This window comes from Burkholderia sp. SRS-25, from assembly GCF_004343765.1.
In the GTDB taxonomy this organism is placed as follows: Bacteria; Pseudomonadota; Gammaproteobacteria; order Burkholderiales; family Burkholderiaceae; genus Burkholderia; species Burkholderia contaminans.
In genome coordinates, this window is sequence record NZ_PTXM01000016.1 from 112,902 (window position 1) to 169,426 (window position 56,525).

Sequence of the window (56,525 nt, forward strand, 5' to 3'; positions counted from 1 at the left end):
GAAGGGCTCTACGCGGCGATCAGCGCGCTCGTGCATCCGGGCGACGAGGTGATCTACTTCGAGCCGTCGTTCGACAGCTATGCGCCGATCGTGCGGCTGCAGGGCGCGACGCCGGTGGCGATCAAGTTGTCGCCCGAGCATTTCCGCGTGAACTGGGACGAAGTCGCCGCGGCGATCAACCCGCGCACGCGGATGATCATCGTCAACACGCCGCACAACCCGACCGCGACCGTGTTCTCGGCCGACGATCTCGAGCGGCTCGCGCAGCTCACGCGCGATACCGGCATCGTGATCCTGTCCGACGAGGTCTACGAGCATGTCGTGTTCGACGGCGCGCAGCACCAGAGCATGGCGCGCCATCGCGAGCTGGCCGAGCGCAGCGTGATCGTGTCGTCGTTCGGCAAGTCGTTCCACGTGACGGGCTGGCGGGTCGGCTATTGCCTTGCGCCGGCCGAGCTGATGGACGAGATCCGCAAGGTGCACCAGTTCATGGTGTTCGCGGCCGACACGCCGATGCAGGTCGCGTTCGCGGAGATCCTCGCGCGGCCGGACAGCTATCTCGGCCTGTCGGCGTTCTACCAGGCCAAGCGCGACCTGCTCGCGCGCGAGCTGGCCGATTCGCGTTTCGAGCTGCTGCCGAGCGAAGGCTCGTTCTTCATGCTCGCGCGCTTCCGGCACTTCTCGGACGAAAGCGACAGCGATTTCGTGCTGCGCCTGATCCGCGACGCGCGCGTCGCGACGATTCCGCTGTCGGCGTTCTATACCGACGGCACCGACGCCGGCGTGATCCGGCTCAGTTTTTCGAAGGACGACGCGACGCTGATCGAAGGCGCGCGGCGGCTGCGTTCGCTGTAAGGCCCGTACGGAAACAGGCGACGGGCTTCCGGCGACGGGATCGTCGCACCGACCAGACACAGGAGATCACGATGAAGCACACGGCCCCCTTGAAACTCGCGTTCGCACTCGCGTGCGCCATCGGCTCGGGCGCGGCGCTCGCCGACGCGCAGACACTGCGCTTCGGCCTCGAGGCGCAATACCCGCCGTTCGAATCGAAAGCGCCGAACGGCGATCTGCAGGGCTTCGACGTCGACGTCGGCAATGCCGTCTGCCAGACGGCGAAGCTGTCGTGCAAATGGGTCGAGACGTCGTTCGACGGCCTGATTCCCGCGCTGCAGGGCCGCAAGTTCGACGCAATCAACTCGGCGATGAACGCGACCGAGCAGCGGCGCCAGGCGATCGACTTCACGACGATCATCTATCGCGTGCCGACCCAGCTGATCGCACGCACCGGCAGCGGCCTGCTGCCGACGCCGGAATCGCTGAAGGGCAAGCGCGTCGGCGTGCTGCAGGCGTCGATCCAGGAAACCTTCGCGAAGGCGCACTGGGAGCCGGCCGGCGTCACGGTCGTCGCGTATCAGGACCAGAACCAGGCGTACGCGGACCTCGTGTCCGGCCGTCTCGACGCGACGCTCGTGCTCGCACCGTCTGGCCAGCGCGGCTTCCTGTCGCGTCCGGACGGCAAGGGGTTTTCGTTCGTCGGCCAGCCGGTGCGCGACGACAAGATCCTCGGCAACGGCATCGCATTCGGGCTGCGTAAAGGCGACAGCGCGCTGAAGGCGAAACTCGATGCGGCGATCGACAAGCTGAAGGCGGACGGCACGGTGAAGACGCTCGGCCTGAAGTACTTCGGCGACATCGACATCTCGGCGAAGTAAGCGGGCCGCGCGATGCAGAACCGGAACACGGCCGCCACGGGTAGCGATCAGGGCGGCGCGCCGCTGCCCGGTGACGGGCTCGAAGCCGTGCTCGTCGCCGAACTGGGCGATGCGCTCGTCACGCGATCGGCCGACATCGATCCGCGTTATTTCACCGCGTACAACGAGCCGGCCGGCGCGCGGCCGCGCGCGCTGGTGCGCCCGCGCAGCATCGACGACGTGTCGCGCACCCTTGCGCTGTGCACGCGTCTCGGCCAGCCGGTCGTGCCGCAGGGCGGCCTGACGGGGCTCGCGCGCGGCGCGGTCGCGCTGGGCGGCGAGGTGGTGCTGTCGATGGAACGCCTCGCGGGCATCGAGGCACTCGACGCGGCGGCCGGCACGATGACCGTGCGCGCCGGGACGCCGCTGCAGACGGTGCAGGAAGCCGCGGAAGCGGCGGGTTTCACGTTCGGCGTCGATCTCGGCGCGCGCGGCTCATGCCAGATCGGCGGCATGCTCGCGACCAACGCGGGCGGCACGCGGGCGATCCGCTACGGGATGATGCGCGAGCAGGTGCTCGGGCTCGAGGCGGTGCTGGCGGACGGCACGGTCGTGTCGTCGATGAACCGGATGCTGAAGAACAATGCGGGCTACGACCTCAAGCAGCTGTTCATCGGCAGCGAAGGGACGCTCGGTGTCGTCACGCGCGCGGTGCTGCGGCTGCATCCGTTGCTGGCCGCACCGGCCACGGCGCTCTGCCGCGTGCGCGACTACGACGCGGTGGTCGCGCTGTGGAACCGCGTGCGCATGTTGCCGGAGGTCGTCAGTTTCGAGGCGATGTGGCCGGCGTTCTACGACTACGTCGCGCGTCATACGCCGGGCGTTTCGGCGCCGTTCGCCGGCGACGACGGCTTCGCGGTACTGATCGAATGCGCGACGAGCGCACCGGGCGGCGACGCGCACCGGGCGCTGGAAACCGGCCTCGCGGCAGGGTTCGACGCGGGGCTCGTGGAGGATGCGGTGCTCGCGACGTCGGAGCGGCAGGCGCGCGACTTGTGGACGCTGCGCGAAGGCCTCGCGATCGACGCGCTGCCGCATCTCGTCAACTTCGACGTGAGCCTGCCGACGGGCGAGCTCGGCGCGTTCGCCGAGCGCTGCGAGGCGGCGTTGCGGGCCCGCTGGCCGGACGTCACGTGCCTGTTCTTCGGTCATGTCGGCGACGGCAACGTGCATATCGGCGTGTCGCTGGCCGGGATGACCGACGCGGACGTCGATGCACTCGATCACTGCGTGTACGCGGTGGTGCGCGATATGGGCGGGTCGGTGTCGGCCGAACACGGGATCGGCGTGCTCAAGCGCGCTTATCTCGCGTATACGCGCAGCGACGCGGAAATCGGATTGATGCGACGCCTGAAGGCCGCGCTGGATCCGCTCGACATCCTGAATCCCGGCAAGGTGCTTTGATCAGGGCGATGCACGTTGCCGGCGGGAGCCGGCCAGCGTAACGCGTCAGCCGTCCACCCAGCGCAGCGCGCCGATCTTCAGGTGTTCGACGACGCTGCGCGCCCAGTCGAGTTCGGCATTGAGCAGCACGAGCGCATGCTCGTTCTGCAGCAGGAACAGGCGCGGCACCTGGTCGGCCTGCGCGGTGGCGCGCAGCGTTTCGAGGCGCTCGCGCTCCGCGTCGAGCCGCGTGATTCGAAGCTCGAGCTGGTGGCGGGCATCTTCGGCGTCGAGCAGCGGCAGGAACGCGAGACCGGCGCCGAACGCCGGGAATTCACGCGCGGGCTCCGCGAGCAGCGCATGCAGCCACGCCTGCCCGGCCGTGTGCCCGGCCTCGGTCAGCGCATACAGCGTGCGCTCCGGAAACGCGCCGTCGCGCTCGGTGTCGTGCACGGCGATCATCCCGTCGCGCAGCAGCCGGTCGATCGTCTGGTAAAGGCTGGTGCGCTGACGCACGTTGACGACTTCGTCGTACCCGCGAGCCTTCAGTTGCTGCAGCATCCCGTATGGATGCATCGGCGTTTCGGTAAGCGTCGCGAGGACGGCCAGCGCGAGCGGGGACGGACGACTGGTAGGCATGAATAGTTATTCAATATCTAGTAAGAATATAACTATTCTCAATCAGACTATCATATTTCACAAGGGTTTCAGCCGAGGTGAGAGCGCTTCGCGGCCGGGGCGACGGTTTCCATCGTCGCGAGACCGTGCACGATGCCGCAATCCTCGACCGAATGTTCGCCGACGCACTGGCGGCGCAACTCGGTGAGCTGGTCGCGCAGATGCGTGAGTTCCGCGAGGCGCGCATCGACGTGCCCGATGTGCTCGTCGAGCAGTGAATTGATCGAATCGCAGGGGTCGGCCGGCGTGTCGGTGAGCTGCAGCAGCGCGCGGATTTCGTCGTGCGCCATGTCGAGCGCACGGCAGTTGCGGATGAAGCGGAGCCGTTCGACGTGCACGTCGGTGTAGTTGCGGTAGTTCGAGTCGGTGCGCTCCGCATCCGGCATCAGCCCCTCTTTCTCGTAGAAACGGATCGTCTCGGGTGTGCAGCGGGCCGCTTTGGCCAGTTCGCCGATCTTCATGTCTTTCTCCCGTGTAAGGGTTGACCTTGTAGTGGCTTCAGGGTGTTAACTCTACACCGTTAGCCATTGAGGAGGTTGTCATGACCGACGCCCAGCGTACCCACGACCCACGACACCGTCATGCCGGCGGCGCCGCGCCGTGCTGCGCCGACGCGCACGATACGGGTACGGCCACCGTCGCCGATGCGGCGCCGACGGCCGGCGAGCACGCGCATGGCAAGGCCGCCGCAGCGCGCGGCGCGCAGTCGCATGCCGACAGCCAAGACCACGAGCATGACCATGATCATGCGCATGCGGGTCGTGAAGAGGGGCATGCCCACGGCGCTGGTTGCAACCACGGCAGCAGCAAGGAACACGATCACGACCAGGGTCATGGCGCTGCACACGAGCATGGCGACGGGCATGTCCATGGCGCCGCCTGTGCACACGGCAGCGCCGCGCACGACCATGCCGGTCACGACCACGACCACGACCACGACCACGACCACGACCACGACCACGACCACGCGGCCGGCGATTGCTGCGCGCCTGCCGCGCTGACGCTCGCGCCGCTGCCGGTTGCGCAGGCGACCGCGTCGGGCCACGTGCGCTCCGCGTTCCGGATCATGCAGATGGACTGCCCGACCGAGGAAACGCTGATCCGCAAGAAGCTCGGCGGGATGAACGAAGTGTCGGCGCTCGAATTCAACCTGATGCAGCGGATGCTGACCGTCGAGCACGTGCCGGATGCCCAGCCCGCGATCGAAAGCGCGATCCGCTCGCTCGGGATGACGCCCGAGGCGGCAACGGCCGGCGCACCGGCCGCCCGCGCCGCCGCCGCGCCCGCGAAGCCGTGGTGGCCGCTGGCGCTGGCCGGCGTCGCTGCGATCGCGTCCGAGGGCGCGACCTGGGCGGGCCTGCCCGTGTGGCTCGCGGCGGCGCTCGCGCTCGCGGCGGTGCTCGCGTGCGGGCTCACCACGTACAAGAAGGGCTGGATCGCGATCCGCAACGGCAACCTGAACATCAACGCGCTGATGAGCATCGCGGTGACGGGCGCGATGGCGATCGGCCAGTGGCCGGAAGCAGCGATGGTGATGGTGCTGTTCACGATCGCCGAGCTGATCGAAGCGAAGTCGCTCGACCGCGCACGCAATGCGATCCAGGGCCTGATGCAGCTCGCGCCGGACACCGCGACCGTGCAGGACGCCGACGGGTCGTGGCGCACGATCGAGGCCGCACAGGTGGCGCTCAGTGCAGTCGTGCGCGTGAAGCCGGGCGAGCGGATCGGGCTGGACGGCGAAGTCGTCGCGGGCCGCTCGACGGTGAACCAGGCGCCGATCACCGGCGAGAGCCTGCCCGTCGAAAAGACGACCGGCGACGCCGTGTACGCGGGCACGATCAACGAATCGGGTTCGTTCGACTATCGCGTGACGGCCGTCGCGGCGAACTCGACGCTCGCGCGGATCATTCACGCGGTCGAGGAAGCCCAAGGTGCGAAGGCGCCGACGCAGCGCTTCGTCGACCAGTTCGCACGCGTCTACACGCCGATCGTGTTCGCGGTCGCGCTGCTGGTCGCGGTGGTGCCGCCGATCGTCATGGGCGGGGCATGGCACGACTGGATCTACCGCGCGCTGGTGCTGCTGGTGATCGCGTGCCCGTGCGCACTGGTGATTTCGACGCCCGTGACGATCGTGTCGGGGCTCGCGGCGGCCGCACGACGCGGGATTCTCGTGAAGGGCGGCGTGTACCTGGAAGAAGGGCGCAAGCTCGTGTGGCTCGCGCTCGACAAGACCGGCACGATCACGCACGGCAAGCCGGTGCAGACCGACTTCGACCTGCATGCAACCGACGCCGATGCGGCACGTGTGCGGCACCTCGGCGCGAGCCTGGCGGCGCGCTCCGATCACCCGGTGTCGCAGGCGATCGCAACGGCTGCCCGCGACGCCGGCACGACGGCATTCGCCGACGTGCAGGACTTCGAAGCGATCGTCGGGCGGGGCGTGCAGGGCACGATCGACGGCACGCGCTACTGGCTGGGCAACCACCGGCTCGTCGAGGAGCTCGAGCGCTGCTCGCCGGCGCTCGAAGCGAAGCTCGATGCGCTCGAGCGGCAGGGAAAGAGCGTCGTGGTGCTGGTCGACGAAGCGCGCGTGCTCGGCATCTTCGCGGTGGCCGACACGATCAAGGACACGAGCCGTGAAGCGATCGCCGATCTGCATGCGCTCGGCATCCGCACCGCGATGCTGACCGGCGACAACCCGCATACCGCGCAGGCGATTGCGCAGCAGGCCGGCATCGACGATGCGCGCGGCAACCAGTTGCCGGAAGACAAGCTCGCGGCGGTCGAGGAACTGTCGGCCGGCGGCGCGGGGGCGGTCGGGATGGTCGGCGACGGGATCAACGACGCACCGGCGCTCGCACGCGCCGACATCGGCTTCGCGATGGGTGCGATGGGCACCGACACCGCGATCGAGACGGCCGACGTCGCGCTGATGGACGACGACCTGCGCAAGATTCCCGCATTCGTGCGGCTGTCGCGTGCGACGCATCGCGTACTGGTGCAGAACATCGGCTTCGCGCTCGGCGTGAAGATCGTGTTTCTCGGCCTCACGGTCGCGGGGCTCGGCACGATGTGGATGGCGGTCTTCGCCGACGCGGGCGCGAGCCTGATCGTCGTGGCCAACGGTTTGCGGCTGCTGTCGTCCTCGGGGGCGTTCGGCAGCGCGCAGGCCAAGCGTTGAGGAACAGGCGATGAGCTTTCTGAAACGATTCCTGGGCGGCCACGGCGGTGGCCATGGCGGCGGACATGGCAACAACAGCGGCCACGGTGGCGGGCATCACGGCGGGCAGCGCCAGGACGGCCACGGCGGCCACGAGGCGCGCGGCCGCGATCGTTACGGCTGGGGCTGGCAGGCGCCGGCCGACAGTCGAAGCGACCAAAGCGGCGGCAACGTGCCGCTGAGTCAGCTTGCCTGCGCGGGCTGTGGTGCGCTCAACGCGTCGGATGCGCGTTTCTGCGCGCAGTGCGGCACCGCGCAACGCGGCAAGTCCTGCAGCCGCTGCCACTCGGCACTGGCGGCAGACGCGCGGTTCTGTCCCGGGTGCGGGACGCAGGCTGCTTGAGTCGGTTTGTCAGCGCATTCGCGCCGGCGGCGTGCGAACGCCGGCCGGCGCGCTTCGTTTCAGGGCAGGGGCTGTCGCCACCGGCCTTTCGATCAGCGCAGCGGCAGGTAGATCTCGGTGCGCAGGTCGGCCGGGGCCGCATCCATCGGCGTATTGAGGTAAAGCTCGAACGGCGGCGCGTCGGCGGCTTCGCGGCCCGAATGCCGCAGCCAGTCGCCGTAGAGCCACTGGTACGCCGTCTTCAGGTCCGCGTACGGCCCCGTATGCAGCAGCACCGCGTATTCGCCGCCCGCCACCGTCGCACGCTCCACCGGCGGTGCGGGTTCGATGTCCGGCGCGCCGTCGGCCGGCATGAAGCACGCCTTCGCGCGCAACTGCGCTTCGGGCGTCGTGTCCGGATCGTCGTAAAAGATGCCGATCATCTTCGCGCCCGGGCCGATCAGCCCGCGCGGACCGACCCACGCACCGATCCGGGCGAACGCGTCGCCGACCTTCAAGTACGAACCGGTGTGCGCCACCGCATAGCCGTGTAATTCCGGCAGCCGCCGGATCTCGACTTCATGCTTGAACATGTCTTCCTCTCCTCGTTGTAACGGATAGATGGGCCGGTGGCTGCCCGTGCGCCGGTGCTGCGCAGGCGGCACGCCGTATGCGTCGCGAAACGCCCGCGCGAACGCATGCGTCGAACCGTAGCCCGCGCGCCGCGCGATCTCGTCGATCGGCCGCGCCGTGCACACGAGATCCTCGGACGCGCGCACGATCCGCATCCGCCGCACCGTCAGCACGATCGACTCGCCATACAGCGCGCGATAGACGCGCTGCCAGTGATACGGCGACAGGCACGCGACTTCGGCGAGCCGGTTCAGGTCGAGCGGGCCGTCAAGGTGCGCGCGGATGTACTCGTGGACGCGCGCCACGCTCGCTGCATAGCGGATCCAGGCGGGCGGGTCGGGTCTCGTTTCGATGGTCATCGGCATGTCAGGGCAGGAACCGACGCCACGGTAGCACGGCCCGATTTGATAAATCTTGCGGAAATGCATAGGAGGCCGACGAATCGAGCCCCATTTCATTTTGATGAAATGGGGTCTTGCCCCTCCCGGATCTATGACTAAAGTTAAAGACGGTGAAATCGGGTGATCGCGTCATTTTTCTCGGGTAAGTTGCTTCGTCGGGGCAGCACGTTTTTCGAAGTACGCAGGTAGTTCGTCGATGTTCAATCGCAACACCACGTTTTCGGGAGAAGAAGAAATGGATGCTTCCAGCTTCATCACGTCGCTGCAGACCACGCTAGGGGGGTATCTGCCAAAGATCGCCGGCGCGATCGGCATCCTGGTGATCGGCTGGCTGATCGCCGTCGTGGTGCGGGCCGGCGCGATGCGCCTGCTCAGTGCGCTGAAGGTCGATCAGCGGATCAACGAAAGCACCGGCCAGGGCGCCTGCGTCGAGCGCATCATCGCGGGCGGCCTGTTCTGGCTCGTGCTGCTCGTCACCGCGGTGGGCATCTTCAACGTGCTCAACCTGTACGCGGTGTCCAACCCGTTCTCGCTGCTCGTCACCCACATCGTCAACTACCTGCCGAACCTGATCGGCGGCGCGGCGCTGACGCTGATCGCGTGGCTCATCGCGTCGCTGCTGCGCAGCCTCGCGAACCGCGCGCTGAAGGCGAGCAAGATCGACGACAAGCTGGCCGAAGGCGCCGGCATGCAGCCGATGAGCGGCTATCTCGGCGACGTGCTGTTCTGGCTCGTGATCCTGATGTTCCTGCCGGCGATCCTCGCGTCGTTCGCGCTGTCGGGGCTGCTGTCGCCGGTGCAGGGGATGGTCGACAAGCTGCTCGCGATCGTGCCGAACCTGTTCGCGGCCGCGGTGATCGGCATCGTCGGCTGGATCGTCGCGCGCGTGCTGCGCGGCCTCGTGACGAACCTGCTCGTCGCCGCCGGCGCCGACCGCCTCACGCAGCGTCTCGACAGCCCGACGCCCGTGCGCGTGTCGAGCCTGATCGGCACGATCGTCTACGTGTTCGTGTTCGTACCGACGCTGATCTCCGCGCTCGACGCGCTGAAGATCGATGCGATCTCGGTGCCGGCCACCAACATGCTGAACCAGTTCCTCGGCGCGGTGCCGGACATCGTCGCGGCGATCGTGATCGTGCTGGTGACGTTCTACTTCGCGCGCTTCGTCGCGTCGCTCGCGCAGAAGCTGCTGGAAGCCGCGGGCGTCGACGGGCTGCCGGCCGTCCTCGGCGTCGAGCGCGTGTTCTCGGGGATCCTGCAGCCGTCGGTGCTGGTCGCGCGGCTGATCGTGTTCTTCGCGATGCTGTTCGCCTCGGTCGAGGCCGCGAACCGGCTCGGCTTCACGCAGGTGCGCGACGTCGTCACGCTGTTCATCGAATTCGGCGGCCACGTGCTGATGGGCGGCGTGATCCTCGTGATCGGCGTGTGGCTCGCGGGCCTCGCGCGCCGCGTGATCGAGCAGGCCGACCGCGAGCACAGCGTGCTGTTCGCGCGCATCGCGCAATTCGCGATCCTGGGCCTCGTGTTCGCGATGGGGCTGCGCGCGATGGGCATCGCCAACGAGATCGTCCAGCTCGCGTTCGGTCTGGTGCTCGGCGCGATCGCGGTGGCGGTGGCGCTGTCGTTCGGTCTCGGCGGTCGCGAAGCGGCCGGCAAGCTGCTCGACCGCTGGTTCAACCAGCGCGGCGGCGGCCAGTAAGGCCACCGTCGAGCATCCGTCCGGCCGCGCGGCTTGGCCGGGCGGCGCTGCGGCAGCAGGTGTATCCAGCCGGCGAGAACGGCACGCGACGGCGTGCGCTCGCGCGGCGCCGCAGGCGGCCGGCTGTCGGCAGATGGCTGCCGCTGTGCCGCCTGCGGCGTGTCGGCTTCGTCAGCCGTTCCGTGCCTGCATTTCTGCAAGCGAAATGTCAGCCGCGATCTTTGCCGAATTTCGATAACACGTCGTTTAATGACTCTCTAGCATCGATTCTCAGTCGCGCAGGCCGGCAGGCACGGCGCCTTTGAGGAGAGAATCCGATGAAAGCAGAGTCGAATGGCCGGCCCGCCGCCGGCGCCAAGTCGTCCGGCCAGCCCGCGCTGCAGCAGACGCTCGGGACCTGGCAACTGTGGGGCATTGCGGTCGGCCTCGTGATTTCCGGCGAGTACTTTGGCTGGAGCTACGGCTGGGCGAGCGCCGGCACGCTGGGTTTCGTCGTCACCGCGCTGTTCGTCGCGGCGATGTACACCACCTTCATCTTCAGTTTCACGGAGCTGACGACGTCGATCCCGCACGCGGGCGGCCCGTTCGCATATGCGCGCCGTGCATTCGGCCCGACCGGCGGCTATCTCGCCGGCGCGGCGACACTCGTCGAGTTCGTGTTCGCGCCGCCGGCGATCGCACTCGCGATCGGCGCGTACCTGCACGTGCAGTTCCCGGGCCTCGAGCCCAAGCATGCGGCGATGGGCGCGTATCTCGTGTTCATGGCGCTGAACATCGTCGGCGTGCAGATCGCGGCGACCTTCGAGCTGGTCGTCACGCTGCTCGCGATCTTCGAGCTGCTGGTGTTCATGGGCGTCGTGTCGCCGGGCTTCGCTTGGAGCAACTTCATGAAGGGCGGCTGGTCGGGCGTCGATCATTTCAGCGTGGGCGCGTTCCACGGGATGTTCGCGGCGATTCCGTTCGCGATCTGGTTCTTCCTCGCGATCGAAGGCGTCGCAATGGCCGCCGAGGAGGCGAAGAACCCGAAGCGCTCGATCCCGATCGCGTACGTGGCCGGGATCCTGACCCTCGTGGCACTGGCGATCGGCGTGATGGTGTTCGCCGGCGGCGCGGGCGACTGGACGAAGCTCGCGAACATCAACGACCCGCTGCCGCAGGCAATGAAGTACATCGTCGGCGCGAACAGCGGCTGGATGCACATGCTCGTGTGGCTCGGGCTGTTCGGGCTGGTCGCGTCGTTCCACGGGATCATCCTCGGCTATTCGCGCCAGATCTTCGCGCTGGCCCGCGAAGGCTACCTGCCGGAATGGCTCGGGAAGGTCCATCCGCGCTTCAAGACGCCCCATCGCGCGATTCTCGCGGGCGGCGTGGTCGGGATCGCGGCGATCTACAGTGACGAGCTGATCCAGTTCGGCGGGCAGACGCTCACCGCGAATATCGTGACGATGTCGGTATTCGGTGCGATCGTGATGTATATCGTGAGCATGGCGTCGCTGTTCAAGCTGCGCCGCTCGCAGCCGAACATGGCGCGGCCGTTCCGCGCGCCGCTGTACCCGATCTTCCCGGCATTCGCGATCCTGGCCGCGCTCGTCTGTCTCGGTACGATGATTTACTTCAACGGGCTGGTCGCGCTGGTGTTCCTCGGCTTCCTCGCGTTCGGCTACGCGTACTTCCTCGCGACGCGTTCGCAGCGTGCGAGTGCGCCGGGCGACGTGCTGCTGGAGGAGTGAGCAGGGTGACGATGAACGGCCGTTCCTGACGGCATCCGGCGCGCCCCGTCGAACGGGCGCGCCGTCGGCTTTAGGCAAGGAGATTCGCAGATGTCCTATACGGAGACGATCGGTCCGCGCACATACCGCTTCGCGGACCTGAAGACGCTGCTCGCGAAGGCGAGCCCGCTGCGTTCCGGCGACCAGCTCGCCGGTGTCGCGGCGGCGAGCGAGGAGGAGCGCGTCGCCGCGAAGATCGCGCTCGCGGGCGTGCCGCTGAAGGCGTTCCTGAACGAAGCGGTGATCCCGTATGAAGACGACGAGGTCACGCGCCTCATCGTCGACGATCACGATGCGGCTGCCTTCGCGGAAATCTCGCACCTCACCGTCGGCGATTTCCGCAACTGGCTGCTGTCGCCGGCCGCCGACGGCGCGGCGCTCGAACGGATCGCGCCGGGACTCACGCCCGAGATGGTCGCGGCCGTGTCGAAGCTGATGCGCAACCAGGACCTGATCGCGGCGGCGAGGAAGCGCCGCGTCGTCACGCGCTTTCGCAACACGGTCGGGCTGCCCGGCCGGATGTCGGTGCGGCTGCAGCCGAACCACCCGACCGACGACGTGAAGGGTATCGCCGCATCGATGCTCGACGGGCTGATGTACGGCTGCGGCGACGCGATGATCGGCATCAACCCGGCCACCGACAGCCTCGCGGCGATCGTGAAGCTGCTCGCGATGATCGATGGCTTCCGCGAACGCTACGGCGTGCCGACGCAGTCGTGCGTGCTCACGCACGTGACCAATACGATCGCGGCGATCGAGAAGGGTGCGCCGGTCGACCTCGTGTTCCAGTCGATCGCGGGCACCGAGAAGGCGAACGCGAGCTTCGGCATCTCGCTCGCGCTGCTCGCCGAGGCGCGCGAGGCAGCGTTGTCGCTCAAGCGCGGCACGGTCGGCAACAACCTGATGTACTTCGAGACGGGGCAAGGCAGCGCGCTGTCGGCGAACGCGAACTTCGGCGTCGACCAGCAGACCTGCGAAGTGCGCGCGTATGCGGTGGCGCGCAAGTTCGAGCCGTTCCTCGTGAACACGGTGGTCGGCTTCATCGGCCCGGAATACCTGTATGACGGCAAGCAGATCATCCGCGCGGGGCTCGAGGATCACTTCTGCGGGAAGCTGCTCGGCGTGCCGATGGGCTGCGACATCTGCTACACGAACCACGCGGAAGCCGACCAGGACGACATGGACACGCTGCTGACGCTGCTCGGCGCGGCCGGCATCAACTTCATCATGGGGATTCCGGGCGCGGACGACGTGATGCTGAACTATCAGAGCACGTCGTTCCACGACCAGCTCTACGTACGCGAGGTGCTCGGCCTGCGCCGTGCGCCGGAATTCGAGGAGTGGCTGGAGACGATGGAGATCGCCGACGCGCACGGCGCGTTGCGTGCGGCGACTTCGCGCGTGCCGCTGCTCGCGGGCGCGAACGACTGGATGGGGATTTCGGCATGAGCGACGCCGTCGAAAAGAATCCGTGGGCGCAGTTGAAGTCGTTCACGAACGCGCGGATCGCGCTCGGTCGCGCGGGCAACAGCCTGCCGACGGCGCCGCTGCTCGCGTTCAACCTGTCGCATGCGCAGGCGCGCGACGCGGTGCACCAGCCGCTCGACGTGGGCGCGCTGCGGCGGGAGATCGAGGCGGCCGGGCTGTTGCCGACGCTCGGTGTGCAGAGCGCCGCGCCGGACCGCGACCACTATCTGCGCCGGCCCGATCTCGGCCGCAAGCTGTCGGACGACAGCCGCGGCCTGCTGGCCGGCTACGGCGCGGCGCTCGATGATGCGCCCGACGTCGTGTTCGTGGTCGGCGACGGGCTGTCGGCATTCGCGGCCGCGAAGCAGGCGCTGCCGCTGTTGCAGGCCGTGCGGCCGCGTCTGGACGCGGACGGCTGGCGGATCGGCCCGGTAGTGGTCGCGACGCAGGCGCGCGTCGCGCTCGGCGACGAGATCGGCGAGCTGCTGCGTGCGAAGGTCGTCGCGATGCTGATCGGCGAACGGCCGGGGCTCAGCTCGCCGGACAGCCTCGGCGTGTACCTGACGTGGGCGCCGAAGGTCGGCTGCCACGATGCGTTGCGCAACTGCATCTCGAACGTGCGGCCCGAAGGGCTGCCGTACGCGGGGGCCGCGCACAAGCTGCATTACCTGATGACGCACGCGCGACGGCTCGGGCTGACGGGCGTCGGGCTGAAGGACGACAGTGATGCGTTGCTGCCGCAGGCGCAGGCGGAACGGATCGGGGTGGACTGAAACGGGGCGTGCGGGGCCGCTGTCGCGGCTTTCGCCACCCGATTACCTGAACAACCGCTCGCACAGAAAATCGACGAACACGCGCAGCTTCGGCGACAGCTGCCGGCTCGACGGCCACACGATCGAGAATTGCCCCGGCGCGATCCGGTAGTCGTCGAGCACGGTGACGAGTGCGCCATGTTCGAGCGCGTCGCGCGCGAGGAAGTCGGGCATGTAGCCGATGCCGAGCCCCGCGAGCACGGTGCCGCGCAGCGCCTCCATGTTGTTGCAGGTCAGCGCGGTGCGCAGCTTCAGCGGCGTGCCGTCGTCGGCCGCGAGCGCCCAGTCCTGCAGCTTGCCGGTGGTCGGGAAGCAGTAGCGCACGCATTCGTGCGCTTCGAGATCGCGCGGTGTGCGCGGCGTGCCGGCCTGCGCGAGATACGCGGGCGTCGCGCACAGCACGAACGCGAACGGGCCGAGCCGCCGTGACATCAAGCTCGAATCCGACAGCGGGCCGCTGCGGATCACCGCGTCGAAGCCGCCTTCGACGACATCCACCATCCGGTCGTTGAAATCGAGATCGAGCTCGACGTCCGGGTAGCGCTGCCGGAATTCGGGCAGCACCGGCAGCAGGAACCGGTAGCCGATCACCGGCAGGCTCACGCGCAGCTTGCCGCGCGGGCGCTGTGCGGAGGCCGTCACGGTTGCTTCCGCGTCGCGGAAATCCTCGAGGATCCGCTGGCAGCGTTCGTAGAAGTGCCGCCCTTCTTCGGTGAGCGTGACGCGCCGGGTCGTGCGGTTGAACAGCCGCACGCCGAGCGACTGCTCGAGTTTCGCGATCGTCTTGCCGACCGCCGACGCCGAGATGCCGAGCGCGCGGCCGGCCGCGACGAAGCTCAATGCTTCGGCGGTGCGGACGAAGGCGACGATGCCGGTCAGGTTGTCCATCGAGTCGAAGGCGTGCGTCGATGCACGTGGCCGAGTGAATTGCGGAATTCTAGTCCGTTATATGCGGAGCTTTGCGTGGTTTTTCGCGAATTGAATCGGATTTATCTTCTGTCGCTCTGACGGCGCATCCGCGCCGGCTTTTCGAGGAGCGATGATGGATCACCCTTTTTCAGGCGCTTCGAACCTGTCGGCACGCCGGCGTGCGTGGGTGCTGGCTGCCGTCTGCATGGCCGCCGTCGCGCTGCCGCTGTCGTTTTCGGGCGGTGCGGTCGCGACGCCCGCGATCGGCCGCGACCTGCACGGCGGGACGGTCGCGATGAACTGGATCACCAACGCGTTCATGCTCGCGTTCGGCAGCTTCCTGATGGCGGCCGGCGCGCTGGCCGACCAGTTCGGCCGCAAGCGCGTGTTCGCGATCGGCGTCGGCGGCTTTACGCTGATGTCGGTCGCGCTCGCGTTCGCGCCGTCGATGCTTGCGGTCGACCTGCTGCGCGCCGCGCAAGGGCTCGCGGCGGCCGCGGCGCTCGCGGGCGGCACGGCCGCGCTCGCGCAGGAATTCGACGGTGCGGCGCGCACGCGCGCATTCAGCCTGCTCGGCACGACCTTCGGGATCGGGCTCGCGTTCGGGCCGGTGCTGGCCGGCGCGCTGATCGGGCATTACGGTTGGCGTGCGATCTTCGTGACGAGCGCGGTGGCCGGCGGGCTGTCGCTCGTATTCGGGCTGCCGCGCATGCACGAGTCGCGCGACCCGCATGCGACAGGGCTCGACTGGCCCGGCACGATCGCGTTCACCACCGCGCTGACGCTGTTCACGTTCGGCGTGATCGAGGCGCCCGCGCGCGGCTGGTCGAGCCCGCTGGTGATCGCGCTGCTGGCAGGCGCGGCGCTCGGCGCGCGTGCGTTCGTCGCGATCGAGACGCGGGTCGCGCGGCCGATGCTCGACCTGTCGCTGTTCCGGATCGCGCGCTTCGTTGGCGTGCAGGTGCTGCCGGTGTCGACCTGCTGCTGCTACATCGTGCTGCTCGTCGTGCTGCCGCTGCGCTTCATCGGCATCGACGGCTTCAGCGAGATCGACGCCGGCTGGCTGATGCTCGCGATTTCCGCGCCGATGCTGATCGTGCCGTTCATCGCGGCGACGCTCACGCGCTGGCTGTCGGCCGGCGTGATCTCGGGGCTCGGGCTCCTGATCGCGGCAGCCGGGCTCGTGTGGCTGGGCATCGCGCTGCGCGGCGGCGCGGGGGCCGCGGCGATCGCGCCGATGGTGACGATCGGCGTCGGGGCCGGCATGCCGTGGGGGCTGATGGACGGGCTGTCGGTGAGCGTCGTGCCGAAGGAGCGCGCGGGGATGGCGACGGGGATTTTCAGCACGACGCGCGTGGCCGGCGAGGGGATCGCGCTCGCGATCGTCGGCGCGGTACTGGCTGGGTTCGCGCGGACCGGGTTGACGCAGGCGGCGGGTGCTGTCGGCACGCCCGACGCGACGCTGCGTGCGGCGGCGCGGCTCGCGACCGGCGATCTCGCGGGTGCGGCGGTAGCGTTGCCGGGTGTCGGGCACGCAGCGCTGCTCGCGAGTTATACGCATGCATTCGATCGGTTGCTGATCGGGCTGGCGGTCGTGACGGTGCTGTGTGCGGGGGTGGTGTTCGCGTTTCTCGGCGGACGGCGGGTGGCTACCGAAACGGGCGACGATACCGACGGGCACGCGCATGCCGACGTGCCGGTGCGCAACCGGATCGAAGCCGCGTGTGCGGAGACGCACGGGCGTTGAGCGTCGCGTCATCGCGCACGGGGCGCTTCGGCCCGGACGGCCGGAACGCTGTTTCCATGGCGTCAGTTGCGTTCGCGCGCTGACGATTCGCCACGCCTGTCACGCCCGTCAAGCCAGCACCAGCGGCGGCAGTGCCGCATCCGCCCGTGCCTGCGCATGCGCCACTTCAACCACCACATAGCGCCGCGCATCGGGCCACAGATGCACGCGGCTTTGCGCATCCTCGTCGATCGTCGCGCGGCCCTGCACGAGCCAGGTCGTCTGCCGCACGAAGTCGACGAACAGCAGCGCGATGGCCGGATTCACGAGCAGGTTGCCGATCGTGTTGAACAGGTTGTTGCCGGCGAAGTCGGGCAGCACGAGCGTGCGGCGGTCTGGCATGTCGACGAGCGGCTCGAACGAGCCGTCCGCGCGTGGCTGGCGGCCACGGTACGAGCAGTCGCTGTTGCCGGCCGCGTCGGCGGTCGCGACGATCAGGAATGCCTGCTCGCGGATGAACGCGATGGCGTCGTCGGTCAGGGGGGCGCGGTCGTTCATGGTGTCGGTCGGCGCACACGCCGTTGCGTGGGAATGCGCAGGGCGCACGCAAGCGACATGCCACGCGGCCCGGCCTGCCTCCGCGCGCGGGTGCGCCTGCGCACTGTGGAGATTTCGAACACCGCCCGGGCGCGCGGCGCAGTCGCGCTGTTCAGAATCGGGACACCCGCCATGCTGCGTCGGTGAACACGGCACGGCGGGGACGCGGGCCGGCCGTGATCGCCATGCTTGCGTCCTGTTTGGCACGCATGTTGCGTAAACGAGGGCAGCGCGATTCCAACTGGCGCTGTACTCACACAAGCACGATGAACAGGAGACATGTATGAACCCGTTTGACCTGAAACAACTGGGCCTCGACGTCGAATACCCGTACCGTCAGCAATACGACAACTACATCGGCGGCAAGTGGGTTCCGCCGGTGAAAGGTGAGTACTTCGAGAACGTGTCGCCGATCAACGGCCAGCCGTTCTGCCGCGTGCCGCGCTCGGGCGCCGACGACATCGAGCTTGCGCTCGACGCCGCGCACGCCGCGCGCCGCAAGTGGGGCAAGACGTCGGTGGCCGAGCGCGCGAACCTGCTGCTCGCTGCTGCCGACCGGATGGAAAAGAACCTGAAGCTGCTGGCCGTGGCCGAGACGATCGACAACGGCAAGCCGCTGCGCGAGACGATGGCGGCCGACCTGCCGCTCGCGATCGACCACTTCCGCTATTTCGCGGGCTGCATCCGCGCGCAGGAAGGCGGCATCTCCGAAATCGACGACAACACCGTCGCATACCACTTCCACGAGCCGCTCGGTGTCGTCGGCCAGATCATCCCGTGGAACTTCCCGCTGCTGATGGCCGCATGGAAGCTCGCCCCGGCGCTCGCGGCCGGCTGCTGCGTGGTGATGAAGCCGGCCGAGCAGACGCCCGCGTCGGTGCTGGTGCTGATGGAGCTGATCGGCGACCTGTTCCCGGCCGGCACGATCAACATCGTGAACGGCTTCGGCAAGGAAGCGGGCGAAGCGCTCGCGACCAGCAAGCGCATCGCGAAGATCGCGTTCACGGGTTCGACGCCGGTCGGCAAGCACGTCCTGCGCGCCGCGGCCGACAACCTGATCCCGTCGACGGTCGAACTGGGCGGCAAGAGCCCGAACATCTTCTTCGCCGACGTGCTCGACCAGGACGACGCGTTCCTCGACAAGGCGCTCGAAGGGCTCGCGATGTTCGCGCTGAACCAGGGCGAAGTGTGCACGTGCCCGTCGCGGATCCTGATCCAGGAATCGATCTACGAGAAGTTCATCGAGAAGGCGGTCGCGCGGGTCGAGCGCATCAAGGCCGGCCACCCGCTCGACCTGCAGACGATGATCGGCGCGCAGGCATCGCAGCAGCAGCTCGACAAGATCCTGTCGTACATCGACATCGGCCGCGGCGAAGGCGCGCAATGCCTGACGGGCGGCGAGCGCACGGCGCCGGCCGCCGACCTCGGCACGGGCTACTACGTGAAGCCGACGATGCTGCTCGGCAACAACAAGATGCGCGTGTTCCAGGAAGAGATCTTCGGGCCGGTCGCGTCGGTGATGACGTTCAAGGACGAGCAGGAGGCGATCGAACTCGCGAACGACACGTTCTACGGGCTCGGCGCGGGCGTGTGGACGCGCAACGGCACACGTGCGTACCGGATGGGCCGCGAGGTCGAAGCCGGCCGCGTGTGGACCAACTGCTACCACCTGTATCCCGCGCATGCGGCGTTCGGTGGCTACAAGCAGTCGGGGATCGGCCGCGAGACGCACAAGATGGCGCTGTCGAACTATCAGCAGACGAAGTGCCTGCTGGTGAGCTACCAGGCCGAGGCGCTCGGGTTCTTCTGATCCGCGCGCGGGCGTCCTGGCCGGCCGGCGGCGCGGTATGCGTCGGCCGGTCGGGGCGCTGTCCCGAGCGGCGAAGCTTCGGATACCGGAGGGTCGTCGAATGCGTGTCGCGCCGGGCGACGGTGGTTGCCTGGCCGACCACGGGTGCGCGAACGCGTGCCGCGCGACCGACCGGCGATCCGGAGATTGACCGCTTAGGCCCATTCGCATTCGCGACCTGATACCGTCCGCACATTGACGCGGCCTTCGCCGGAAACGTTACCGACGGCCGTTCGTTTGCCGCGGAAAATCGAGCCGGCGCGCCGGACGTAAAGCCCCATGTCAGAACCGCCTCGAACCTATCCGCGCCATCCCGTGTTCCACGCGGGCGAACTCGACGCGCATCACCGCTTCGGCGTCGCCGACGAAGCCGAGCGGATGAGCGACGTCGTGACGACGCGGCTGAGCATCGGCGTGCGGCAGTTCATCGAGACGCAGCCATTCATGTTCGTCGGCACGGCGTGCGGCGGGCAAGCGGGCGTGGCCTGCGATATCGTGCAAAGCCGGCGCGACGCAAATGGCGACCTGCTGCCGGTCGTGCGCGTGATCGATACGAAGACGCTGCGCTTCGTGCTGCCGGTGTACGGCGCCCGCGACGGCGGCCGAATTGACGCGGCGCGGTGCAATGGCAGCGGCGTCGGATTGCTGTTCGTCGATTTCATGCGCGGTATCCGGTACCGGATCAACGGGCGCGCGACGCTGCGTACGGATCTGTCCGATGCGGACGCAGCGCCGTGGCCGGCTGGCAGCGCGATCGTCGAGTTGGCGATCGCGCAGGCGTACGGCAATTGCGGCACGCGGGTCGCGCGGCTGCGGCCCGCGAACGGTGGCTGACTCCGGCCTTCGCGCATCGCCGGCCGGGGCGGCGCGCACCGGGTGCGCCGGCGTGGCGCGTACCGCACCGACGGGGTGCGCGCGACAAGGCGTTCGGGCATGCCCGCATGGCGCGTCCGTGCCGCGCAGCGTCGAATAACGGGCTTTGCGCGAGTTGCGCGCAGTTCGGCACGGGACTTGCGTGGCAGGTGCGGTTCCGGGCAGGTGAGGGAGGACACGATGGACCAACACGTGGCGTGCAGTGAAGAACCGACGGCCGAAGACACGCGGCGCAACGCGCAAGGCGACGACGCGCTGGCCGGGCAGGCGGTCGTCAGCGTCGCGCATGACGCCGACGAGCAGGCGCGCAACCTGATCGGCTGGCGGCAGACCTACGACCAACTCGCGGCCGGCCGCTTCGTCGGCACGCTGACCGAGCTGCCGCTCGACACGATGAAGCTGTTTCGCGAATCGACGAGCCACCTGCTGCGACAGGCATGCGAGGTGCGCGGCGACGCATACTGGTTCGGCATCCCGCTCGCGAGCGACGGCACCGCGCGCGTCGATGCGTGCCGCATCGGGCCCGGTGCGCTCGCGTTCCGGCCCGGCAACGTCGAATTCGAACTGGTGACGCCCGCGCAGTTCTCGATCTACGGTGTCGTCGTGCGCGGCGACGTGCTGCGTCACTATGCAGAAGAGGTCGAGCGCCGCCCGCTCGACGAGCGGCTGTTCACGCAGCGCGTGATGCAGGTGGGCGATACGCGTCTCGCGCATCTGTGCGCACTGCTCGGCCGACGGCTCGACGGAGCGATGGCGATGGCCGGCCCGCTGCCCGATGCGCAGCGCGACGACCTGCAGGCCGAGGTGCTGGCCGCGCTGTTCGACGCGTGTGCGCAACCGGCGGACGACGCCGGCCGTGCGCCGTCGATGCGCCGCTGGATCGTCGAACAGGCACGTGACTACGTGCTTGCGCACCGCACACGCCCGGTCGGCGTGCCCGAGCTGTGCGAGCAGTTGCACGTGAGCCGGCGTACGCTGCAGTACTGCTTCCAGGACGTGCTTGGCATGGCGCCTGCCACCTATCTGCGCACGCTGCGGCTGAACGGCGCGCGGCGCGACCTGTGCGGCCGCGCGGCCGGTTCGGTGCAGGACGTGGCGGAGGCGTGGGGCTTCTGGCATCTCAGCCAGTTCGCGACGGATTACCGGCGGCTGTTCGGCAAGCGGCCCTCGGAGACACTGCGCGATCGCGCGGTGACGGTGGCGGTGGGGTGAGCGTGGGGCGGTAGTCGAAGCGGGTCTGGTTTGGACGCTGGCTTCGGCTCCGGCTCCGGCTCCGGCTCCGGCTCCGGCTCAGGCTCAGGCTCAGGCTCAGGCTCAGGCTCAGGCTCAGGCTCAGGCTCAGGCTCAGGCTGCGCCTACACGCAGCGACCCTTTCGGCCTCGCAACCGGCCGCCGCACCCCGTTTCCCTATTCGGCCGTAGCCGCCGCTTCGCGCGGCGCGGGCCACGCCAGCGCATCCCAGTCGATCGCGCGATAGGCGGCCTCGACCGCCGCGAGATCGGCAGGCCGCTCGCTGCGATGCATCCCGTGCAATTCGGCAGGCACGTCGAGCGCGACCGGCACGCAATGCGGATAGTCGCGCACGCGCAGCGCCGGCCCGATCGACGTGAAGCATGCGAGCGTCGGCACGTCGAAACCGTCGGCGAGATGGAGCGCGGCCGTGTCCGGCGCGAACAGCAGGCTGGCGCCTTTGACCCACGCAATGAACCGGGCCGTATCGTCGGCCGCATCGGCGCTCACGTCGACATAGGCAGGATGCGCGACAGGCCCGAACCCCGCCACCGGCAATCCGTAGCGCTGCGCGAGCTGCTCGACGAACGTTGCCCGCAGCGCGGGCGGCACGCTGCGCAACGCGGTGCTTGCGACTGGACCGAAGAGTACGTACGGACGCCGCCATTGCTCAGGCAACTCCGGTAGCGGCAGCCGCGCGAGCCAGCGGTTGCGCTTGGCCGACGCCGGCACCGACGCGGGTTCCACGCCGAGCGCGTCGAGGAAGAAATCGATCATCGGCAGCCGCGCAAACGCGGGCCAGTACAGGTGATTACCCACGTCGATGCAGGGCGCATCCGCCGGCAGCGCGTCGGCGCGGTACGGCAGCGCGCGCGACGGCGCGACGAGGTCGGCCGCGAGCGCATACAGCGCCTCGACGTAGCGCGGTGCGCAAGCCGGCCGGTACAGCGTGAAGTGCAGGCCCGGGTGCGTTGTACGCAGCGCGGCGAGAGCGGTGAGCCCGATCACCGAATCGCCGAGCGTGACGCCCATCCCGTTGATCACGTGCACGTGCCGTGCGCGGTCGTAGTCGAGCCGGAACGGCCGGTGCGCAGCGTGCAGCAGGCTCCGCGCGGGTGCGGCCGGCACGTGGCCGACGGCATGCGCGCCGCCGTGCTCCAGGTCGTATGGCGCGACGAGCGTGCCGTCCGGTGCGAGCAGCGTGCCGGGAAGCGTGAGCGCGTCGTCGCGCGATAGCGCGACGTCGGGCGGCGCGGCGTGCGTGTCCATCGTCATCCGCCGCGTGCGCGGCGGCCCTGCTCGCGGATCTGTTCGAGCGTCGCGGCCGGCGTGCTGGCGTCCTGCGGGATCCGGACCTCGATCAGCGCGGGCAGCCCGCAGGTCAGCGCGCGTTCGAGCGCGGGCGCGAAATCGGCGGTGCGCTCGACGGTCTCGCCATGCGCGCCGAACGCGCGCGCATACGTGGCGAAATCGGGATTCGTGAGCCCCGTGCCGTGTACGCGCCCCGGGTAGTTGCGCTCCTGATGCATGCGGATCGTGCCGAAATGCCCGTTGTTGACGACGATCACGACGATGTTCAACCCGTACTGCATCGCGGTCGCGAGCTCGTTGCCGGCCATCATGAAGCAGCCGTCGCCTGCGAGCGCGACGACGGCGCGCGATGGGTACAGCGACTTCGCGGCAAGCGCGGCCGGCACGCCGTAGCCCATCGCGCCGCTGGTCGGTGCGAGCTGCGAGCGGAAGTGCCGGTACGCGAAGTGGCGATGCAGCCAGATCGCGTAGTTGCCGGCGCCGTTGGTGAGGATCGCGTCATGCGGCAGGCGCTCGCGCAGCTGCACCATCACGTCGCCGAGCTGGACGTCGCCGGGCATCGGCAGCGGCGCATGCCATTCGCGATACGCGCGATGCGCGTCGGCAGCGGTGCCGGCCCACGCGGGGCGCTCGGGCGCCTCGAGCGCGGCGAGCGGCGCGGCGATTTCGGGCATGCCCGACACGATCGGCAGGTCGGCCGCATACACGCGGCCAAGCTCGTCCGCGCCCTGGTGAACGTGGATCAGCGTCTGGCGCGTCTTCGGGATGTCGAGCAGCGTGTAGCCGCCGGTCGTCGCTTCGCCGAGGCGCGGCCCGATCACGAGCAGCAGGTCGGCGTCGCGGATGCGCTTCGCGAGCGCGGGGTTGATCCCGAGCCCGACGTCGCCCGCATAGTTCGGGTGCGCGTTGTCGATCGTGTCCTGGTAGCGGAACGCGCAGGCCACGGGCAACTGCCAGCGCTCGACGAAGGTGCGCAGGTTCGCGCACGCGTCGGGTGTCCAGCCGCTGCCGCCGACGATCGCGAACGGCCGTTCCGCGCGCGCGAGCCGCTCGCGCAGTTCGTCGAGCTGCGCGGCCGACGGCGCGGCCGCGACGCGTTTCGCAGCCGGCACGACCGGCTGCGGCGCGCACGCCTCGGACAGCACGTCCTCCGGCAGCGCGAGCACGACCGGGCCGGGGCGGCCGGACGTCGCGACGTGGAACGCATGGCTCAGGTATTCGGGGATGCGGCGCGGGTCGTCGATCTGCGCGACCCATTTCGCCATCTGGCCGAACATCCGCCGGTAGTCGATTTCCTGGAAGGCTTCGCGGTCGAGGTGCTCGCGTGCGCACTGGCCGACGAACAGGATCATCGGCGTCGAATCCTGGAACGCGGTGTGCACGCCGATCGACGCGTGGGTCGCGCCGGGGCCGCGTGTGACGAACGCGATGCCGGGGTGGCCGGTGAGCTTGCCGACGGCCTCGGCCATGTTCGCGGCGGCGGCCTCGTGGCGGCAGACGACCGTCTGGATGCGCGCGGTGTCGTCCGCCAGCGCATCGAGTACGGCGAGGAAACTCTCGCCCGGCACGCAGAACACGCGTTCGACGTGATTGGCGAGCAACGCATCGACGAGCAGTCGCGCGCCGGTGGTGGCGGGCTGCTCGAGATCCTTGGAATGCGACATGGGCTGCCGTCTCCCTGGGTAGCGGGACGTACAGCTTACGCCCGTTGGGCGGCCGCCGGTACGCCGGGCGCTGAAAAGTGTCGGAACAGGGGGAATCGATCGGGCGGCTGTGGAGAAGGGAAGGCATGCTGGATCGCCGGGAGTGCGCGATGGCCAAAAGGCCGGCTGGTGGGCGATAGCCCGATGATGGAACGTAGAGGCAACAAGGATCCAGCCAAATTTCCGTTTCACCCTCCGGAATATGTCTCCCAATTAACAATAAAATGGGAACTCATTCAATAGTAAAATTTCCGTCGAAACGACTGACGGAATCAAGGAACAGCATGACAACCGAGACGATCGACCAGAAGACGCTCACCCAGCTCGTCGAAGCGGGCGCCGTACGTGCGGCGCGAGTGGTCGGCTGCGGCAACGGCTGGGCGCTGTCGGCCCGCTGTGGTGCGAACGAGCGCTTCCTGTCGGCCAAACGCGGCGATGTGCGCGTGTTCCGTCGCTTTGAAACGCTGGTCGGCTTTTTGCGCGACATCGGCATCAGCCGGTTCGATGTAGATGCGGCCGGTTTCGATCCGGAGGCACCTGGCCGGACGACCCGGCCCGATCGTGCCGAGGCGCTGAAAGTGGCCCACGAAGCGGCCGCTCACGATCGCTGGTTTCGCGAGCAGGTGCGGCAGGCGCTGGACGACCCGCGCCCCTCGATTCCCGACGCAGAAGTCAGGGCCGGGTTTGAGGCACGTCGCGATGCGCTGCGTCGGAGGATTGCCGGCAAGCAGGGTGATGCTTCTTGACCCTCGCACTGCACTGGAATCCGAAGGCGTACGAGGATCGCGTTGCGATCCTCGACTATATCGGTCAGGACAATCCACTGGCCGCGCTGGAACTGGACGAACTGCTGGAGGCAAAGGCCGCGTCGCTGCCGGCGCGCGCGGAGCTGTATCGACTGGGGCGCGTGCCGGACACGCGCGAACTGGTGATCGCGCCGAACTATGTACTGGTGTATCGCATTCGGCCAGCCGACGGCATCGTGGAGATTCTCCGTGTCCTGCACGCGCGCCGGCAGTGGCCGTGACGCGCGCGCTCAGCACTCGACGATATTCACCGCCAGCCCGCCGCGCGACGTTTCCTTGTACTTCGTCTTCATGTCGGCGCCCGTCTCGCGCATCGTCTTGATCACGGAGTCGAGCGACACGTAGTGCGAGCCGTCGCCGCGCAGCGCCATGCGCGCCGCATTGACCGCCTTCACCGACGCCATCGCGTTGCGCTCGATGCACGGGATCTGCACCATCCCGCCGACTGGGTCGCAGGTGAGGCCGAGGTTGTGTTCCATCCCGATTTCGGCCGCGTTCTCGACCTGCTGCGGCGTGCCGCCGAGCACCGCCGCGAGCGCGCCGGCCGCCATCGAGCACGCGACGCCCACTTCGCCCTGGCAGCCGACTTCCGCACCGGAGATCGACGCATTCAGCTTGTAAAGAATGCCGATCGCGGCAGCCGTCAGCAGGAAGTCGATCACGCCCTGTTCGTTCGCGCCGGGCGTGAAGCGCGTGTAGTAGTGCAGCACGGCCGGGATGATGCCGGCCGCGCCGTTGGTCGGCGCGGTGACGACGCGGCCGCCGGCCGCGTTTTCCTCGTTGACCGCGATCGCGTACAGGTTGATCCAGTCGATCATCGACAGCGGATCCTGCAGCGCGCGCTCAGGGCTGCCCGTCAACGTGCGGTACAGCTGCGGCGCGCGGCGCTTGACCTGGAACGGGCCGGGCAGGTTGCCGTCGGCGTCGGGGTTGCCGATCCCGCAGCCGCGCGACACGCACGACTGCATCACGGCCCAGATCTTCAGCAGGCCGTCGCGCGTCTCTTCCTCGGTGTGCCACGCGCGCTCGTTTTCCCACATCAGCTGCGCGATCGACTTGCCGGTCGACTCGGTCAGTGCGAGCAGCTCGGCGCCGGTGCGGAACGGGTGCGTCATTTGCTCGGCCGCGCTCAGCACCTTCGTGTTCGGTGCACCGGCCGTCACGACGAAGCCGCCGCCGACCGACAGGTAGGTGCGCTCGACCAGCACGTTGCCGCTCGCGTCGGACGCACGCAGTTTCATGCCGTTCGGGTGCTCGGGCAGCGCCTGGCGGTAGAACGCGATGTTCTCCTTCAGCACGAACGGCACCGGATGCGTGCCGAGCAGCGCGAGCTGTTTCGATTTGCGGACGTCTTCCAGCCGCGCGTCGATCGTGTCGGGATCGACGGTGTCGGGCGCGTCGCCCAGCAGGCCGAGCATCACGCCGCGATCGGTGCCGTGGCCCTTCCCGGTCGCGCCGAGCGAGCCGTACAGTTCGACCTTCACGTGGGCCGTGGCGTCGAGTTGCCCGTCACGCTCGAGGCCCTGGACGAACATCAGCGCCGCGCGCATCGGCCCGACCGTATGCGAGCTGGACGGACCGATACCGATCTTGAAGAGGTCAAAGACGCTGACTGCCATTTCGATTCCTGCCTTGCTTTAAGAATATTGCTAGCGCGCCTGCAATGGCAGGCACGCGGCGAGCCATGCGGGCGGCGTTGGGGAAAGTTGCTGCGCGACGCGGGCGTAGCGCCCGTCGAGCCGCGCGGCCAGATGAAAGAGTTCGGTGGCGTTTTTCGGGTCCCACTGCCCCGTGTAGCCCGGCAGGCCGGCCTCGCGGCGCTTCGCGTCGAACGGCACCGGCGAATTCACGAATTCCTCGTGGGTTTTCTCGCCGAGCGCGTACGGCACGAGCCAGTCGAGCGCGGCCGCGAGCGTCGCGCCGTTCGCGCCCCGTTCGCGCAGCCAGTTGCGGTTGAAGCGGCGCGCGGCGAGCGCGGCCGTCACCAGCGGCTGCAGGTCGTAGACCGCGTAATGCAGCGCATCGCGTTCCTCGAAGTCCCAGGTCTTGCCATCCGGGCCGATGTTGTCGGCGAGATGCTCGACGAACAGCCGCTGCGCGGCGTTCATCATCTTGCGATCGCCGAGCGTGAACGCGGACAGCGCGATCAGCTTGATCCGGTGGCTCTGCCAGTTGTTGCGCCAGGTGCCGGTGAGCGGGCGCTTCTGCGCGTCGATCTGCGCGACGTAGCCGGCGCCGAGCTTCGCGATGAACGCGGCCGTCGCGTTGCGGGTCTTCACCGGCAGCGCGCTCGCGGTCATGTCGTATGCGACGATCAGGCTTTCGAAACGCGTCTCGTCGATCGGGTTGAAGCTCGGCTGGTAGGTCGCGACCCACGCGGACAGGAAGCGGTCGACGAGCTGCAGGTAGCCCGGCGCGTTCGTCACGCGCCACGCAAGCGCGGCATCGCGCATCAGGTCGAGATCCTTCAGCGCGGCGGCACTCTGGTCGTAGATTCCTTCGTGCGGCAGCGTGCCCTCGGTGTGCACGCGCGCCATCGCCTTCGGCTGCTCGCCGATGCGCGCGTCGACGCTGCGGATCAGCGCCTGGATGCCCGGCTCGGCCTGTGTCGTCTCGCTCGCCTGCAGTGCCGGCGCCGCGCAGAAATTCATCGCCGCGCGCGCGCTGCCGGACGCGCCGAGGCCGGCGGCGGCAAACGACAGCGACGCGACGAGTATCGGCACGACGCGGCGCGCGCGCGGCCGCCCTTGCATTGCACCATGGCCCGGAAACATCGGACGCACCATGCGGAACTCCTTCATTGGCTGGATCGCGTGTGATGTTAGCCGGATTGGCGGGCGAACGTGAACCGGTTCGAGCGGCGAACAAAAAAACCGCACGCAACTCCGGGTTGCGTGCGGTGCGGTCGCCATCGGACGGCTCCTGGCCTGGCGCGCGTTATGCGTATTCCGACATCGGCACGCACGAGCAGAACAGGTTGCGGTCGCCGTAGACGTTGTCCGCGCGGCCGACCGGCGGCCAGTACTTGTTCGTGCCCAGCGACGCGACCGGGTACGCAGCCTGCTCGCGCGAGTACGCGTGCGGCCATTCGTTCGCGGTGACGACGGCCGCCGTGTGCGGTGCGTGACGCAGCGGGTTGTCCTCACGGTCGGCGCGGCCTTCCTCGACTGCGCGGATTTCGTCGCGGATCGCGATCATCGCGGCGATGAAGCGGTCGAGTTCTTCCTGCGACTCCGATTCGGTCGGTTCGACCATCAGCGTGCCCGGCACCGGGAAGCTCATCGTCGGCGCGTGGAAGCCGTAGTCCATCAGGCGTTTCGCGACGTCGTCGACGGTGATGCCGCTCGATTCCTTGATCGGACGCAGGTCGAGAATGCACTCGTGCGCAACCAGCCCGCCCGGGCCCGAATACAGCACCGGATAGTGCGGCGCGAGACGCTTCGCGATGTAGTTCGCATTGAGGATCGCGGTTTCCGTCGCGGCGGTCAGGTTCTTCGCGCCCATCATCGCGATGTACATCCACGAGATCGGCAGGATCGACGCCGACCCGTACGGCGCGGCCGATACCGCGCCGATGCCGTCTTCTTCGCGCGTGTAGCCGGTCGAACGCTGGTTCGGCAGGAACTTCGCGAGGTGAGCGCCGACTGCGACCGGGCCGACGCCCGGGCCGCCGCCGCCGTGCGGGATGCAGAAGGTCTTGTGCAGGTTCAGGTGCGACACGTCGCCGCCGAACTGGCCCGGCGCGGTCAGGCCGACCATTGCGTTCATGTTCGCGCCGTCGACGTACACCTGGCCGCCGTGCGCGTGCACGATTTCGCAGATCTCGCGCACGTTCTGCTCGAACACGCCGTGCGTCGACGGATACGTGATCATGATCGCCGCGAGATCCTTCGCGTGCTGCTCGGCCTTCGCCTTCAGGTCGGCGATGTCGACGTTGCCCTGCGCATCGCATGCGACTACCACGACCTTCATGCCGGCCATGTGCGCGGATGCCGGGTTCGTGCCGTGGGCGGACGCCGGGATCAGGCACACGTCGCGATGGGCTTCGCCGCGCGATGCGTGGTAAGCGTGGATGATCAGCAGGCCCGCGTACTCGCCCTGCGAGCCCGCGTTCGGCTGCAGCGACACGGCCGCGTAGCCGGTGGCCGCGACGAGCATCTGCTCGAGCTGGTCGATCATCTCGCGGTAGCCGACGGTCTGGTCGGCCGGCGCGAACGGGTGGATGCCGCCGAATTCGGGCCACGTGACGGGCAGCATTTCCGACGTCGCGTTCAGCTTCATCGTGCACGAGCCGAGCGGGATCATCGAGCGGTCGAGCGCGAGATCCTTGTCCGACAGGCTGCGCAGGTAGCGCAGCATTTCGGTTTCGGAATGGTGGCGGTTGAACACGTGGTGCGTCAGGTACGCGCTCGTGCGCTCGAGGCCGGCCGGCAGCGCGGGGACGCCGGCGAGGCCCGCGTCCAGCGCGTCGACGGCCGGTGCGGTGCCGCCCGCGGCCTGCGCGAACACGGCGAGGAGATCGGCGAGGTCGTCGCGCGTCGTCGTTTCGTCGACCGACACGCCGACTTGCGTGTCGCTCACGCGGCGCAGGTTGATGCGCTTCGCCTTCGCGAATTCGTGAACCTGCGCGGTGCGCGCGCCGGTGTCGATCGTCAGCGTGTCGAAGAATGTGTCGTTGACGGTCGCGAAGCCGAGCTGCTTCACGCCGGCGGCGAGCAGTGCCGCGATGCGGTTCACGCGCAGCGCGATCGTCTTCAGGCCGTGCGGGCCGTGGTAGACCGCGTACATGCTGGCCATGATCGCGAGCAGCGCCTGCGCGGTACACACGTTCGACGTGGCCTTCTCGCGGCGGATGTGCTGTTCGCGCGTCTGCAGCGCGAGGCGCAGCGCGGGCTTGCCCTGCGCGTCGACCGTCACGCCGACGAGGCGGCCCGGCATCTGGCGCTTGAATTCGTCACGCACCGCGAGATACGCGGCGTGCGGGCCGCCGAAGCCCATCGGCACGCCGAAGCGCTGCGTGTTGCCGATCGCGACGTCCGCACCCCAGTCGCCCGGAGGCGTGAGCACGGTCAACGCGAGCAGGTCGGCCGCGACGACCACGTGGCCGCCGGCCGCGTGGATCGCTTCGGTGAGCGCGCGGTAGTCGCGCACGTCGCCGTTCACGCCCGGGTACTGCAGCAGCACGCCGAACGCATTCGCTTGCGCGGCATCGGCGGCCGGACCGGTCTTGACCTCGATACCGACCGGCAGTGCGCGCGTGCGGATCACTTCGAGCGTTTGCGGCAGCACGTCGTCGGCGACGTAGAACACGTTCGACGTCGGCTTGCCGGTGCGCTGCAGCAGCGTCATCGCTTCGGCGGCGGCGGTGGCTTCGTCGAGCAACGACGCGTTCGAGATCGCGAGGCCGGTCAGGTCGGCGACCATCTGCTGGAAGTTCAGGAGCGCCTCGAGGCGACCCTGGGAAATTTCGGGCTGGTACGGCGTGTAGGCCGTGTACCACGCCGGGTTTTCGAGCACGTTGCGCAGGATGACGGCCGGCGTGTGCGTGTCGTGGTAACCCTGACCGATATACGAGCGGAACACCTGGTTCTTGTCCGCGAGAACCCGCAGGGCGGCGAGGGCTTCGGCTTCGCTCTTCGGCTGCGCGAACGGGCCGAGCGGCAGCGTTTCGGCGCGGCGGATCGAGGCCGGGATCACGGCGTCGATCAGGGCGGCGCGCGACGCGAAGCCGAGCGTATCGAGCATGGCCTGCTGGCTGGCGGCGTCGGGGCCGATGTGGCGTTCGGCGAACGCGTCGTGCGTTTCGAGCGCGGCGAGCGAGAGGGGCGTGCGGTTCATCAGGCGGTCCGGGTGTTCGAGCTTCATGGCGTTCCTTGGTCGGCCCAGGCGAGCGCTGCGGCGCTGGCTCGGGCCCCATGCTTTGCGGTCGACCCGGGGCGGCGCGTGGACGCCGGCCCGGGTTCCGCGCGGGGCAGGGCGGCTGACCGGCCCCGCGCGATTCAGGGGGTTAGTCGATCAGCTTGCTGTAGGCGGCAGCGTCGAGCAGGCTGTCGGTCGATGCGCCTGCGGCGAGCTTGATCTTGAACAGCCATGCGTCATACGCATCGCCGTTCACGTCTTCCGGGGCGTCGGCCACGTCGGTGTTGATCGCGACGACTTCGCCGGTCACGGGCGAATAGATGTCCGATGCGGCTTTCACGGATTCGACGACGCCGATCGCGTCGCCTGCCTTGACCTGCGTGCCGACTTTCGGCAGCTCGAGGAACACGATGTCGCCAAGCGTGTTCTGCGCGTGATCGGTGATGCCGACCGTCAGCGTGCCGTCTGCCTCGGTGCGGATCCACTCATGTTCGTCGGTGTATTTCAGCTCGGCCGGGACGTTGCTCATCGGATGCTCCTGATAAAAGGGTTTGTTCGTTCTGCTGGCGCGCCGCCGGGGCGCGCCGGGTAGGGGGTTGCGCCGGGCGCCATTTCCCGGCTTACCGGGAGGCAGGCCTCCCGGCCGTTACGCAGCGAGGACCTTGCCGTTGCGCACGAACGGCAGTTTTACCACGCGCGCGGGAAGATTCTTGTCTCGAATTTGCACCTGGACGGTGTCGCCGATCTGGACGGCCGCCGGCACGCGTGCGAACGCGATCGATTCCTGCATCGACGGCGAGAACGTGCCGCTCGTGATCTCGCCGTCGCCGTGCGGCGTGACGACCTTCTGGTGCGCGCGCAGCACGCCGCCCGCCTTGCCGTTTTCCTTCTGCAGGATCAGGCCGACGAACGCGGCGCGGGTGCCGTTGGCTTCCAGTGCCGCGCGGCCGACGAAGTCGCGCGGCGTGCTGAGGTCGACCGTCCATGCGAGGCCCGCGTCGAGCGGCGACACGGTGTCGTCCATGTCCTGGCCGTACAGGTTCATGCCGGCCTCGAGGCGCAGCGTGTCGCGCGCGCCGAGCCCGCACGGACGCACGCCGTTTTGCTGCAGCGCGTTCCACAGCGCTTCGACGTGCACGGCCGGGACGATCACTTCGAAACCGTCTTCACCGGTGTAGCCGGTGCGCGCGACGGTGAGATCGCCGAACGGCGTGCCGGCGACCTGCGCGGCGTTGAACGGCTTCAGTTCGCTGGTGGCGGCGCGCGCGGCGGGCACGGTCGACCACGCCTTTTCGCGGGCGTTCGGGCCTTGAACGGCGACGATCGCGAAATCGCGGCGCGGCGCGATCGTGACGCCGAAGCCGCCTTGCTCGTTCAGCTGGTTGAACCACGCGATGTCTTTCTCGGCCGTGCCGGCGTTGACGACGACGCGGAAGAATTCTTCGGTGAAGTAGTAGACGATCAGGTCGTCGATGACGCCGCCCTGCGGATTGAGCAGGCACGAGTAGAGGGCCTTGCCGGGCGTCTTGAGCTTGCCGACGTTGTTCGCGATCGCATGCTCGAAGAATGCGCGCACGCGGCTGCCGGTGAAATCGACGACGCACATGTGCGACACGTCGAACATGCCGGCGTCGGTGCGCACGGCTTCATGCTCTTCGATCTGCGAGCCGTAGTTGACGGGCATGTCCCAGCCGCCGAAGTCGACCATGCGGGCATTGAGCGCGCGGTGCGCGGCGTTGAGCGGGGTGTGATTCAGTGCAGTCATCGAGGCCTCAGGCAAGGCGCTTGCGCGCGGATCAGAACGGCCATGTGCCGACCACCGCGGCCGATGGCCTGCGAGCGATCCGGTACATGCCCCTCTGTCCTCGATACCTGAGAGATTGCGCTGCCGGCCAGGCCTGGCGAACGCGCGCCCCTTCGGTGGGCAGCTTGCCCGCGCAGCGGATGCGCTGCGGGCTACTGCCGCTCTCCAGAGTGCGGGGAGAGTGTGGCCCGCGCAATGCGCGGACGGGATTCCCCGACGCGGTCGGTCCTTTTGCCTGAGAGTTTGCGGGTGTGCCCCTTCGGCGGCGCAACCGGCTGAAACAGCCCGGTCACACGCTCTCCCGACGCGTGCGGGCGACTGTACGCGAGCGGGTGGGCCTTGTCAATTTGAGCAAAAGAATGTCGCTTCGCGACAAGCGGCGGCAACCGGTGCCGCCGCTTTTTCCGCTCCGGCGGGCGCCGGTGCGTTACTCGCCGATCGCGCGCGCGGCCGTGTCGAGTTCCTGGTTCAGCACGCGCTGCTCGTCGCCGGACAGGCCGCCGCTGTGCTGCGCGGACATGTCGTTCGATTCCTGGCGGATCACGTCGAGGCGATGATGAAGCTGCGCGCCGTACGGCGGCGGGTAGTAGCCGCCGTTCACACGCGCATCGATGCGGCGGTGCAGATTGTCGATCCGGCCCTGGATCTGCTGCATCCGCTCGTTCGCGACGACCTGCGGATTCGGCCGCGGCGGGGGCGCCGGGCGGACCGGCTGCTGCGGCTGGACGATACAGGCCGCAAGCGAGGAAACCAGGGCGCAGCACACTGCTGCGCGAATCAACCGTTGCATCAACATTCTCCTGACGGATTGGTGTCGGATCGACTTTTTTGAGAAACGCATCAGACTAGTCTGTCGCTGACTTTCGTTCCCCCGGCATTTGTAACCGAATGTTCCGGCTGATCCCATGCACCGGCGCCGACCGGCCGTCGCCGGCCGGCGCGCGGTGTCAGATCGTGCGGCGCACGAACGGCAGGCGGCGGCCGTCGTGCTCGCTCTGCGCGGCGAGCTCGATGATCGTCATCACGTCGACGGCGTCCTGCGCGGTGACAGGGAACGGCGCGCCGTCGCGGATCGACGCGGCGAGCGCGCGGTAGAACTCCGCGTACTGGCCATCGAGCGTCGGCACCGGGCGCTCGACCTCGACTTCGCCGTCGAGCACGCGCAGCAGGCCGGGCGGGTTGCCGCCGCCGAATTCGACGTCGTCCGCGGTGAGGCCGGCCTTGAGCTGGTCTTCCTGCGTGTCGAGCCCGAACTTCTGGTAACTGCCGCGCGTGCCGTGCAGCGTGAAGCGCGCGGGTTCGATTGCCGACAGCGCGCTCGCATGCAGCGCGACGTCCTTGTCCGGATAGCCGAGCTGCAGGTGCACGAAATCGGGCGCCGTGCCGTTGTCGCGGCGCGTCTTGACGGTCGCGCTCACCGTTTCCGGCAGGCCGAACAGCGCGAGCGCCTGGTCGATCAGGTGCGGGCCGAGGTCGAGCAGCAAGCCGCCGCCGCGGGCCGGCTCCTCGCGCCAGCGCGTGCGCGGCGTCGGGCGGAAGCGGTCGAAGTGCGATTCGAAACTGGTCACCCGGCCGAGCTCGCCCGATTTGACGATGTCGCGCACGGTGAGGAAATCGCCGTCCCAGCGGCGGTTGTGGAACGGCGCGAACAGCCGGCTGCGCGCGTTCGCGAGCCGCGCGAGCGCGAGCGCCTCGTCGGCGGTGAGCGTGACGGGCTTGTCGACGACCACGTGGCGGCCGGCTTCGAGCACCTGGCGTGCGAGCGCGAAGTGCGTGTCGTTCGGCGTGGCGATCACCACGCACTCGATGTCGTCGAGGCCGAGCAGCGTGTCGAGATCCGGAACGACGCGCGCGCCCGGATACGCCGCCTGCGCGCGATCGGGCTGACCCGTCGCGATCGCGGCGACTTCAGTGCGGCCGCTCGTGGCGATCACGGGCGCGTGGAACGTCGCGCCGGCGAAACCGAAACCCATCAAACCAATCCTGAGCAATGACGACATGGCAATTCCTGGCTGCGAAGGAAACTAAAGGATGGCGCGCCGAGACGGCGCGAAGACGACCGGCTATTTTGGCATGGCGCCGCCGCTTGCACTGGCGCGTTCGGGCGAAATGCACGGTGCGATGCGGCGCTTGCGCAAGGAAAGCCGGCATTTGCGCAGGCCGGCGGCCCCGTGCGGGCGGGGTTTGCCTGCCTGCGCCCGTGCAATGAACGGCTGCCGCAGGGGCGTCGCCCGGTGTCATACGGCTGCCCGCTGCCGCACGGCGGCGGCGACCTGCTCGGCCCACACCGCGCAGGCGGTTGCGCCGGGGTGGAAGCCGTCGGTGGCCATCAGGTGGCGCTCGAGCGGCAGCTCGACGCGCAGGAACGTGCAATGCGGCTGCGTGGCGGCCCACCCGGCGAGCGCCGTGTTGAGCCGCTTCGCGCGCAGCCCGAGATACCACGCGAGCGGCTGCGGCAGCGCCGGAAAGCGCTCCATCGGCGGCACCGCCGACAGGATCGCGTGCCCGACCCGGAAGCGCGCGGCGAGCAGCCGGACGAGCTCGGCCTGCTGCGCCTGCCAGCGAGCCGGCGGCACGCCGCCCGTCACGTCGTTGACGCCGAGCGACGTGACGGCCACGTCGAACGGCTCGGCCGGCTCGGCGGCGAGCCAGTCGACCAGCTCCCGCGTGGTCAGGCCGGTGCGCGCGAGCAGCTTCCAGCTCACGCGATGGGTGGCCGCGAGCGCGCTCGCCAGTTGCCCGGATAGCGCGTCGCGTTGCGTCGCGACGCCGACGCCCGCGGCGGCCGAATCGCCGACCACCAGCACGCGCAGCGGCGGGCCATCGCCCGCCACGCCGTCGCGCGGGCCGGCCGCCTCGGGCAGCCGCGGCGTGACGCGGCGCACGTAGCGCCCCTGCGCGAACAGCAGCGGGCCAAGGGCAGCGGTGGCGAACGGGTATCCCATGATGTCGATCCGGTGGCGGTTCAGGCGAGGCAAACGGGCCGGCGCGGGGCGGCGCCGGCGTGGACGTATTGTGGTCGATCGGTGCGCGAACGGGGCCGGATTGGCCGGACGGACAGGGGGCGGCCGGCCGGTCGGCCCGCGCGGCCCCGTCCGGCGGCGCTCCCGAAAAGCGCGCCGCCGACGTGTTAACATGCGCGTCCTGCCCGCGTGTCCGCCTGCTTCGCCAGCCCGCCGCGCACGGCATCCTCCCGGCGTTCCGCCGTCAACCGCAACACCATCCGCCATCATGTCCGCAGGCCTGAATCCCGCCCAGAACGAAGCGGTGCGCTACCTCGACGGTCCCTGTCTCGTGCTCGCCGGCGCGGGCAGCGGCAAGACCCGCGTGATCACGCAGAAGATCGCGCACCTGATCGAAGCGAAAGGCTTCGAGCCGCGCCACATCGCCGCCGTCACGTTCACGAACAAGGCGGCCGCCGAAATGCGCGAGCGCGTGTCGAAGCTGCTCGAGGGCAAGACGCTCACCACGCCCGGCAAGGAAGGCCGCAAGGTGCCCGTCAACCAGCTCACCGTCTGCACCTTCCACTCGCTGGGCGTGCAGATCCTGCGCCAGGAGGCCGAGCACGTCGGCCTGAAGCCGCAGTTCTCGATCATGGATTCGGACGATTGCTTCGGGATGATCCAGGAGCAGATCGGCACGACCGACAAGGGCCTGATCCGCAAGATCCAGAGCACCATCTCGCTGTGGAAGAACGGCCTGATCATGCCCGAGGAGGCGATGACGATCGCGGCCAACGAGGACGAGCACCAGGCCGCGCTGGTCTACCGCAACTACGTCGCGACGCTGCACGCGTACCAGGCGGTCGACTTCGACGACCTGATCCGCCTGCCCGCCGAGCTGTTCGCGAAGAACGAACAGGTGCGCGACCGCTGGCAGAACAAGCTGCGCTACCTGCTGATCGACGAGTACCAGGACACCAACGCGTGCCAGTACGAGCTGCTGAAGCTGCTCGCGGGCCCGCGCGCGGCGTTCACGGCGGTGGGCGACGACGACCAGGCGATCTACGGCTGGCGCGGCGCGACGCTCGAGAACCTCGCGCAGCTCGGCAAGGATTTCCCGAAGCTGCACCTGGTCAAGCTCGAGCAGAACTACCGGTCGACGGTGCGCATCCTCACTGCCGCGAACAACGTGATCGCGAACAACCCGAAGCTGTTCGAGAAGAAGCTGTGGTCCGAGCACGGGATGGGCGATTCGATCACCGTAACGCCGTGCAACGACGAGGAGCATGAAGCCGAGTCGGTCGTGTTCCGGCTGTCCGCGCACAAGTTCGAGCGGCGCGCGCAGTTCCGCGACTACGCGATCCTGTATCGCGGTAACTTCCAGGCGCGGATCTTCGAGCAGGTGCTGCGGCGCGAGCGGATCCCGTACGTGCTGTCCGGCGGCCAGTCGTTCTTCGACAAGGCCGAGATCAAGGATCTGTGCGCGTACCTGCGGCTGATCGCGAACGCCGACGACGATCCCGCGTTCATCCGCGCGGTCACCACGCCGCGCCGCGGGATCGGCAACACGACGCTCGAAGCGCTCGGCTCGTTCGCGGGCCAGGCGAAGGTGTCGCTGTTCGAGGCCGTGTACATGGGCGGGATCGAGGCGCGGCTGTCCGCGCGCCAGGTCGAGCCGCTGCGGATGTTCTGCGACTTCATCCAGCGCCTGACCGAGCGCGCGGACAAGGATCCCGCCACCGCCGTGCTCGACGACATGATGGAGGCGATCCACTACGAGGCGTACCTGTACGACGCATTCGACGAACGGCAGGCGCAGTCGAAGTGGCAGAACGTGCTCGAATTCCTCGAATGGCTGAAGCGCAAGGGCACCAAGCCCGAGACGGAAGCGGTCGACGGCGAGGCGGAAGGCTTTCACAACGCGGACGGCCTCGCCGATACGGGCAAGAACCTGCTCGGGCTGATCCAGACCGTCGCGCTGATGTCGATGCTCGAGGGCAAGGACGAAGACCCGGACGCCGTGCGGTTGTCGACCGTCCACGCGTCGAAGGGGCTCGAGTATCCGCACGTGTTCCTGGTCGGCGTCGAGGAAGGCATCATGCCGCACCGCGGCGGCTCCGAGGACGACGGCCCGATCGACAACGAGCGGATCGAGGAGGAGCGCCGGCTGATGTACGTGGCGATCACGCGCGCGCAGCGCAGCCTGCACCTGAACTGGTGCAAGAAGCGCAAGCGGGCGCGCGAGACGGTCGTGTGCGAACCGTCTCGCTTCATCCCGGAGATGGGGCTCGACGATGCGCCGCCGCCGACGCCGGAAGAGGCGCCGATGTCGCCGAAGGACCGGCTCGCGAGCCTGAAGGCGTTGCTGCAGAAGTGACCTGGCGGTGCCGCCGCCGCGCGCACGGCGGTCCGGCGCTCCGGTGGTCCGCCGACCAAACAAAACCCCCGCGATGCGTATGCGTCGCGGGGGTTTTTTACTGACGGCCGGGTGGGGTTACTTCGACGCGTTGACCATGTAGTCGACGGCGGCCTTCACGTCGGCGTCCGACGCGTTCGACCCGCCCTTCGGCGGCATCGCGCCCTTGCCGTGCAGCGCGTAGTTGTAGACCGTATCCATCGAGTCCTTCAGGCGCGGCGCCCAGTCTTCCTTGCTGCCGAACTTCGGCGCGCCGAGCACGCCCGCCGCGTGGCAGGCCTGGCAGGTCGACGTGTACAGCGCCTTGCCGGCGTCGGCGCCGGCCGGGGCGGCTGCGGGCGCTTCACCGGCCTTCGGGATCGCGGCGATCGCTGCCTGGGCCGCGGCGATTTGCGCGCTCGCGGCGTCGGCCGCGCCCGACGCGGCAGCGGCGCCGCTGGCGGGTTGCGCCGCGTTGGCGGCCGGCGCGGCCGGTTCGGGGAAGTTCGCGCCGTCGTTGTTCGCCATGTAGACGATCGCACGGGCGATTTCATAGTCGCTGACGTCGTCGGGGCTCGTGCCGCCGCGCGGCGGCATCGCGCCCTTGCCGGCCAGCGCGGTCTTCAGCAGCGTGTCGAAGCCTTGCGAGATGCGCGGCGCCCAGTCGTCCTTGTTGCCGAACTTCGGCGCGCCGGCGGCGCCCGTGCCGTGGCAGGTCACGCACACGGCCTTGTAGACTTCCTCGCCGGTCTTGTACGTGCGGGGCGCGTTTGCGTCCTTCACGTCGACCTTCGCGAGCGGGGCGACGCGTGCGGCGACCTGTTCGTCGGATAACGCGTCCGTGCCGGCGCCGGAACGGAACGCATGGTTCGCATAGTTGGCGAACAGGACGATCAGGATGATCGGAATCGCGAACGACGCGATGATGACGGCAATCAGCTGCCCGGGGGTTTTGACGGGAGATTCGTGGGGTGCTTCGCTCATGCTTGCCTCGTCTCCGTGAATAGGAATTGTGAGCGCGGTGCAACGGCAAATGGCAGTCCAATGAAGCCCGGTCGATTATAGACGGAACGTTTACATCACGGCGAGCGGTGCGATGGCGCGTGTTTACCCGCACGCAGCGGGGCCCGGCGGGGATTCGTCGGGCAAGGTGGACGCGTCATGGGAAACCGGGTATCCTTGCCGTCTTGCCAATCGTGGGCGGCCTGTATATTGGGGTCGCTTCACTGTCAGATGCGCCCGTAGCTCAATGGATAGAGTACTGCCCTCCGAAGGCAGGGGTTGCTGGTTCGATCCCAGCCGGGCGCGCCAAAACATGCCTGTTCAGGCACTCAGCTGTTTCGTCGCCTCGTCGTTTTCCCGTTTGCAGTAATATCCCGGCCGGTTGGCGGCTTTCGATCGCGTGGCATCCGATCCGGCTCAGTCGTTTGTCGATCCGGTTCGACGTGCGCGAAACCCATCTGAAAACACTGATTGAAAGTGTCGACCGAAACGACAAATAGCCGCGTCGCACCATGGGCGGCGGTCACCGTATGAGCAAATCACTCCCTGTTCAGTTCATCAACGGGCCGGACGGCACACCGGCCTTCGTCGTGATTCCGTACGCCGACTATGCCGCGCAGCAGCGGGTCACGCCCGCTCCGGTACCGCACGAAGTCGTGACGCGCGCCGTGTTCGACGGCAGTTCGCCCGCGCGTGCGTGGCGCGAATATCTCGGGCTGACGCGGGCCGAGGTCGCGCAGCGGCTCGGCATCAGTCGCTCGGACTACGCAAAACGCGAGAAGCGCGAGACGCTGCGCAAGCCGCTGCGCCGGAAGATCGCATCAGCGCTGGGCATCACGCTGGCGCAGCTCGACTTCTGACGCACGGGTCGGTGAGCGCGCCTGGCATGCCGGGCGCCCCGGGCCGCAGCCCGTGTTGCCTCGCCGTTGTGCGAGAATCGCCCGCAACAACCACTCCAAGCGACGATCGCGGCGGCCGTCCGCGCATCGCGCCGACTCCCGATGGCTGCCATCCTGTCTACCTCGACCGCAGTCGATGCCCGCGCGCTGACCGATGCGCAGCAGGCACTGCTCGCGCGTCTGCACGCCTATTCCCTCGACGATCCGACCGCGCCGCTACCGTACAGCCGGCGCCTTGCCGAAGCCGAATGCTGGTCGCATGCGCATGCGCTGGCCGTGATCGACGAATACAAGCGCTTCGCGTTCCTCGCGCAGGCAGCCGGCCATCCGGTCACGCCGTCGCACGCGGTCGACGCCGCCTGGCACCTGCACCTGCAATACACGCGCGAATACTGGGACGTGTTCTGCGCCGACGTGCTGCGCGCGCCGCTGCATCATGTGCCGGGCGCGGGCGCGCCCGACGAGGCCGCGCAGTACGCGCGGCACTACCGGCAGACGCTCGACAGCTACCGCAGGCTGTTCGGTTGCGAACCGCCCGAAGCGATCTGGCCGCGCCCCGTGACCGAGCCGGACGTGCCCGCCGACGCCCCGATGCAGCGCGCAGCACTGCGCGACGGCCCGTCGAGCGAGCCCGCCGCGCGCCCGCGACGCTGGCGGCGCATCGCGAAGTTCGCGTGGCCGACGGCGGCGATCAGCGTCGCGGCGACCTGCGCGAGCGCGAGCGATTTCAATGTGCTGGACTTCTCGGGGCCGGACTTTCTCGGGTTGTTCTACGTGCCGCTCTGCGTCGCCGCGCTGCTGCTGATCGCCGGCCTGCAGTGGATCGAATACCGCCATCGTGCGTGGGGAACGCGCGCCCCCGAATCGGCGCCCGACCTGAGCGCGGAGGAAGCGGCGTATCTCGCGGGCGGCGGTGCGCGGATGGCGCAGGTCGCGATGCTGTCACTCGCGCATGCCGGTGCGATCGAGCTGCGGATGAGCAAGGGCCACGACGCGCGGGTGCGGATCGACGATCCGCAACACGCAGGCGCGTATGGCGCCGACTGGGAATGGCTGAGGCGGCAACCCGGCGGCGAGACGAGCTGCCACGCGTTTCGTCAGCGTCTCGCGTGGCGCGAAGCCGACTGCGCCGCAGCGTTGCAGCGCAAAGGCTGGCTATGGGCGCCGGGCGAGATGCGGGCGACGCGGATGGCCGCGCGCGCGATCCTGCTGCTCGTGTTCGGCGCGGGCGCGGCGAAGCTCGCGGTCGGCCTGAGCCGCGGCCGGCCCGTGCTGCTGCTGATGATTGTCATGGCGGCGTTCATGGTCGCGTACCACTTCATGGTCGGCCGCCTGCCCGGCGTCGGGCGCGGCGGCATGACGCGCGGCGGCGAGGCGGCGCTCGACGCGCACTGCGACCAACGCCGGAGCGACCGCGCGACGCCGGACGGGCTCTTGTGGACGGCCGCGCTGTTCGGCGCCGGCGCGCTCGCCGGCACCGTGTGGGCCGCGCATTCGCAAGTGCTGATGGCGCCGCCGCCCGTCGCCATGAAAACCGGCGGGTCGAGCGGTTCGTCCGACTCGGGCGCCGGGGACAGCAGCGGTTCGAGTTCGTGCAGTTCGTCGAGCTCATGCAGCTCGAGCAGTTGCGGCGGCTGTTCGAGCAACTGAGCTCAGGGCGCGCTGCCGGGATAGCGCGCCGGGCCGCCAGCGTCAGGCAAGCGGCACGGGGCGCACCGAACTACGCGATCGCGGCATCGGCGGGCGTTTGCACCTGCGCAGCACGCCCGTCGCCCGCCTCGACGATCAGCGTCCAGTCGAACGCCGGCAGCGCGCAGAGCTGCTCGACGGTGGCCGCGTACTCGTGCGCGGGCGCGTGCAGGTAGCGCACCTTGTCGGTCCATTCGGGCAGCGGCGCCTGCGACGTGGTCACCACGACCGCCAGCAGATCCTGTTCCGGCCGCCTTGCGATTTCCTGCAGGCTCAGCCGGACCTGGTCGAGGTCGCCCTCGACGTCCAGGATCAGTGCGCCGGGGATCGGCGCGTCCGGCCGGCCGGGCTGGTTGCCGACAGCGCCTTTGTCGATGCACTGCTGATACACATGGCGATAGCGCGGCAGCGCCTGCTGCAACGCGTAATGCTTGCGGACCTTCGCCTGCGCCGTGCGCGCGAGCCCGCGGCGCTGCGCCGGGTTCGCGATCAGCCGGTCGAGCGCGTCGACCCACGCCTGCGGCGCATCCGGGACCAGCAGGCCGTCGCAGCCGTCGTGCAGCGCGAAGCGATAGGCCGGCCGGTCGCTGACGATCGAGGCGATGCCGGCTGCCGCGTATTCCTGCCACTGGATCGTGCCCGTGCCGGCGTTGTAGTCGTGGTCGGCCAGCGGCAGCAGCGCGATGTCCCAGCGCCGTTCCGGCAGGCGTTGCGCGTGCATGTCGTAGTCGTGAAGCTCGGGCTCGCACCCGGCGGCCGGGTGGCCGGCCCAGCCGGGCGGGACGTCCGCGCCGACGAAACTCACCCTGACCTTGCCGGGATGGCGCGCGCAGATCGCGTGCAGCGCCGCGTTGACGAGCGCGAAGTTGTCGGCGCGTAGCGACGCGCCCGCGATGCCGATCGTCACGCAGTCGTCGCCGCGCGCCGTCACGGGCCGGTAGAACCGGTCGAAGTCCACGCTGTCGGGCAGCACGTGAACACGCGGGTGCGACAGCCGGTAGCGGCTGGCGATGAACGGCGTGGATACGATCACGGCGTCCGCGTTGCGCAGCATGAGCTCGATCCCCGCGCGGGCCATCCCGCCCTGCGCAGCGAGCGGATGCGCGGGCGGCAGTTCGGTCAGCAGGTCGTCGGTTTCGTAGATCACCGGCTTTTCATGCTTGAAGATCGTGTACAGGTCGTTGCCGGTCAGCAGGCCGGGCGTCAGCCGGTGGAGCAGGACGGCGTCGGCCGTGGCCAGCACGCTGCTGTCGATCTGGCCGTCCCGGATGCCCGGGACGAGTTCCCATTCGTCGCTCAGCAGACCGAACGGCAGCGTGAGGCGAATGCGCGACGACGCGCATGCGTCCGGATCGATCGAATACACGATCAGGCGCTTGCGGCGCGGTGCGGCGTCCGCAGTCGCGGCGACGGGCGCCGGCGTCCGGTTCTCCGCCAGCAGCCGCGCGTACAGCGCACCGTGGCGCGCTGCGTTGCGGCCGATGTCATGCTGCGCGCGGATCGCATCCTGCGCGGCCGCGGCGAGTTGCGCGCGGGTTTGCGGATGCTCGATCAGGTGCGCGATCGCGTCGACCCACGCGTCGGCAGCGTCGGCGACGAGCCAGCCCGTGCTGCCGTGGACAACCGGGCAGCCTTCCGCCGGCGTGGCGACGAGCACCGTGGCCGCGCCGGCCGCCGAGCATTCGAGCCATGCGCGCGGCGGCGCATCGTCGCGCAACGTGACCGGCGCCGCGACCAGCGCGATGTCGAGGTCCGCGCGCTTCAGCGCGTCGGCGTAGCTGTCGTAAGGGACAGGCTCCGCGATCAGCGTGACGTCCGGTTCGCGATCCCAGCCGGCCGGCAGCGCCGCGCCGATGAACGATACCTGGAGCTTCCCCGGGAACCGGCGGCGGAGCTCGGCCAGCGCGTGGCGGACCTGCTCGAGACGCGCGCCGTCGAGACCGGTGCCGGAAACCGCGAGGTTCACGTGGTCGCGCACGCCGGGCGCCGCGCGGTGCAGACGTTCGAGATCGACGCCGGTCGGCAGCACGTGGACCGATGCGTTGACTTGACGGTACTCCCGCACCAGCGCTTCCGACGGCACGACGATCGCATGCGCGCGCTGCACGGCGCTGCGGATGCCTGCCTTGCGGCGCGCGTTGTCGGCCGCGCCGGGGATGTCGGCGAGCAGCGTGTCGAGCGGCGCGTCGATCTCGAGGACGACCGGCTTGCCGAGCGAGAACAGGTGTTCCAGCGTGGCGGCGGACAGCAGGCCCGGCGTGTCGCCCTGCAGCACGATCAGATCCGCGCGCTGCAGCGCGTCGGGATCGATGCCGGCTTGCGTGACAGGAAACGTCAGCGCCCATTCGCGGTCCAGCCGCGCGAACGGCTGCGCGAAGCGCAGGCTGGTGCGCGCGTGGTCCGCCGGTTCGGCGGTGACGACCGCGATGCACGAGCGCGGCGCGGACGCGGGCTGTCCGTGGGCCGCGGCGCCCGGCGCGACGGCCTGCGCATCCAGCTTGTCCGCGTGGGCCTGGGTCCGCTCGACGAAGTTCTGCAACTGCTGCCAGAACGTCTCCTCTTCCTTCAGGTAGACGCTGCGCGCTTCGTGAACGGTGGCCTTCGCGTGGGCGATCTCGTGTTCGTCGAGCCCCCACGCGATGCCCTTGCCGTCCATCACCCACCGGGTCGGCTCCGACAGCGACGCGTCATTCATGATGCACACGACCGGGCAGCCGCACAGCAGTGCTTCGAACACGGCGGTGGACCATTCGTACGTGTACACGCACTCGACCTGTCGGAACAGCGCCGCGAGTTCGTGCGCCGAACGTTCCGGCACGCGGGTCGAGATTTCGATCGACTCGGCGGTGACCGGATGCAGCGTGCCGCCGCGCCGCAGGTGGCGATTGATGAAGACGGCCGTGCCGTTGCGGCGGGCGTCGTCGACACCGTCGCTGTTGAAGATGCGCGTGTCGACCAGCGGCATGCGCAGCAGGTCCGCCTTCCATTCTTCGGGTACCAGCGACGGCCCGAACGTGAAGATGAGGTCGTCCGGCTGCAGGGTGATCGGTTCGCCGTTGATGCGGCCGGGCTCGGCCAGCAGGTAGCGCACGACGCAGCGCGCGTTGAACGGATTGCCGGTGACGACGTCCGGGTAGACGACGATCGGGCTGCGATTCGCGCGGGCGTGCGCCTGCACGATGTCGTTGGTCAGCGGCGGCGTGCGCAGGTCGGGATGCACGACCGGCGTGCAGACGTACGCTTCGTGGCCGAGCAGGTTCAGCACGTGGCACAGGTAGTGCATCGCGCGGATCCCGCCGGAGGTTTGCCGGAAATTCGGCGCGAGTATGTAGTACGGGTGGTCGAGTCGCGTGAAGATGCGCGAACCGCCGTGCGCCAGGCCAGGTTTGGGAGTCGTCATCGTTATCGGGTGCGGTAGAAATCGAAGACCACGTCGAGGATGCGATCCTGTTCGGCTTCGGTCATGTCGTGGTACAGCGGCAGCCGGACGAGCCGGTCGGCGACGAGGTCCGTCACCGCCATGCCGGACCCGCAGCGCCCGTAGCGCTGGCCGGCCGGCGAACTGTGCAGCGGCACGTAGTGGAACACCGCGTTCACGCCCACCGCGCGGATCTGCTGCAGCAGCTCGGTGCGTTCGGCGAGGTCGCGTGCGAGGAAATAGAGCATGTGGCCGTTGCCGCGCTCGGCGAGCGAAATCGCGGGCAGCTCGATCAGCCCGTCCGCATGCAGCGGCTGCAGCGCGTCCTGGTAGCGCTGCACGGTCGCGCGCCGCTGTGCGGTGATCACGTCCGCGTGCTCGAACTGCGCGTACAGGAACGCCGCGATCAGCTCGCCCGGCAGGAACGACGAGCCGACGTCGACCCAGGTGTACTTGTCCACCTGCCCGCGGAAGAACTGACTGCGGTTGGTGCCCTTCTCGCGGATGATCTCCGCGCGCTCGACGAGGCGCGGGTCGTTGACCAGCAGCGCGCCGCCTTCGCCCGAGATCACGTTCTTGGTCTCGTGGAAGCTGAGGCACGCGAGGTGGCCGAGGCTGCCGAGCGGCTTGCCGTTCCACGTCGACTGCAGCGCCTGAGCGGCGTCCTCGATCACCCACAGGTCGTGGTCCGCCGCGAGCTGCCCGATCACGTCCATGTCGCATGCGACGCCCGCGTAGTGCACCGGCACGATCGCGCGCGTGCGCTTGGTGATCGCGGCGGCGATCTGCGTCTCGTCGAGGTTCAGCGTGTCGCGGCGGATGTCGACGAACACCGGCGTCGCGCCGCGCAGCACGAACGCGTTGGCGGTCGACACGAACGTGTAGGACGGCATGATCACTTCGTCGCCGGGCTGCACGTCGGCGAGGATCGCGGCCATCTCGAGCGCGGCCGTGCACGAGTGCGTGAGCAGCGCGCGCTGGCAGCCGATGCGCGCTTCCAGCCAGCGGTGGCAGAGTTTCGTGAACGCCTGGTCGCCGGCGAGGCCGCCCTGCTCGACCGCTTTCGCGATGTAGTAGAGCTCCTTGCCGACCACGAACGGGCGGCCGAACGGAATGCTGTCGAGATTGGGTGGGCCGAACATGGTCAGGCTCCGCGTCAAGGGGTGGGACGTTCGGCCGCGCGGCTCGCGCGCGGCGCCGCTCAGATGTCCTTGCGGACGAGAATCGTGAATTCGTACAGGCCGTAGTCGTGCAGCAGCGCGACGTGGCGGGAATAGCGGCGCTTGCAGCGATCGAACAGCGCGCATGGGTCCGCGTAGTACAGGAGGTCCGGGCGCATGAACGGCGGATCGGAATACGACGTCAGGCAGTTGAACGCGAAGCCCAGGCGGCTCGTCGCGTGCAGCGTGTCGAGCGTCGCGTGGATGTAGTCGAGCCACGCGTCGTCGCCGTGACCGCGCCTGACGTTGAAGATGCCGGATGCGATCCCGTAGTCCGACGCGGCCTGCGGCTCCGCGCCGACATGAAACGCGACGTTCGCGTCGTCGCGGTAGCGCTGCCGCGCGGCGTCGACCATGTCGGACGAGATGTCGTAGCCCGCATACGCGAAGCCGTCCGGCAGCGCACGCGCCTTCAGGAAATCGACCAGCGCGCCGTAGCCGCAGCCGATGTCGTTCACCGAGTGGCCGCCGGACGCGGGCAGGATTTTCGTCAGTTGTTCGAAGCGCAGGAACTGGCCGGTTTCGCCGTTCCAGTCGACGCCGCGTGCGGTCGCGCCGTGCTCCGCCAGCCGCGCGCTGTAGTACGCGGCCACTTCTTCCAGCAGGCTCGCATGCCGGGATTCGCTCATGGACATCACCTCAGTCTTTCGAGGTCAGCGCGTACCGGCGCGCTTCGGGACCGCAGTTGAACAGCACGTCGAGCACCGTCACGCCGTGGACGAAGTCGCCCCACTGCTGCGGATACTCGGGATAGGTCGGGTAGTCGAACCAGCGCACCGCGACGCCGGCATCGGCGAACAGGTTCTCGTCGAGGTAGCTGCGCGCGGCCGGGCCGGACAGGTACTCGGTCGCACCCGCCTGCACGCACAGGTTCAGCAGCTTCTCGGTGCGGTCGCCGTGCAGCGCATAGTCCGACGTCGACGACACGCGCGTGCCGATCTCCAGTTGCCGTAGGACCCAGGTCAGCATCGCGACATTCAGCTCGCTCAGCATCCCGTAGGTGCGACCGGTGTAGAGCGCTTCGAGCTCGTCCGCATAGCGGGCGAAGTGCGGCGCGCGCGCGTAGTTCTGCTGCAGGGCCTTCCAGTGCAGCAGCGCCCAGTCGGCGCCGTCGATCTCGGTTTCGCGGATCGACTGGTGATACTTGCCCTTCACCTTCACCGGCACGCTCAGCCACTGCACGCCCTGCGGCGTCTTGATCTGGTTGCGGTTGCGCCAGTCGCGGCGCGTGTACTGCGCGTCGTCGTAGAGGATGAACTCGTCGCTGGCGGCGATCAGGTCGAAGTAGCCCTTCCACGGAATGTAGTTGGACTGGACGATCGCCACCCGCTTCGCGTCGCGGTTCATGGTCGCACCGCTCATGCCGGAATGTGGCCGTACCGGTACATGTCGACGAGTTCGGGCGGAATGCCCCAGTCCGTCGCGCCCAGCTTGTCGTGCAGCGCCTCCAGGTCCGCGCGCATCGCGTTCTGCAGCTGCTCGACCATGCGGTTGCGCGCCGGCACGAAGTCGTGCTGGTACGCGGCATTGATCTGGTGACGCACCGTCTTCGCGATCGCGGCCTCGCGCGTCATGTTGCGGATCAGCGGGCGTTCGGGCGCGAGTTCCGCGTAGCGCGGATCGATCGGCTCGCCGCGCATCGCCGCGACGAGATCGCGGCACAGCACCGGCGACAGGTGGAAGCCGTCGCGCTTGGTGCCGCCGAGAATCCACAGGTCGCGCACGCTGGTTTCGCCGAACAGCGGATACAGGTCGGACGTCGTCGGCCGCCAGCCGACGTTGACGTTGAGCAGGTTCGCGCGCGAGAAGCGGGTGTTGATCTGGTCCATCGCGGACTTGAGCAGCGTGTACGCGCTGCCGGCGTGGCCGTGCTCGTGCGGCACCGGGCTGATGTAGTTGCTGGCGCCGACGAGGGTCCGGTCAGGCCCGTGCGGCGCCGAATACACGCCGCACGCGAGGCCGCGGTTGGTCGTGCGCACGCAGTGCGTGTGCACGTTCTCCTTGCTCTGCAGTTCGATCGACATGCCGATGCCGTAGAACATCCGCTGCACCGGCAGCTCGGGCAGGCTCGCCTGCAGCACGCGCGTCACGTTGGCGCCGTTGCAGAGGATGAAGCGGTCCGCGCCGAGCACGCTGCCATCGGACAGTCGCGCGCCGGTGACGCGTCCGGCCGCGGTGTCGAGCCGCTCGACCTCGGCGTCGATGAAGCGCACGTTGCCGGCTTGCGCGACCGACTCGGTCAGCGCGTCGAGAAACTGTTTCGGATTGACCCAGCCTTCGCGCTTCAGGAAGACCGCCTTCAGCGCGCGATAGCGCGGGTCCGGATGATAGTTCGGGATACCTGACGGATCGACCGCCTCGCAGGGCTCCTCGAATTCGCGGCAGAACCGCTGCATGGCCGCGAAGTTCTCGTCGTCGAGCGCGTCGGTCGCCGCGTTGTTCAGCACGAAGGTGCCGAAGCCGTACGCGATCGCGCGCTCCGGCGTGCAGATTTCAGCGAATACGGCGGGCCACGCCGCCGTCGCGCCGCGGCTCAGCTCGAACTTGAAGCGGTCGATCGGCGTGCCGAGCGAATCGCCTTCCAGCTCGGTGAACGAATTGAGCATCGCCGCCGCAGCGCGCGTGGCCGAGCCGGGCCGATGCGCGTGGCCGACGATCACGAGCTCGACGCCCGGGTCGGCCTGCTGCCATGCGCGGGCCGTCATCAGGCCGAGAATGCCGTTGCCGAGGATTGCGATCTTCATGTGCGTGTGCCCCCGCCTTCGGGGAATGACAGGTAGCAGAGCGACGGATAGGCCGCCGCCTTGTGGATCTGGTGCGGACGGTTGCCGAGCAGGTCGCGCAGGTAATGGATGCCTTCCGCGGGCAGCTGGCCGCCGCGGGTGAGCTGCCAGAACGCGACGATGCCGCCGGGCACCAGCCGCTCCATCACCGCGTCGAACGCGTGCCGGGTCGGCTCGATCACGTTCAGGTCGAACCACGCGAGCGCGACCATCTCGCCGGGATGCGCTTCGTCGAACGCCGCCAGCGTGTCGCGGCAGTCGCCTTCCCACACGTGATGCTTGTCATGCACGTGCCCCATCGCGTTGCTGCGCTCGTGCAGGTTCAGCAGCTTGCGCAGCAGGTCGGCGTACTCGCCGGACAGCGAGTACGTGCCGTCGGAGAACAGCTTGCGGTCGCGTGTGTCGTGCTCGGCGAAGCCCGTGTAGCCCGTGAACGTATCGAATGCGTGGATGCGGCGCTGGAAGTTCAGCGGCTCGAGAATCGCGCGGAAGTTCTCGCACAGCACGGCGGTCTGCCCGCGCCACGTGCCGAGATCGAGGATCGCGCCCGGCAGCGGCACGATTTTTTGATAGATCTCGAAGGTCGCGAGAATGCGTGCGAGGAGCGAGCCGCGCACGAACAGGCCGAGCGACCGTTCCAGTTCCTCGCGCGTCGCGGGGTAGGTCTGCATCAGGTCGAACAGTTCGCGGCGCGCCGCGAGCTGATCGCCATCTGCGTTGGTGATGATCGCTGATTCGTGCATACACAGGGCTCCAGGCACAAAGGGTGTGACCGGACGAGCGCGCGTCGGTGCGGTGGCATCGGAATGCGCAACCGTCCGAGCGTCGCAGGTCGGGCATCTTTCTGCGATCAAGTCTAGCGAGCGCCGCCAGGATCGAATGTCGGATTAGCGGGTGGTTTCACCCCGCATTTCGATGGATTCGCGGGTATCCGGCGCGAATTCGGGGCGCCCGCGGGTGCGGCTCGCAGTAGCGGGAATAGCGACCAATTCCAGCACCTGCTCGCCAAATTGGAACGCGGCGTGCGCGAGGAGAATTCGGACACGTCGGAGACCGTCGGTGCGTGCGTCCGCGGGCGAAGGCGTGCGCCGACGCGGCGGAGCCGGCCGCGATTCGAATCCCGTATTGGCTACCAGGACGACATAGCTCATGATGCCCACCTCCCCCGCCGCCGCCACGATCGAACAGGCGCTGGCGCACCATCAGGCCGACCGGCTGGAAGAGGCCGAGACGCTGTACCGGCGGATCCTCGACACCGATCCCCGGCACGCGGACGCGCTTCACCTCCTCGGCCTGATCGGCCATCAGTACGGGCGCTATCAGGAGGCATCCGACCTGATCATGGCGGCGATCGAGGTCAAGCCGGACGCGATCTATTACTACAACCTCGGCAACGTGATGCAGGCGGACAACCGCCACGCCGCCGCCGCCGAGTGCTTCCGTCTCGCAATCGAGCTGCGGCCCGACTACGTCGATGCGTACAACAACCTCGGCAACGCGCTGCGGCTCGCCGGCGACGCCCGCGCGGCCGTCGATGCGTTCTGCCAGGCCATCGCGCTGAAGCCGGACAACGGCCAGGCCTACAACAACCTTGCGAATGCGCTGTTCGACCTGAACGAGATTCCGGCCGCGCTCGAGGCGTACCGGCACGCGGTCGCGCTGCGCCCCGAACTGCCGGAGCCGCGCAGCAACCTGCTGTTCGCGAGCCACTGCAGCGAAGCGTTCGACCACGACGCCTATCTCGCCGAAGCCGCGCGCTACGACGAAGTCGTCACGCGCTGCGCGACGCCGTGGACGGATTGGCTCGTCGACCTGACCGCCCGCGCCGGGCGGCCGCTCAAGGTCGGCATCGTGTCGGGCGACCTGAAGGCGCATCCGGTCGGCTATTTCATCGAGAACATGCTGAAGCATCTCGACGCGAACCGGATCGAGATGCATGCGTACCCGACGCGCGACGTCGAGGACGACGTGACCGCTCGCATCAAGCCGGCCTTCGCGACGTGGACCTGCATTGCCGGCCTGAGCGACGAAGCGGCGGCCGCGCGTATCCGCGCGGACCGCATCGACGTGCTGCTCGACGCGGCCGGCCACACGGTCTACAACCGCCTGCCGCTGTTCGCGTGGAAGCCGGCGCCGCTGCAGGCGAGCTGGCCCGGTTATTTCGCGAGCACCGGCGTGCGCGCGATCGACTATGTGATCGGCGACCGTCACGTGCTGCCGCCCGCCGAGGCCGCGCATTTCACCGAGCGGCCGTGGCATCTGCCGGACAGCTATCTGTGCTTCACGCCGCCGGCCGAGCCTGTCGGCGTCGGCGCGCTGCCGATGCTCGCGAACGGCCATCCGACCTTCGGCTATTTCGGCAAGCTCGCAAAGATCACCGATCACGTCGTCGCGGTCTGGTCGCGCGTGCTGCAATCGGTCGAGGGCGCGAAGCTGTTCGTGAAGGCCGAGCATCTCGACGATCCGCGCGAACAGCAGGCGCTTGCCGCGCGCTTTGCGGCGCACGGCATCGACGCGCAGCGCCTGATCCTCGAAGGCCGCTCGCCGCGCGCCGAATACCTGGCCGCGTACCGGCGCGTCGACCTGATGCTGAGCCCGTTCCCGTATCCGGGCGGCACGACGACCGCCGAAGCGTTGTGGATGGGCGTGCCCGTGCTGTGCCGGCGCGGCGAGCGCTTCCTGTCGCACATCGCCGAGAGCCTGCTGCATTCGGCGCGGCTGCCCGAGTGGATCGCGGACGACGACGACGCGTATGTCTCGAAGGCCGTCGCGCAGGTCGGCCAGCCCGCCGGGCTGGCGGCGCTGCGCACGACGCTGCGCGCGCAGGTGCTCGCGTCGCCGCTGTGCGACGCGCCCCGCTTCGCGCGCCACTTCGAGGACGCACTGCACGGCATGTGGGCGCAGCACGTCGAAGCCGCGCCGGTCGCATCCGTGTGAGGCTGCTCACGACGTGACGTGCGTGGGTATTCCGACGCCGGCGGCAAGCGGAACATGGCGCCCCTCGCGCTGAACACCGCGCCGGCCGACGTGATCGTCGTTCCGACCGGTGGCGCGTGCGCGACACCGTCGTCGGGGTGGCGCGATGGGATGGCGGCGCCGGCCTTGACGACCGGGCACGGCGGCAGGCTGATCGACTTCGGACGCGAACCGCATCCCTAATTGGCAGAGCAGACGAGATGGACGGAACAGGACAGGCATTGCAGGCGGCGCTGGCGCATCATCAGGCGGGGCGTCTCGCGGAAGCGAAGACGCTGTACGACGCGATCCTCACCGCGCAGCCGGGCCAGCCGGACGCGCTGCATTTTCTCGGGCTGCTGGCGTGCCAGCTGAAGCAGTACGACGCCGGGCTCGCACTGATGGAGCAATCGCTCGTCGAGCGGCCGGACGCGTCGTATTTCAACAACCTGGGCAACATGCTGCGTGAAAGCGGCCGGCTCGACGACGCGATCGCGCACTACCGGCGCGCGGTGGCGCTGCGGCCGGACTATCCGGAAGCGCACAACAACCTCGGCAACGCGTTGCGCGACGCGCGCGAGCCGGCGGCTGCGATGCAGAGCTGCGCGCGCGCGATCGAGCTGCGGCCCGGTTACGCGCAGGCGTACAACAACCTCGGCAACGCGCTGCAGGATCTGGGCGACCTCGACGGTGCCGCCACGCATTACGGCCGCGCGATCGAGCTGGACGCGTCGACGGCGATGGCCCACGCGAACCTGAGCGCCGTGCGTCACAAGCAGCTGCGCTGCGCGGAAGCACTCGCGCATGCGCAGGACGCGATCCGGCTCGCGCCGAACCTCGCCGAAGCGCACAACCACGCGGGCAACGCGTATCACGGACTGGACCGGCTCGACGCGGCCGAGGCCAGCCATCGCACGGCCGTCACGCTCAATCCGGCGGACGCCGGCGCGTGCCACAACCTGTCCGTCGTGCTGCTGAAGCTGCAGCGGCTCGACGAGGCGCTCGTGTATTGCAGGCAGGCGTTGCAGGCCGGCCCGCCGGCCGTGTTGATGCACGTCAATCTCGGCGACATCCTGCGCGCGCAGGGCAACGTCGATGCCGCGGTCCACGCGTATCGCGATGCGCTGGCGCTGGTGCGCGACGACGCCGACGACGTCGCGGCGACCGTGCTGAACCGGCTGCTGTTCAGCGCGGCGGCGTCCGCTTGCGTGAACCCCGCCGACTACCTGGCCGACGCACGGCGCTACGGCCGGCACCTGGCCGCGCGTTCGACGCGCCATGCGCACGATCCGCGCGAGCGGGCCGCGCGCGCGCAAGGGCGGCCGCTGCGCGTCGGCTTCGTGTCCGGCGATCTGCGCCTGCACCCGGTCGGCATCTTCCTGGAAAGCGTGCTTGCGCACCTCGAGCGCACGCGCATCGACCTGCGCGTGTACGTGACCACGGACGAGGAGGACGCGATCACCGCGAAACTGAAGCCGCACGCGAACGGCTGGCGCTCGATCGCCGCGCTGGGTCCGGAGGCGGCCGCGCGGATGATTCACGACGACGAAATCGACGTCCTCGTCGACCTCGCGGGCCATACGCAGTCGAGCGGGCTCCCCGTGTTCGGCTGGAAACCCGCGCCGGTGCAGGCGAGCTGGCTCGGTTTCTTCGCGTCGACCGGCTGCGACGCGATCGACTACTTCATCGGCGACCGCTACACGCTGCCGGACGCCGAAGCGCATCACTTCGTCGAGAAGCCGTGGCGGCTGCCCGACAGCTTCCTGTGCTTCACGCCGCCAGCCTGCGACGTCGACGTCGGCCCGCTGCCGATGGCGGCGAGCGGCCATCCGACGTTCGGTTGCTTCGGCCAGCTCGTGAAGGTCGGCGACGACGTCGTGCGCGCGTGGTCGCGCATCCTGCACGCGCTGCCGGACGCGCGGCTGCTGCTCAAGGCGCACGAGCTCGGCCGCGAGGGCGTGCGCGACGCGACTGCCGCGCGCTTCGCGCGGCATGGCATCGACGCGGACCGGCTGATCCTGGAGGGCGGTTCGCCGCGCGCGGAATACTTCGGCGCATATAACCGCATCGACGTCGCGCTGAGCCCGTTCCCGTACCCGGGCGGCACGACCACGGCAGAAGCGCTGTGGATGGGCGTACCGGTGCTCGGGATGAAGGGCAGCCGGTTCGTCACGCACATCTGCGAAAGCGTGCTGCACGCGGCGGGCATGGGCGAATGGGTCGCTGACGGCGAGGACACCTATGTCGCGAAGGCGATCGCGGCGGTGCGCGATCGCGAGCGGCTCGCGACGCTGCGCGCCGGGCTGCGCGCGCAGCTGCTCGCATCGCCGCTGTGCGACGCGCGCCGGTTCGCCGCGCATCTCGAAGCGGCGTTCCTCGCCATGTGGCAACGCTATACGAACTCGGAGCAGGAAGCATGAACGATATCCACGACACGCTGCAGTCCGCGCTGGCGCATCATCAGGCGGGGCGTCTCGCGGAAGCGAAGACGCTGTACGACGCGATCCTCACCGCGCAGCCGGGCCAGCCGGATGCGCTGCATTTTCTCGGGCTGCTGGCGTGCCAGCTGAAGCAGTACGACGCGGGGCTTTCGCTGATGGAGCAATCGCTCGTCGAGCGGCCGGACGCGTCGTACTTCAACAACCTGGGCAACATGCTGCGCGAAAGCGGCCGGCTCGACGACGCGATCGAACGCTACCGGCGCGCGGTGGCGCTGCGGCCGGACTACCCGGAGGCGCACAACAACCTCGGCAACGCGTTGCGCGACGCGCGCGAGCCGACGGCTGCGATGCAGAGCTGCGCGCGCGCGATCGAGCTGCGGCCCGGTTACGCGCAGGCGTACAACAACCTCGGCAACGCGTTGCAGGACCTCGGCGAGCACGAAGCGGCGGCCGCGAGCTACGCGAAGGCGGTCGCGCACCAGCCGCAATACGCGGATGCGTACTGCAATCTCGGCAATGCACTGCATGCGCAGGAGAAATTCGACGATGCCGCGGAGGCCTATCGTCGCGCCATCGCGCTGCAACCGGGCTTCCGTGTCGCGCACCAGGGGCTGAGCGCGACGCTGCGCGCGGCAGGTGACCTGCGGGGTGCGGTCGACCATGCGCGCGAGGGGCTCGATCCGGGCGACGCGGACGCGCACTGCGTACTGGCAAGGCTGCTGCAGCGCATCGGCGATTTCGACAAGGCGCTCGAACTGCTCGAGCAGGCGGTCGCGATCGACCCCGCGCATGCACAGGCATGGGCGTGGCTCGGCGATTTGCGCAACCAGCAGGGCGAATACGGGCAGGCGGTGCAGGTGTGCCGGCGCGCGATCGAGCTCGATCCCGAACTGGCCGACGCATACAACTTCCTTGGCTTCGCGTATCACAACCTCAACTTGCTGGCCGCCGCGGAGTTGAGCCACCGGCATGCGATCGACCTGAACCCGGACGATGCCGACGCGCATCACAACCTCGCCGCCGCGCTGTTTCGGCTCGAGAAGCTCGACGAGGCGATGAAGCACACCGAGATCGCGCGGGCGCTCGGCATCGATCCGCTGAAGGTCCAGATGACGCTCGGCGACATCCTGTGGGCGAAAGGGGATCTCGCCGGCGCGCTGGATGCGTTCCGCTCGGCGATCCGGCACGACCTGCATCGCGCGTACTCGCGGATGCTGTTCAACATGTCGAGTTCGCCCGCGTTCGAACCGCACGAGTGGGTCGCTGAAGCGCGCCGCTACGGCGAACATCTCGAGCGCGACGCGCACCCGTTCGAGCACGACCGCGCGCAGCGCGTCGCGCAGGCGCAGGGGCGGCCGCTGCGCGTCGGCTTCGTGTCGGGCGACCTGCGGCAGCACCCGGTCGGCATCTTCCTTGAAAGCGTGCTCGCGCGGATCGACCGGTCGCGCATCGAGCCGCATGCGTATGTGACGTTCGTCGGCGAGGACGACGTGACCACGCGGCTCAGGCCGAACTTCGCGAGCTGGAAGAAGGTGGTCAGCCTGGGCCGCGAGGAGGCCGCGCAACTGATTCGCGACGACGGCATCGACATCCTGATCGATATGGCAGGCCATACCAACTGGAGCGGCCTGCCGATCTTCGGGCACAAGCCCGCGCCGGTGCAGGCGAGCTGGCTCGGTTTCTTCGCGACGACCGGTTGCCGCGCGATCGACTATTTCATCGGCGATGCGCATACGCTGCCGGCCGACGAGGCGCATCACTTCACCGAACGGCCGTGGCGGCTGCCGGACAGCTACCTGTGCTTCACGCCGCCGCCGTACGATGTCGCGGTCGGCCCGCTGCCGATGGCGGCTCATGGCGGCGTCACGTTCGGCTGCTTCGGCAAGCTGATCAAGATCAGCGACGCGGTCGTCGCGCTTTGGTCGCGCATCCTGCACGCGCTGCCGGACGCGCGCCTGCTGCTGAAGGCCCATGAG

Annotated in this window: 46 protein-coding genes, 1 tRNA gene and 2 riboswitches (2 of these 49 cut by a window edge); of the genes, 23 read left to right on the forward strand and 24 right to left on the reverse strand. The window is 68.8% G+C overall.

The features are described 5' to 3' along the window. The 3 genes from C5O79_RS22580 to C5O79_RS22590 form a co-directional block, all read left to right on the forward strand. On the forward strand, positions 1-855 hold the 3' portion of the coding sequence (locus C5O79_RS22580) for a pyridoxal phosphate-dependent aminotransferase (protein WP_046547496.1). 300 nt of this gene lie to the left of the window's left edge; 855 of the gene's 1,155 nt are visible here — the last part of the coding sequence; the start codon falls outside the window, past its left edge; the stop codon is at positions 853-855. A gap of 71 nt (positions 856-926) precedes the next feature. Further along, complete coding sequence (locus C5O79_RS22585; RefSeq protein WP_046547495.1) at positions 927-1,715, forward strand: ABC transporter substrate-binding protein; 789 nt, start codon at positions 927-929, stop codon at positions 1,713-1,715. 12 nt (positions 1,716-1,727) lie between these two features. Continuing rightward, on the forward strand, positions 1,728-3,158 hold the full coding sequence (locus C5O79_RS22590; protein WP_122473451.1) for an FAD-binding oxidoreductase: 1,431 nt from the start codon (positions 1,728-1,730) through the stop codon (positions 3,156-3,158). 45 nt (positions 3,159-3,203) lie between these two features. Here C5O79_RS22590 and C5O79_RS22595 read toward each other — a convergent pair whose 3' ends face one another. The 3 genes from C5O79_RS22595 to C5O79_RS38620 form a co-directional block, all read right to left on the reverse strand. Beyond that, positions 3,204-3,776, reverse strand: a complete 573-nt coding sequence (locus C5O79_RS22595; protein ID WP_122473452.1) for a PadR family transcriptional regulator — start codon at positions 3,774-3,776, stop codon at positions 3,204-3,206. Positions 3,777-3,844: 68 nt separating this feature from the next. After that, positions 3,845-4,276, reverse strand: coding sequence for a Cd(II)/Pb(II)-responsive transcriptional regulator (cadR, locus tag C5O79_RS22600; RefSeq protein WP_011350541.1), 432 nt, complete (start codon positions 4,274-4,276; stop codon positions 3,845-3,847). Positions 4,277-4,335: 59 nt separating this feature from the next. After that, positions 4,336-4,860, reverse strand: coding sequence for a hypothetical protein (locus tag C5O79_RS38620; protein ID WP_240687923.1), 525 nt, complete (start codon positions 4,858-4,860; stop codon positions 4,336-4,338). 27 nt (positions 4,861-4,887) lie between these two features. Here C5O79_RS38620 and C5O79_RS22605 point away from each other — a divergent pair, with 27 nt between their 5' ends. After that, positions 4,888-6,996 carry a heavy metal translocating P-type ATPase gene (locus C5O79_RS22605; RefSeq protein WP_236862305.1) on the forward strand — a complete coding sequence of 703 codons (2,109 nt, stop codon included), beginning with the start codon at positions 4,888-4,890 and terminating at the stop codon, positions 6,994-6,996. A gap of 10 nt (positions 6,997-7,006) precedes the next feature. Next, positions 7,007-7,378 (forward strand): zinc ribbon domain-containing protein, encoded by a 372-nt coding sequence (locus C5O79_RS22610; RefSeq protein WP_122473454.1) that lies wholly within the window; start codon positions 7,007-7,009, stop codon positions 7,376-7,378. Positions 7,379-7,470: 92 nt separating this feature from the next. Here the strand turns inward: C5O79_RS22610 and C5O79_RS22615 are convergent, their stop codons facing one another. Further along, positions 7,471-8,349 (reverse strand): AraC family transcriptional regulator, encoded by an 879-nt coding sequence (locus C5O79_RS22615; protein ID WP_047851489.1) that lies wholly within the window; start codon positions 8,347-8,349, stop codon positions 7,471-7,473. Positions 8,350-8,626: 277 nt separating this feature from the next. Here C5O79_RS22615 and C5O79_RS22620 point away from each other — a divergent pair, with 277 nt between their 5' ends. The 4 genes from C5O79_RS22620 to eutC all read left to right on the forward strand — a co-directional run bounded on the left by C5O79_RS22620 (position 8,627) and on the right by eutC (position 14,099). Further along, positions 8,627-10,090: a mechanosensitive ion channel gene (locus tag C5O79_RS22620; protein WP_046547515.1), complete on the forward strand. Its 1,464-nt coding sequence runs from the start codon at positions 8,627-8,629 to the stop codon at positions 10,088-10,090. 317 nt (positions 10,091-10,407) lie between these two features. Next, complete coding sequence (eat, locus tag C5O79_RS22625) at positions 10,408-11,820, forward strand: ethanolamine permease (protein ID WP_122473455.1); 1,413 nt, start codon at positions 10,408-10,410, stop codon at positions 11,818-11,820. Positions 11,821-11,910: 90 nt separating this feature from the next. Then, the gene (locus tag C5O79_RS22630) at positions 11,911-13,308 is read left to right on the forward strand and encodes an ethanolamine ammonia-lyase subunit EutB (protein WP_047851488.1); all 1,398 of its coding nucleotides are present in this window, start codon (positions 11,911-11,913) and stop codon (positions 13,306-13,308) included. After that, positions 13,305-14,099 carry an ethanolamine ammonia-lyase subunit EutC gene (eutC, locus tag C5O79_RS22635; RefSeq protein WP_122473456.1) on the forward strand — a complete coding sequence of 265 codons (795 nt, stop codon included), beginning with the start codon at positions 13,305-13,307 and terminating at the stop codon, positions 14,097-14,099. Before C5O79_RS22630 ends, eutC begins: the two co-directional genes overlap by 4 nt. A gap of 42 nt (positions 14,100-14,141) precedes the next feature. On the opposite strand, the gene C5O79_RS22640 is transcribed toward eutC, so the two are convergent. Next, positions 14,142-15,026 (reverse strand): LysR family transcriptional regulator, encoded by an 885-nt coding sequence (locus C5O79_RS22640; RefSeq protein ID WP_039351377.1) that lies wholly within the window; start codon positions 15,024-15,026, stop codon positions 14,142-14,144. 154 nt (positions 15,027-15,180) lie between these two features. Here C5O79_RS22640 and C5O79_RS22645 point away from each other — a divergent pair, with 154 nt between their 5' ends. Next, positions 15,181-16,794: an MFS transporter gene (locus C5O79_RS22645; RefSeq protein WP_122473457.1), complete on the forward strand. Its 1,614-nt coding sequence runs from the start codon at positions 15,181-15,183 to the stop codon at positions 16,792-16,794. A gap of 108 nt (positions 16,795-16,902) precedes the next feature. Here C5O79_RS22645 and C5O79_RS22650 read toward each other — a convergent pair whose 3' ends face one another. After that, the gene (locus C5O79_RS22650; protein ID WP_046547482.1) at positions 16,903-17,331 is read right to left on the reverse strand and encodes a pyridoxamine 5'-phosphate oxidase family protein; all 429 of its coding nucleotides are present in this window, start codon (positions 17,329-17,331) and stop codon (positions 16,903-16,905) included. 322 nt (positions 17,332-17,653) lie between these two features. Here C5O79_RS22650 and C5O79_RS22655 point away from each other — a divergent pair, with 322 nt between their 5' ends. The 3 genes from C5O79_RS22655 to C5O79_RS22665 all read left to right on the forward strand — a co-directional run bounded on the left by C5O79_RS22655 (position 17,654) and on the right by C5O79_RS22665 (position 21,304). After that, positions 17,654-19,180, forward strand: coding sequence for an aldehyde dehydrogenase family protein (locus C5O79_RS22655; protein ID WP_047851482.1), 1,527 nt, complete (start codon positions 17,654-17,656; stop codon positions 19,178-19,180). A 318-nt stretch (positions 19,181-19,498) separates the two neighbouring features. Further along, positions 19,499-20,053 carry a hypothetical protein gene (locus C5O79_RS22660; protein WP_122473459.1) on the forward strand — a complete coding sequence of 185 codons (555 nt, stop codon included), beginning with the start codon at positions 19,499-19,501 and terminating at the stop codon, positions 20,051-20,053. A 219-nt stretch (positions 20,054-20,272) separates the two neighbouring features. After that, positions 20,273-21,304: a helix-turn-helix domain-containing protein gene (locus C5O79_RS22665; protein WP_122473460.1), complete on the forward strand. Its 1,032-nt coding sequence runs from the start codon at positions 20,273-20,275 to the stop codon at positions 21,302-21,304. Between the two features lie 195 nt (positions 21,305-21,499). On the opposite strand, the gene C5O79_RS22675 is transcribed toward C5O79_RS22665, so the two are convergent. Together C5O79_RS22675 and C5O79_RS22680 are read right to left on the reverse strand one after the other, a co-directional pair. Beyond that, a complete protein-coding gene (locus C5O79_RS22675) occupies positions 21,500-22,597 on the reverse strand; it encodes an ADP-heptose--LPS heptosyltransferase (RefSeq protein ID WP_122473461.1) in 1,098 nt (365 codons plus the stop codon). Further along, positions 22,594-24,297, reverse strand: a complete 1,704-nt coding sequence (locus C5O79_RS22680) for a thiamine pyrophosphate-binding protein (RefSeq protein WP_122473462.1) — start codon at positions 24,295-24,297, stop codon at positions 22,594-22,596. The genes C5O79_RS22675 and C5O79_RS22680 overlap by 4 nt, the downstream gene beginning before the upstream one ends. A 323-nt stretch (positions 24,298-24,620) precedes the next feature. Here C5O79_RS22680 and C5O79_RS22690 point away from each other — a divergent pair, with 323 nt between their 5' ends. Together C5O79_RS22690 and C5O79_RS22695 are read left to right on the forward strand one after the other, a co-directional pair. After that, complete coding sequence (locus C5O79_RS22690; protein WP_046547476.1) at positions 24,621-25,082, forward strand: hypothetical protein; 462 nt, start codon at positions 24,621-24,623, stop codon at positions 25,080-25,082. Then, complete coding sequence (locus C5O79_RS22695; RefSeq protein WP_046547475.1) at positions 25,079-25,363, forward strand: type II toxin-antitoxin system mRNA interferase toxin, RelE/StbE family; 285 nt, start codon at positions 25,079-25,081, stop codon at positions 25,361-25,363. The genes C5O79_RS22690 and C5O79_RS22695 overlap by 4 nt, the downstream gene beginning before the upstream one ends. Before the next feature lie 9 nt (positions 25,364-25,372). On the opposite strand, the gene C5O79_RS22700 is transcribed toward C5O79_RS22695, so the two are convergent. From C5O79_RS22700 to C5O79_RS22735, 8 genes are all read right to left on the reverse strand, one after another. Beyond that, positions 25,373-26,761 carry an L-serine ammonia-lyase gene (locus tag C5O79_RS22700; protein WP_039351351.1) on the reverse strand — a complete coding sequence of 463 codons (1,389 nt, stop codon included), beginning with the start codon at positions 26,759-26,761 and terminating at the stop codon, positions 25,373-25,375. 30 nt (positions 26,762-26,791) lie between these two features. Then, a complete protein-coding gene (locus C5O79_RS22705) occupies positions 26,792-27,928 on the reverse strand; it encodes an alginate lyase family protein (protein ID WP_122474486.1) in 1,137 nt (378 codons plus the stop codon). A 151-nt stretch (positions 27,929-28,079) separates the two neighbouring features. After that, entirely contained in the window at positions 28,080-31,007 is a 2,928-nt protein-coding gene (gene gcvP, locus C5O79_RS22710) for an aminomethyl-transferring glycine dehydrogenase (RefSeq protein ID WP_047851475.1), read from the reverse strand. Between the two features lie 142 nt (positions 31,008-31,149). Next, positions 31,150-31,530, reverse strand: a complete 381-nt coding sequence (gene gcvH / locus C5O79_RS22715) for a glycine cleavage system protein GcvH (RefSeq protein WP_046547472.1) — start codon at positions 31,528-31,530, stop codon at positions 31,150-31,152. Positions 31,531-31,647: 117 nt separating this feature from the next. Next, a complete protein-coding gene (gcvT, locus tag C5O79_RS22720; RefSeq protein ID WP_046547471.1) occupies positions 31,648-32,766 on the reverse strand; it encodes a glycine cleavage system aminomethyltransferase GcvT in 1,119 nt (372 codons plus the stop codon). A gap of 84 nt (positions 32,767-32,850) precedes the next feature. After that, positions 32,851-32,984, reverse strand: a riboswitch (glycine riboswitch). Positions 32,985-33,017: 33 nt separating this feature from the next. Further along, a riboswitch (glycine riboswitch) is annotated at positions 33,018-33,119 on the reverse strand. 113 nt (positions 33,120-33,232) lie between these two features. Continuing rightward, positions 33,233-33,595, reverse strand: coding sequence for a hypothetical protein (locus C5O79_RS22725; RefSeq protein WP_039351336.1), 363 nt, complete (start codon positions 33,593-33,595; stop codon positions 33,233-33,235). Positions 33,596-33,752: 157 nt separating this feature from the next. Beyond that, positions 33,753-34,805 (reverse strand): oxidoreductase, encoded by a 1,053-nt coding sequence (locus tag C5O79_RS22730; protein WP_046547470.1) that lies wholly within the window; start codon positions 34,803-34,805, stop codon positions 33,753-33,755. A 237-nt stretch (positions 34,806-35,042) separates the two neighbouring features. Further along, positions 35,043-35,750 (reverse strand): SGNH/GDSL hydrolase family protein, encoded by a 708-nt coding sequence (locus C5O79_RS22735; RefSeq protein WP_047851473.1) that lies wholly within the window; start codon positions 35,748-35,750, stop codon positions 35,043-35,045. 286 nt (positions 35,751-36,036) lie between these two features. Here C5O79_RS22735 and C5O79_RS22740 point away from each other — a divergent pair, with 286 nt between their 5' ends. Beyond that, positions 36,037-38,124: a UvrD-helicase domain-containing protein gene (locus tag C5O79_RS22740; RefSeq protein WP_046547468.1), complete on the forward strand. Its 2,088-nt coding sequence runs from the start codon at positions 36,037-36,039 to the stop codon at positions 38,122-38,124. 117 nt (positions 38,125-38,241) lie between these two features. Here the strand turns inward: C5O79_RS22740 and C5O79_RS22745 are convergent, their stop codons facing one another. Next, positions 38,242-39,126 carry a c-type cytochrome gene (locus C5O79_RS22745; protein WP_122473463.1) on the reverse strand — a complete coding sequence of 295 codons (885 nt, stop codon included), beginning with the start codon at positions 39,124-39,126 and terminating at the stop codon, positions 38,242-38,244. A gap of 251 nt (positions 39,127-39,377) precedes the next feature. Here C5O79_RS22745 and C5O79_RS22750 point away from each other — a divergent pair. The 3 genes from C5O79_RS22750 (at position 39,378) to C5O79_RS22760 (ending at position 41,693) form a co-directional block, all read left to right on the forward strand. After that, a tRNA-Arg gene (locus tag C5O79_RS22750) sits at positions 39,378-39,453 on the forward strand. 221 nt (positions 39,454-39,674) lie between these two features. Then, a complete protein-coding gene (locus C5O79_RS22755; RefSeq protein WP_122473464.1) occupies positions 39,675-40,004 on the forward strand; it encodes a helix-turn-helix transcriptional regulator in 330 nt (109 codons plus the stop codon). A gap of 141 nt (positions 40,005-40,145) precedes the next feature. Next, positions 40,146-41,693, forward strand: coding sequence for a TIGR04222 domain-containing membrane protein (locus C5O79_RS22760; protein ID WP_122473465.1), 1,548 nt, complete (start codon positions 40,146-40,148; stop codon positions 41,691-41,693). A gap of 70 nt (positions 41,694-41,763) precedes the next feature. On the opposite strand, the gene C5O79_RS22765 is transcribed toward C5O79_RS22760, so the two are convergent. The 7 genes from C5O79_RS22765 to C5O79_RS22795 form a co-directional block, all read right to left on the reverse strand. Continuing rightward, entirely contained in the window at positions 41,764-45,132 is a 3,369-nt protein-coding gene (locus C5O79_RS22765; protein ID WP_122473466.1) for a glycosyltransferase, read from the reverse strand. Positions 45,133-45,134: 2 nt separating this feature from the next. After that, positions 45,135-46,292 carry a dTDP-4-amino-4,6-dideoxygalactose transaminase gene (gene rffA, locus C5O79_RS22770; RefSeq protein WP_046547464.1) on the reverse strand — a complete coding sequence of 386 codons (1,158 nt, stop codon included), beginning with the start codon at positions 46,290-46,292 and terminating at the stop codon, positions 45,135-45,137. A gap of 59 nt (positions 46,293-46,351) precedes the next feature. Then, positions 46,352-46,999: a class I SAM-dependent methyltransferase gene (locus C5O79_RS22775; RefSeq protein WP_046547510.1), complete on the reverse strand. Its 648-nt coding sequence runs from the start codon at positions 46,997-46,999 to the stop codon at positions 46,352-46,354. A 10-nt stretch (positions 47,000-47,009) separates the two neighbouring features. Next, positions 47,010-47,732, reverse strand: a complete 723-nt coding sequence (locus tag C5O79_RS22780; protein ID WP_122473467.1) for a WbqC family protein — start codon at positions 47,730-47,732, stop codon at positions 47,010-47,012. Then, entirely contained in the window at positions 47,729-49,114 is a 1,386-nt protein-coding gene (locus C5O79_RS22785; RefSeq protein ID WP_046547462.1) for an FAD-binding oxidoreductase, read from the reverse strand. The genes C5O79_RS22780 and C5O79_RS22785 overlap by 4 nt, the downstream gene beginning before the upstream one ends. Continuing rightward, a complete protein-coding gene (locus C5O79_RS22790) occupies positions 49,111-49,896 on the reverse strand; it encodes a class I SAM-dependent methyltransferase (RefSeq protein WP_124474643.1) in 786 nt (261 codons plus the stop codon). The genes C5O79_RS22785 and C5O79_RS22790 overlap by 4 nt, the downstream gene beginning before the upstream one ends. Before the next feature lie 144 nt (positions 49,897-50,040). Further along, positions 50,041-50,304: a hypothetical protein gene (locus C5O79_RS22795; RefSeq protein ID WP_124494476.1), complete on the reverse strand. Its 264-nt coding sequence runs from the start codon at positions 50,302-50,304 to the stop codon at positions 50,041-50,043. Between C5O79_RS22795 and C5O79_RS22800 the strand changes: the two genes are divergently transcribed. The 4 genes in view from C5O79_RS22800 to C5O79_RS22815 are tightly spaced (at most 54 nt apart) and all read left to right on the forward strand, a layout consistent with a single transcriptional unit that may run on beyond the window. Then, complete coding sequence (locus tag C5O79_RS22800; protein WP_131931775.1) at positions 50,303-52,090, forward strand: tetratricopeptide repeat protein; 1,788 nt, start codon at positions 50,303-50,305, stop codon at positions 52,088-52,090. The two genes, C5O79_RS22795 and C5O79_RS22800, sit on opposite strands and share 2 nt — an antisense overlap. A gap of 54 nt (positions 52,091-52,144) precedes the next feature. Beyond that, on the forward strand, positions 52,145-52,312 hold the full coding sequence (locus C5O79_RS22805; protein WP_165935647.1) for a hypothetical protein: 168 nt from the start codon (positions 52,145-52,147) through the stop codon (positions 52,310-52,312). Positions 52,313-52,329: 17 nt separating this feature from the next. Further along, entirely contained in the window at positions 52,330-54,528 is a 2,199-nt protein-coding gene (locus tag C5O79_RS22810; RefSeq protein ID WP_131931778.1) for a tetratricopeptide repeat protein, read from the forward strand. Further along, positions 54,525-56,525 carry the 5' portion of a tetratricopeptide repeat protein gene (locus C5O79_RS22815; protein ID WP_131931779.1) on the forward strand. Its footprint extends 486 nt past the window's final position, so 2,001 of the gene's 2,487 nt are visible here — the first part of the coding sequence; the start codon lies at positions 54,525-54,527; the stop codon falls past the right edge of the window. Before C5O79_RS22810 ends, C5O79_RS22815 begins: the two co-directional genes overlap by 4 nt.

Bases quoted from the DNA above. Each gene is read 5' to 3' on its own strand.
- C5O79_RS22610 (WP_122473454.1), top strand. From the start codon at position 7,007: ATGAGCTTTCTGAAACGATTCCTGGGCGGCCACGGCGGTGGCCATGGC.
- eat (WP_122473455.1), top strand. From the start codon at position 10,408: ATGAAAGCAGAGTCGAATGGCCGGCCCGCCGCCGGCGCCAAGTCGTCC.
- gcvT (WP_046547471.1), bottom strand. From the start codon at position 32,766: ATGACTGCACTGAATCACACCCCGCTCAACGCCGCGCACCGCGCGCTC.
- C5O79_RS22675 (WP_122473461.1), bottom strand. From the start codon at position 22,597: ATGACGATGGACACGCACGCCGCGCCGCCCGACGTCGCGCTATCGCGC.
- cadR (WP_011350541.1), bottom strand. From the start codon at position 4,276: ATGAAGATCGGCGAACTGGCCAAAGCGGCCCGCTGCACACCCGAGACG.
- rffA (WP_046547464.1), bottom strand. From the start codon at position 46,292: ATGTTCGGCCCACCCAATCTCGACAGCATTCCGTTCGGCCGCCCGTTC.
- C5O79_RS22780 (WP_122473467.1), bottom strand. From the start codon at position 47,732: ATGAGCGGTGCGACCATGAACCGCGACGCGAAGCGGGTGGCGATCGTC.
- C5O79_RS22595 (WP_122473452.1), bottom strand. From the start codon at position 3,776: ATGCCTACCAGTCGTCCGTCCCCGCTCGCGCTGGCCGTCCTCGCGACG.
- C5O79_RS22790 (WP_124474643.1), bottom strand. From the start codon at position 49,896: ATGCACGAATCAGCGATCATCACCAACGCAGATGGCGATCAGCTCGCG.
- C5O79_RS22755 (WP_122473464.1), top strand. From the start codon at position 39,675: ATGAGCAAATCACTCCCTGTTCAGTTCATCAACGGGCCGGACGGCACA.
- C5O79_RS22655 (WP_047851482.1), top strand. From the start codon at position 17,654: ATGAACCCGTTTGACCTGAAACAACTGGGCCTCGACGTCGAATACCCG.
- C5O79_RS22585 (WP_046547495.1), top strand. From the start codon at position 927: ATGAAGCACACGGCCCCCTTGAAACTCGCGTTCGCACTCGCGTGCGCC.
- C5O79_RS22805 (WP_165935647.1), top strand. From the start codon at position 52,145: ATGGCGCCCCTCGCGCTGAACACCGCGCCGGCCGACGTGATCGTCGTT.
- C5O79_RS22765 (WP_122473466.1), bottom strand. From the start codon at position 45,132: ATGACGACTCCCAAACCTGGCCTGGCGCACGGCGGTTCGCGCATCTTC.
- C5O79_RS22665 (WP_122473460.1), top strand. From the start codon at position 20,273: ATGGACCAACACGTGGCGTGCAGTGAAGAACCGACGGCCGAAGACACG.
- gcvH (WP_046547472.1), bottom strand. From the start codon at position 31,530: ATGAGCAACGTCCCGGCCGAGCTGAAATACACCGACGAACATGAGTGG.
- C5O79_RS22740 (WP_046547468.1), top strand. From the start codon at position 36,037: ATGTCCGCAGGCCTGAATCCCGCCCAGAACGAAGCGGTGCGCTACCTC.
- C5O79_RS22775 (WP_046547510.1), bottom strand. From the start codon at position 46,999: ATGAGCGAATCCCGGCATGCGAGCCTGCTGGAAGAAGTGGCCGCGTAC.
- C5O79_RS22605 (WP_236862305.1), top strand. From the start codon at position 4,888: ATGGACTGCCCGACCGAGGAAACGCTGATCCGCAAGAAGCTCGGCGGG.
- C5O79_RS22800 (WP_131931775.1), top strand. From the start codon at position 50,303: ATGATGCCCACCTCCCCCGCCGCCGCCACGATCGAACAGGCGCTGGCG.
- C5O79_RS22590 (WP_122473451.1), top strand. From the start codon at position 1,728: ATGCAGAACCGGAACACGGCCGCCACGGGTAGCGATCAGGGCGGCGCG.
- C5O79_RS22615 (WP_047851489.1), bottom strand. From the start codon at position 8,349: ATGACCATCGAAACGAGACCCGACCCGCCCGCCTGGATCCGCTATGCA.
- C5O79_RS22760 (WP_122473465.1), top strand. From the start codon at position 40,146: ATGGCTGCCATCCTGTCTACCTCGACCGCAGTCGATGCCCGCGCGCTG.
- C5O79_RS22730 (WP_046547470.1), bottom strand. From the start codon at position 34,805: ATGTCGTCATTGCTCAGGATTGGTTTGATGGGTTTCGGTTTCGCCGGC.
- C5O79_RS22650 (WP_046547482.1), bottom strand. From the start codon at position 17,331: ATGAACGACCGCGCCCCCCTGACCGACGACGCCATCGCGTTCATCCGC.
- C5O79_RS22785 (WP_046547462.1), bottom strand. From the start codon at position 49,114: ATGAAGATCGCAATCCTCGGCAACGGCATTCTCGGCCTGATGACGGCC.
- gcvP (WP_047851475.1), bottom strand. From the start codon at position 31,007: ATGAAGCTCGAACACCCGGACCGCCTGATGAACCGCACGCCCCTCTCG.
- C5O79_RS22745 (WP_122473463.1), bottom strand. From the start codon at position 39,126: ATGAGCGAAGCACCCCACGAATCTCCCGTCAAAACCCCCGGGCAGCTG.
- C5O79_RS22630 (WP_047851488.1), top strand. From the start codon at position 11,911: ATGTCCTATACGGAGACGATCGGTCCGCGCACATACCGCTTCGCGGAC.
- C5O79_RS22620 (WP_046547515.1), top strand. From the start codon at position 8,627: ATGGATGCTTCCAGCTTCATCACGTCGCTGCAGACCACGCTAGGGGGG.
- C5O79_RS22700 (WP_039351351.1), bottom strand. From the start codon at position 26,761: ATGGCAGTCAGCGTCTTTGACCTCTTCAAGATCGGTATCGGTCCGTCC.
- C5O79_RS22660 (WP_122473459.1), top strand. From the start codon at position 19,499: ATGTCAGAACCGCCTCGAACCTATCCGCGCCATCCCGTGTTCCACGCG.
- eutC (WP_122473456.1), top strand. From the start codon at position 13,305: ATGAGCGACGCCGTCGAAAAGAATCCGTGGGCGCAGTTGAAGTCGTTC.
- C5O79_RS22690 (WP_046547476.1), top strand. From the start codon at position 24,621: ATGACAACCGAGACGATCGACCAGAAGACGCTCACCCAGCTCGTCGAA.
- C5O79_RS22680 (WP_122473462.1), bottom strand. From the start codon at position 24,297: ATGTCGCATTCCAAGGATCTCGAGCAGCCCGCCACCACCGGCGCGCGA.
- C5O79_RS22645 (WP_122473457.1), top strand. From the start codon at position 15,181: ATGGATCACCCTTTTTCAGGCGCTTCGAACCTGTCGGCACGCCGGCGT.
- C5O79_RS22640 (WP_039351377.1), bottom strand. From the start codon at position 15,026: ATGGACAACCTGACCGGCATCGTCGCCTTCGTCCGCACCGCCGAAGCA.
- C5O79_RS22725 (WP_039351336.1), bottom strand. From the start codon at position 33,595: ATGCAACGGTTGATTCGCGCAGCAGTGTGCTGCGCCCTGGTTTCCTCG.
- C5O79_RS22810 (WP_131931778.1), top strand. From the start codon at position 52,330: ATGGACGGAACAGGACAGGCATTGCAGGCGGCGCTGGCGCATCATCAG.
- C5O79_RS22705 (WP_122474486.1), bottom strand. From the start codon at position 27,928: ATGGTGCGTCCGATGTTTCCGGGCCATGGTGCAATGCAAGGGCGGCCG.
- C5O79_RS22735 (WP_047851473.1), bottom strand. From the start codon at position 35,750: ATGGGATACCCGTTCGCCACCGCTGCCCTTGGCCCGCTGCTGTTCGCG.
- C5O79_RS22795 (WP_124494476.1), bottom strand. From the start codon at position 50,304: ATGAGCTATGTCGTCCTGGTAGCCAATACGGGATTCGAATCGCGGCCG.